The sequence below is a fragment of the Paraburkholderia sp. genome, assembly GCF_026225065.1.
In the GTDB taxonomy this organism is placed as follows: Bacteria; Pseudomonadota; Gammaproteobacteria; order Burkholderiales; family Burkholderiaceae; genus Paraburkholderia.
Window position 1 is genome coordinate 1 of record NZ_JAMFSB010000109.1, and the last position, 54423, is coordinate 54423.

The window sequence follows — 54423 nt, forward strand, 5'->3', positions numbered from 1 at the left end:
CCCGCATGCACAAATGGCGGCAGGCTTCCTTGTCGTGAACGAAGTGCCCGCGGGCACCAAAGCTGACATCCAGGGTCTCGCGGCCAACGACACGACGTTGTACGTGTCGAACACCACGCAAAACCGGGTCGAAGTCTACGATGCCGAATCGATGCAACGCAAAGCGGAGTGGACCGTGCATGAGCCGGGGCACATCGCGCTGGCCGCTGACGGCACGTTGTGGGTGATAAGCGGCGCGCTCACCGACGCTACGCCCCACGTGGCGCACTACTCGGCGAGCGGCCAGCTTCTCGCCGACACGCTGCCGCTGCCGGCCGATTCGGTGCCGGTCGACGTCGCGCTCGATGCGCACGGGCGCGTGCTCGTCGCCGACAACGGTCCGCGTCAGCAGGTGCTGTTCTTCAGCAAGGAAGGTGGGCGCTACGTGGCGTCGGGCACGCTCGGCGAACGCGGCGGCATCTTCGCGGGTGTGGCAGGGCAGCCCGGGCCACAGCGCTTCAACGGACTGACCGGCGTCGGTGTCGATGCGAGTGGCAACGTTTATGTCTCGACCAACGGCATGGGACCGCATTTCGCGCCGCTCGGCGCGGGCCTCGGCGCCACGCTCGAAAGTTACGCCCCCGATGGCAAGCAACTTTGGCAGGTGCAAGGGCTGCTATTCGTCGATGGCGCGTGGATGGACCCGGCGCGCCCGGACAGCGTCTACACCGGCAACAAGCGCTTTCAACTCGACCTGTCGAAGCCCGCGGGACAGGACTGGAAATACGTAGGTTTCCTGTCGAACCGCTTCAAATATCCCGACGATCCGGTCTTTCACACCGACATGTGGCCGGGTTTGCCGATCGCCCGGCAACTGAAGGGGCATACGTTTCTCTATCTGACCGACATGTATGCGGACCATCTGAAGATCTATCGCTTCGATGCTGCGCATGACGGCGAGACGGCGATCCCTTCGGGCCTCATTGCGGGCCGCGACCGGGGCGTTGCGGGCGTGCCGAACGCGCCGCCCGGCGGCGAGTGGATGTGGCGCGACGTGAAGGGCGACGGCAAATTCACCAGTGACGAGTTCACGCCGAATACGAGCGGCACGCGGCTCGCCGGCGGCTGGGGCTGGTGGGTCGACAGCAACGGCGACATCTGGCGCACGAGCGTAGTCAAGGGCATCGACCGGCTGCATTTCGGCGGCCTCGATGCAAAGGGCAATCCGGTCTACTCCTATTCGGATATGACCACCTATCCGGTACCGCAGCCGTTCACCGAGCTGCGCCGGGCGGTTTACGTGCCGCAGACCGACTCGCTCTATGTGACCGGCTATACGGCCGACATGCCCGTCGATCGGTCCTTCTGGAAAGAGGTGGGGCGCGTGCTGGTGCGCTACGACAACTGGTCGAGCGGCAAGCCAGTCCTGCGTTACTCGATCACGCTGCCATGGGAAACGCACGCCAAGCCGGTCGTAACAATCATCGGCCTCACGGTGGAAGGGCAATACGTTTTCGCGGTCGAGCCAGTAGGTGCCGTGCACGTGTTCGACAAGGACAGCGGCAAGGAAGTCGGCGTGATCCGGCCGGGGCCTGAGGTCGGCAAGGCGTCGGGCTGGGTCGACGTGCCGAACGGCGTGACGGCCTATCGACGCAGCAACGGCGAATACCTCGTGTTCGTGGAAGAGGACGCGCGCGGCAAAGTGATGATGTACCGCTGGAAGCCGTCTTGATGTCGGATTGATTTATTTTCCGACGCCGCACATTTCGACGCATGACATGCATCGTGCGGCGAATTATTTTTCTGTCGATTTATAGAGAACAGCATGCGTTTTTTACGTGCTTTACTCGAAGCAGACTTCATGGGCTTGCATCGCGCGGCTTTTCTATGGCGCGTGCATCGCGGTGCACGCTGCATCGCTGAATCAAAAGGCATCCGATGGACAAAGGCATTCTCAAGAACGTAGGCATCAATTTTTTCGGACTGGTGCTGCCGACCTTCGTTTCGCTCGTGACAGTGCCGTCATATATCCGGCTGCTGGGCGTCGAGCGTTATGGCGTGATTGCGCTCGTGTGGACCTTGATCGGCTATTTCTCGATTCTCGATCTCGGCATGAGCATGGCGGCGCAAAACCATATCTCGAAGGCGCTCGCTTCGAAAGACTCGGACGAGTGCGCGCGCGTGTTCTGGAGTGCGACCTGGCTCAATCTGGTGACGGGCATTATCGGCGGCCTGATTATTTATTTCGGCGCATTTCTTTACACCGCCTATTTCAGCAAAGTGTCACCGGCATTGCAGCACGAGGTCTACATGGCGCTGCCGTGGCTCGCGATTGCGATTCCGATTGCTAACGTCTCGTGGGTGTTTGGCGGCGCCATCAACGGCGCCGAACGCTTTGGTGTCTACAACACCAACCAGACGCTCGGCACCTTCGCGTTTCAGCTTCTGCCTTTAGGGGTGGCGTGGTGGATGGGCCCGAGCCTGCAGAACGTACTGGCTGCCGCGGTGGTGGCGCGCCTCTTCGCTGCGCTGCTGCTCGGACGCTCTGCACTGAAGGTGCTCAATCTGCGGCGCATCCTGCCGCCACAACTCGGCGTGGCCAAGGGGCTGTTCAACTTCGGCGGCTGGATGCTGATTACGAGCGTCGCCTTTATGGTGGCCGATTCGCTCGACAAGGTTTTTCTCGGCACCAGTCTCGGCGCTCGCTTCGTGACGTTCTACACGGTGCCGCAGAACCTGGTGACGCGCCTGAATATCGTGCCCACCGCTTTGGGGCGCACGTTGTTTCCGCGTCTGTCTGCGGTCGCCCGCGATCACGCGGACCTGATCGTGCAGCAGTCGCTCGAGTTTCTCAATGGCGCCTTTACGCCGATTGCGCTGGGCGCGATGTTCGTGCTCGGACCGTTCCTGCATATCTGGGTCGGCAATGAGATCGCCACGATCGCCGCCCCTGTGGGCCGCATCCTGATTGTCACGGTGTGGCTGATCGGGCAGGCCAATGTGAGCCGCATCATGATCCAGTCGCAGGTTAATCCGTCGGTGGCGGCGCGCGTCGGCCTGCTCGAATTGCCGGTCTATGCCGCCGGCCTGTGGTTCGGCATCAAGTACTTCGGCCTGACCGGAGCGGCGGTGGCCGTCGGTGGCCGTGCGCTGTTCGACTACGGCGTGCTGCTGTGGCTGTCGGCGGTTCGTGCGCGGCCGATCGTGCTCGACATGCTCCCCCATCTCGCGTTTTTGCTGGCAAGCCTGTGGCTTGCGGGTGCCGTGCCTAGTCTTTCGCTGGCGATCGTTGCCGGCACCGTAGTGGCGGCCGTCAATGTGGCGTGGTCCATCACCTCGACGCCTGCCTTGCGCGATCTTGCGCGTTCGCTGCTGTTGCGACTGAATCCGAGGAAAAGCGCATGAACCAGGATGTCCTTGAGGAAGCCGTATTACGGCCCACCCAGCGCAGCGCGCTGGCCGAACTCGCGACGCCGCCCGCAGTGCATGCGCCACCACGGCGCGTGCCGCGCGCGGACAGCCACGTCCGGGTGGCGATCGTGCACGACTGGCTCGTCACCTACGCGGGTGCCGAGCGCGTGCTCGAACAGATCGTGGCGTGCTTCCCGGACGCCGATCTGTTCAGCGTGGTCGACTTTCTCGAAGACCGCAGTTTCCTGCGCGGCAAGCAGGTGACGACCTCGTTCATCCAGAAGTTGCCGAAGGCGCGCACCAAGTACCGTGCGTATTTACCGTTGATGCCGATCGCGATCGAGCAGCTTGATGTGTCGGCTTATGACGTGGTGATCTCCAGCAGCCACGCGGTCGCCAAGGGCGTGCTGACTGGCCCGGACCAGGTGCACATCAGCTATGTGCATTCGCCGATCCGCTATGCGTGGGATCTGCAGCATCAGTATCTGGAGCAATCGAAGCTGACCAATGGGCCCAAATCCGCGCTGGCTCGGCTGATTCTTCACTACATCCGCAACTGGGATATCCGCACGTCGAATTCGGTGGACACCTTCGTCGCCAACTCGCAATTCATCGCGCGGCGCATCAAGAAGGTTTATCAGCGTGACGCGGCTGTGATCTTCCCGCCGGTGGACGTCGAGGCTTTCGTACTGCACGAGCAGAAGGAAGATTTCTATCTGACCGCATCGCGGATGGTGCCGTACAAGAAGATCGATCTGATCGTCGAAGCGTTTGCGCGGATGCCGGAACGGCGTCTCGTCGTGATCGGCGACGGGCCCGACATGCAGAAGGTTCGCGCGAAGGCGGGGCCTAATGTCGAGATCATGGGCTACCAGCCGTTCAAGGTGCTGCAGGAAAAGATGCAGCGGGCCAAGGCGTTCGTGTTCGCCGCTGAGGAAGACTTCGGCATTTCGGTGGTCGAAGCGCAGGCCTGCGGCACGCCGGTGATCGCGTACGGCAAGGGCGGGGCGCTTGAGACGGTGCGCGATCTGTCGAACACGCGACCCACCGGCATGTTCTTCGAAGATCAGCGCGCCGAATCGATCATCGCGGCGGTCGAGGATTTTGACGCGCACGCAAGCCGCTTTTCCGCTATCGATTGCCGCGCCAATGCGGAGCGTTTCTCAGCCGCGCATTTCCGCGAGCGCTTCTTCGCGCATGTGCGGGCTGCTGTCCCGGCCCTGCACGGTGCGACGATGCCGGTGTATGAGCCGTATGTTGCGCCACCCACTGCTGAAATCGCTGCAGGGAATACGCCACGGATACTGGCGATCGATCAGAGCGGCGTGCTCGGAGGTGCAGAGTTGTCGCTGCTCGAGATCGTCAAGGCACTGCGCTCACGTATCGAAGTCGTACTGTTTGACGATGGTCCGTTTCGCACGGCGCTCGATACGGCCGGCGTGAATGTGCGGGTGCTGAATTCCGGTGCATTACGCGAGGTGCGCAAGCAGGGCAGCACGCCGCCGCTCGGACGCGCGATCAAAGGCGTGGCTGGGCTGGTGAAGGCTACTGTTGCCCGCGCGCGGCATGCCGATGTGATCTATGCGAACACGCAGCGCGCCATGGTGATCGGCGCGCTCGCGGGGCGGCTCGCGCGTCGCCCGGTGGTGTGGCATCTGCGCGATATCGTGAGTCCTGAGCATTTCGGCGGCAAGCAGCTGCGCATCATCAAGTGGTGCGCGAAGCTGGGTCTGGCGCACGTGATCGCTAATTCGGCGGCGTCCGCGCGTGCGTTTGCCGAGTTGACCCGCTTCGATGAAAAGCGCATCGACGTGGTCTTCAACGGCATTTCAGCGGTGCCGTTCGACGCGCTGCGCGGCGTGCCGGTTGCGGCGCTGCGGACCCGTCTGAAGTTGCCGCAGGACGCTTTCCTCGTTGGCTCGTTCAGTCGGCTTGCACGCTGGAAAGGCCAGCATGTGCTGCTCGAAGCGATGGTCCTCAATCCGCATATGCATGCGGTACTGGTAGGAGCGCCGCTGTTTGGCGAAGACGCTTATGAGGCGGAGTTGCGTGCATTCGTCGCAGAGCATGGACTGGGCGCGCGAGTGCACTTTCTGGGCTTTCAGCACGATATCGCTGCCTGCATGTGTGCGGTCGATGCCATCGCGCATACGTCGATCACGCCGGAGCCGTTCGGCCGCGTGATCGTGGAAGGGATGCTGGCACAGCGTCCCGTTGTGGCGGCACGGGCCGGCGGCGTGCTGGAAATCGTCGAGGATGGCGTGAATGGTGTGCTGTGCACGCCCGGCGATGCCAACGCGCTAGCCGATGTGCTTGCCGAGTTGCGGAGCAATAACGGTCTGCGCGAACGGCTCGTCACGAATGGCTACCAGACGGCGTTGGGGCGATTCGGTACCAAAGCCTATGTGAATGGCGTCGAACGGATTCTGAAGGACGTGGCAGGGGGCAAGAAGGGAAGTTGAGCCTGAGAGGGAGCCTACGACCTTGCGAAGATCGACGAAGCAGAAGGGCCGCAGTGACAACGCTGCGGCCCTTTTGTATTCGCCCTCTGTTTTGTCGTGCCCGTTCTATCGCGCGGCTACGGCGGGCAAGGTCAGCGGGCAGCTTGCGGCGCGTTACTCACGCCGCTGCCGCCGCCGCTCCTTTCACGCCGCCCGCACAGCCACATCGCCCCTGTTCTTCGGTTTGAGGCTCGCGGACCACTTCATCGCAGGCAGCTCGACCAGACGATAGAACACGTAGGCAACCGGCACGGCCACCAGCATGAAGCCGAACGACGGCCAGATCGACAGCTGCAGCGCCGAGCGATAAAGCAGCGACGACAGCAGCACGAAAATCGGCAAATGGATCAGGTAGAGCGAGAAACTGAAGTCGCCGAATCTCGACAGCACGCGCGCAGTGGGCGTATCCACTGCGCGTTGCCGATCCAGCGCCTTGTACAGGTAGAAAGCGAAACCGAGCGCCCAGAACTGGAACGCACCGTACTGGCCAAAGTGGAACGCGACGCAGCCAAGCACCACGAACCCCGTCGCGACGGCGTAGAGCCAGTTCGAGACAGGCCGCTTGTCGAGCGACACGGCGGCACCTGTCTGGGCCCGCGCGTCGGCAATCCAGGCGCCGAGTGTCCATGAGAACCAGTACGACGTGAAGAACTGGAGGTCGTGCCGCTCGAGCACCAGTGCCGACACGATATTGACCAGTGCGACCAGCGCCAGCACCGGCGTCATGCCGATCCGGCGCCGCAGCGCGAACAGCAGCGGATAGATGACGTAGAACTGCACCTCGAGCGAGAGTGTCCAGAGCGCGCCGTTCGAACCATACGTCTTGCCCGCTACGCCTTGCAGCGAAAACAGGTTGACCAGAAACGCCTGCAAGCCGATCTCGCGCAACTTGTGGTTGACGGGCGGCAACTGGAAGCTGAACCAGTCAAGCGCGAACGTCAGCAGCAACGCAGCCAGCAGCACCGGGTAGATCCGCGCAAAGCGGCGCGCCCAGAAATTGACCGTGTCGAGCCGGTAGACCGGGTTTTGCGCGAGCCGCAACGCGCCGCCGCGATGAATGCAATATCCGCTGATGACGAAGAAAATCGGCACGCCTGCCGAGCCCCAGGCGATTGGAAAGGTCAGATACGCGGCGATGGAACTGAAACCCAGCGCATGGCCGACAGTCCGGTGAAAGCTTTCCATGCCGACCCAGGCCACCTGGCGGCAATGAAAATAGGCGACCAGCAACGCGGCAAAGCCGCGCATGGCATCGATGACGTGTTCCTTGCCGGCACTGTCCACGCGTGCGTCGCGCAGCGGGCGAGCCGGGATGGACGCGGAAGCGGGGAGGGAAGCCTGCAGGGATGCACCACTGGCATCGAAGGCTGAATCGCTCATGCGCGGTCCTTTATCAGGCGAGAGAAGAGGCTAAACCGGCTAAACCGACCAACGGCTCATACGAACGAGAACCGTGCGCGAATCGGCCGCCCAATAGGACGCCCTATGCGCACCAGCCGCCGCATGCACATCCTAGAACACCGTCGGGGTAAAAAAATGAATAAAAAATGGCATATCTGGTGATGGAAGAATTAAATGTGTTTCGATTTGTAATTCGCGTGCAAATCAGCGGTTGACAGAATTATTTGCCGATTTTGTCGTGATAGTTTGGTGCTCTGATTCATCTGACCAGAGGTGGAGTCATGAACCTGCATCTGCTCGCCGGCATTGCCGTGCTTTTGATCCTTGTCGCCGCTTCGGCATACCGTGAGGCGCTGCGCAATGAACCGATCGGCCGCTTCCGGATGAAACCCGGCAATTTGCCGCCGATGGACGAAAACGAGGAAGGCGCCGCCTGACGCTTGGGCCGGGGCAGTCACCGGCCCGTAAAAATTACGGCACTCGGTCTGTTTCGGCGTAATTGTTTCCTGCATTGACGTGCAAAGTTAATCACTCAGCGCGATAAAAGCTTATAGATTATTTTTTCACACTATTTACTTTAATTTCGACGAAACGTGAATTAGATTTTAACAACACTTTCGATCAGTTCTATTCGGCGCCCATCCGGCGAACCGCACACTTTCATCAACCTATGTGGGAATGCATACCATGCTGAAAGTTACCAAAGCCGTGTTTCCCGTGGCAGGTCTCGGGACACGGTTCCTGCCGGCCACCAAGGCAAGCCCCAAGGAGATGCTGCCCATCGTCGACAAGCCACTGATCCAATATGCAGTGGAAGAGGCGATAGCGGCCGGCATCACAGAGATGATCTTCGTAACGGGCCGCAGCAAGCGCGCCATTGAAGACCATTTCGACAAGTCGTACGAGATCGAGGCAGAGCTCGAAGCGCGCGGCAAGGACCAACTGCTGGAACTGGTGCGCGGCATCAAGCCGGCTAATGTCGATTGCTTCTATGTGCGCCAGGCTACGGCCCTCGGCCTCGGCCACGCCGTGCTGTGCGCGGAGAAACTGGTGGGCGACAGCCCGTTCGCGGTGATTCTCGCCGACGACCTGCTGCACAGCACGCAACCAGTGATGAAGCAGCTCGTCGACGTGTTCAACCACTATCACAGCTCAGTGATCGGCGTGGAAACCATCGCGCGCGAGGACAGCCGCTCGTATGGCGTGGTTGACGGCCGTGAGTGGGAAGAGGACGTGATCAAGTTGTCCGGCATTGTCGAAAAGCCGGCACCGGACAAGGCACCGTCGAATCTTGGCGTGGTGGGCCGCTATGTGCTGATGCCGACCATCTTCAAGCATATCCGCGCGCTCAAGCCGGGTGCCGGTGGCGAGTTGCAGTTGACCGACGCGGTGCAGTCTCTGCTCACGGAAGAGCAGGTGCTGGCGTACCGTTACTTCGGCACGCGTTTCGATTGCGGCAGCAAGCTCGGTTACCTGAAGGCGACGGTCGAGTTCGCGTTGCGCCATCCGGAAGTGCGCGCCGAGTTCGAAGAGTATCTGCAGGCTTATTTGCCGCTCCACCTCACAGCTGCGGCGGCCTGAAAGCAGCGTCGAGGAGCGGGCGCGCGACGTCGTCGGTGGGCTCGCCGAAATCCTGGCAGAACTGATCGACGCTGAATACCTGCACACCAATGAAAAACGGGCGCCACACAATGCGTGGCGCCCGTTTGTTTTCGTCAGCGTCCGGCTATAAACCTGCCGACGCCGATTCTCAGACCTTCTTCACCTCAAGCCGGAACTTGTGCAGCAACGGTTCCGTGTAGCCGCTCGGTTGTTCGAGTCCTTCAAACACGAGCGCCTGAGCTGCCTTGAAGGCGATCGTGTCGAAGCTGGGCGCCATCGGCTTGTAGTGCGGGTCCCCGGCGTTCTGTTCGTCGACTACCTTGGCCATGCGCTTGAACGTCTCTTCAACGAGCTCACGCGTCACTACGCCGTGGTATAGCCAGTTCGCAATGTGCTGACTGGAAATGCGCAGCGTTGCGCGGTCTTCCATCAAGCCGACGTTGTGGATGTCCGGCACCTTCGAGCAACCGACGCCCTGATCGACCCAGCGCACGACATAGCCGAGAATGCCTTGCGCGTTGTTCTCGACTTCCTGGCGGATCTCGTCGGCGTTCCACTTCGCGGCTTCGACCACCGGAATCGTCAGCAGGCCATCCAGCAGCTCGCTACGCACGCTCGCCACATCGATCTTCTCCAGCTCCTTTTGCACGGCCTGCACGTCCACCTGGTGATAGTGCAGCGCGTGCAGCGTGGCTGCGGTCGGCGAGGGCACCCATGCGGTATTCGCGCCGGCCTTCGGATGCGCGATCTTCTGCTCGAGCATCGCATGCATCAGATCCGGCATCGCCCACATGCCCTTGCCGATCTGCGCGCGGCCACGCAGGCCCGCGGCGAGACCTTCCAGCACATTGCTGCGCTCGTATGCCGTGATCCACGCGGTCGACTTCATGTCGCCCTTGCGCAGCATCGGGCCAGCTTGCATGGCGGTATGCATCTCGTCGCCGGTACGGTCGAGAAAGCCGGTGTTAATGAACGCAACGCGCGCCGACGCTTCGGCGATACACGCGGCGAGGTTCACGCTGGTGCGGCGTTCCTCGTCCATGATGCCCATCTTGATCGTGTTGCGCTCGAGACCGAGCAGATCTTCGACGCGCGCAAACAGTTCGCTTGCAAACGCGACTTCGGCCGGGCCGTGCATCTTCGGCTTGACGATATAGACCGAGCCGGTGCGCGAATTCAGGGTGTGCTTGCGATCGTGCACCGCGCACAGGGTGGTGATCACCGCATCGAGGATGCCTTCCGGGATCTCGTGGCCATCTTTTGTCAGCACGGCCGGGTTGGTCATCAAATGACCGACGTTGCGGATGAACAGCAGCGAGCGGCCATGCAGCACGACCGGCGCCGTGCCATTTGCGGCGGTGTAGACGCGATCGGCGTTCAGACGGCGCGTGAACGTCTTGCCGTTCTTCGTGACCTCTTCGGTCAGATCGCCGGTCATCAGGCCGAGCCAGTTGCGGTAGAGCAGGACCTTGTCGTCTGCATCGACGGCGGCGACCGAGTCTTCGCAGTCGATGATCGTGCTCACCGCCGCTTCCATCAGCACGTCCTTGACGTGGGCCGAGTCGGTCTTGCCGATCGAATCCTCGGCGTCGATCTGGATTTCGAAGTGCAGGCCGTTGTGCTTGAGCAGCACGGCCGAGGGCGCGGCTTCTTCGCCTTGATAGCCGATGAATTGCGCGGGCGTCTTCAGTGCCGTGGCGCCGTTCTTCAGTGCCACGACGAGTTGGCCGTTTTCGATGCTATAGCGGGTGGCGTCCGCATGCGAGCCGTGGGCGAGCGGCGCGGCTTCGTCGAGGAAGGCACGGGCACGGGCGATCACGCGCGCACCGCGCACCGGGTTGAAAGCCTTCTGTTTTTCGGCGCCGCCGGTTTCGGGAATCGCGTCGGTGCCGTACAGCGCGTCGTACAGGCTGCCCCAGCGCGCATTGGCGGCGTTCAGCGCGTAACGCTGGTTCGACAGTGGCACGACGAGCTGCGGGCCGGCCTGCTCGGCGATTTCGGTGTCCACGTGGTCGGTCGTGGCCTTGACGCGGGCAGGTACCGGCACGAGATAGCCGATGCTTTCGAGGAAACTGCGGTAAGCGGGCAGGTCGCGCACCGGGCCCGGATGGGCGCGATGCCATTGATCGAGTTCGGTTTGCAGGCGGTCGCGCTCGGCCAGCAGGGCGCGGTTTTTCGGCGCGAGGTCGTGCACCAGCGCGTCGAATCCTGCCCAGAAGGCGGCGCTGTCGACGCCGGTGCCCGGCAAGGCCTCCTGTTCGATAAACTGGTCGAGATTCGCGGCTACCTGCAGTCCGCTTCGCTTGGTCATGTCAGTCATGGACTGCTCCATCTGATTGGGCTGGGCCGGTGTGGGGTCACCGGCCTGATGGTTCGTTTGCTTGCGCAGTGGCTTCCGTGAGTGCCTTCCGTAGTTGGCTTCACGGTTGGTTTTATCACTGCGCTTTGGTCGGTCGTTTTGCTCGGGCTATAGGTCGGTTCAACCCGTCGGTTCAACCCTTGAGTGCGGCCGCGCCCGCCTTGGCCACTTGCGCGTCCTGGTCCGCCTTGACGCCGGACACACCCACCGTACCGATCACCTGGCCGTCGACGATCACCGGCACGCCGCCTTCGAGCGAGCCCGAGAGCGGCGCGCTCAGAAACGCAGTGCGGCCGCCGTTGATCATGTCTTCGTACACCTTCGATTCGCGCCGGCCAAGCGCCGCAGTGCGGGCCTTTTCAACGGCGATATAGGCGCCGACCGGGGCACAGCCGTCGAGGCGCAGCAGGCCAAGCAGATGGCCGCCGTCGTCGGCGACCGCAATCGTCACGGCCCACTGGTTCTTCTCGGCCTCGGCACGCGCGGCGGCGAGAATCTGCGTGATTTCGGCAACGCCCAACACATGTTTCGTCAGCATAATGAATTCCCTGTCTAGGTTATGGTAAGGGTTCTTCTACATCTATCTGTCTAGATCCTGCGGCACGCCCTCATGAGGCGTGCGGTTTGCGTATGGGGTGAGACGTGCGCGCCGCCGGTTGAGGCGTCGCGGCTACGCTGTGCTTCGGGATTTTACGTCCAAGCGCCTCGGGGCGTATTGGAACCCGGCGTCGGCACATCAAGCGCGCAGGCACACGTGCTGCAAGAGGTTCGTAACGTTGCGTAACCGGGGGCGGGGGATGGCAAGTATCCAGACAGCGCGCCCGCCATATTTTTATGTCAAGCTTTCACGGTCGAATACGATTGAAAGGCTCTCATCATGTCCCGTCCATCCCGCGTATCCCCTGCGGCGAGCACCGCGCTACCGTCGGTCCGTTCGACCTATAGCCTGACGCTGCGGGTGCTGCACTGGCTCACCGCGTTGTGCATGTTCGTCGTGATTCCGCTCGCCTGGTACATGACCAACCTCGATCGCCACGACCCCATGCGGGGCAACTGGGTCAACCTGCACAAATCGATCGGCCTCACCGTCCTGCTGCTGACGCTGATCCGCCTGGTCACGCGCCTGTCGGGCAACGCGCCGCCCTTGCCGGCGTCGATCCCAGCGTTCGAGCAAACCCTCGCGCATATCGGTCACGGCTTGCTGTACGTGATCCTCTTTGCAATGCCGATTAGCGGATACATCAATTCCTATGGCGGCGGCCATCCGGTCAACTGGTTCTGGCTGTTCCAGGTGCCGGGCGTGGTGCCGCAGGACAAGGCGCTCGGCCATCTCGCCGGGCGCATTCATGCGCTGCTCGCGTGGGCTACGTATGCGCTGATTGCCGGGCACGTGCTGGCGGTGATCTACCATCAGTTGATCGAGCGCGTGGACATTCTCGGGCGGATGACGGGGCGCTCGGCCAGGCGCTGATTTATGGCCGGTTGGGCAGGCGTGCGCGGCGGCTATTACAATCGGCCTCTACACCGTCAAATAACGCGCCCCCATCATGCCAGCCGTCAGCGGTCTTTACGTCTATCCGATCAAGTCGTGCGCCGGTATTGCGCTAAACGAGGCCCGACTGTTGCCCTCGGGGCTTGAATACGATCGCAACTGGCTGGTGTCGTCCCCGGGCGGGCAGATGCTGACGCAGCGCAGCCATGGGCGTCTTGCTCTGATTCAGGTGGCATTGGGCGAGAGTGAACTGATCGTCTCGGCGCCGGGCATGCCCGAGCTGCGCACGCCGCTCGCGGTTGAGGCGCTCGAACAGCCTGAACGGTTCGATGTCACGGTCTGGAGAGACACCATGCCGGCCTTCGACACCGGCCGGCAAACGGCGGCCTGGTTCAGCGCGTTTCTCAACGAGCCTGTGCGGCTCGCGCGCTTCGATCCGGCGGTGCAACGTGTGGTGGACCCGGACTGGACGGGAGATATGCACGCCATTACGCAATTTGCCGACGGCTTTCCCTTGCTGATCATCGGGGAGGGGTCGCTGGCCGATCTGAACCGGCGTCTCGCCGGCAAAGGCGCGCCGCCGATCCCCATGGACCGCTTCAGGCCGAATCTGGTGTTCAAGGGCCTCGATGCCTATGAAGAAGACTTCGTGGACAACCTGACGATCTGGACGAGCGAGGAAACCGTGCAGGTCCACCTCGTCAAGCCCTGCGCGCGCTGCCCGATGCCCACGATCGATCAGGCGAACGGGGTACCCGATCCGCTCTGGCCGAACGAGCCGCTCGACACGATGAGCAGTTACCGCGCCAATGCGCGGCTCGATGGCGCGCTGACGTTCGGCCAGAATGGGATCGTTTCGGCGGGCTATGGTGCGGTGCTGGCGCTCGGACAGCAGATCGACGCCGAGCTGGCCTTCGACGATTAGGTCGCTGGCATTCGACGATTGGGCCGCCGCCGCGACCGTCTCCGGCGATCCGTCGAAATTCATCAATACGGGGTGTGTTTTCTGAGGAAAGTGCGGCAGTTGTGGCGCTCTGAAGGAGCGTTTCGCGGGATTTTTCCCGATGAACCTTAGGAATCCTGCGGTATTCAACCGAGTCGCAACAGCAAGCCAAAAATCTCGAGGGTAATGGCAAGCGCCACGATGGTGACAGGCAATGTCAGAACGATGACCCAGATCATCCGCGACGATCCCGGGGCGCGCCCGGATGGTTTGACCGTGTTCGCTGCTTCGCTTTCGCGTTCAGTCATGACTGGGCGTCCGTTGGTTGATGGGGTTGGCTCAATTATGCATCGCATCCAGGATCGCCGCTGTTTGATTGCAAACGATGCGAGCTTAAGTTCCCTTTAAGATGGAACGCATAGAGTGATGTTGTATGCAGCGTCGCACGAACAAATCGTTTCATGCACCGCGCAGTCTCCGAGAGTCACGTCCAGTTGCCCCTGGGTCTTTGTAGGGGGTGACCTTTGCAGGCCCGGTGTGTCACCGGGCCTTTCTTTTTTTGGCTAGCCTGTCCGATGCGGCTGACGCCTCGGCAAGCAACTGGTCCCAATCGTCAGGCGGTTGACCCTTATCCAACATTTTCCCGAATACCTTGTGGGCGTCGGTTCCCGAACTGTAGGCACGCTTGGTGGCATCATCATTTACCCAGCCAAAGATGATGATTTTCGAAGCCTTGTGGTAACGAAAGAATAGACGGTACTGCTGGAAAAACTTCGCACGAAACCAGTGTTTGCGCTCACCACCTAAAGTGTCGCCCTGTCTGTATTCGGCCTTTTCCGGATCTTGCGGGATTTCCTCCCACGCCAGCTTCGCGATTGCCGCGAGCCGCTTCGTGGCGTTCTTCTTTTTGTAGTCGTTCGGAAGCTTCTGCCGAAGCGACTCAACATCTTCAATGAGCGATTCGAACTGACCCAGAAAACAAGGGTGGGCGAAAATGGTCCACCCGTTTATCTCCAAATGTTGAATTGCTTCGGCCTTCTTTGCTTCCTCGGTCATTCGTCATCCGGAGAAAGTGCAGCATCGAGATCGATCTGAACGTCTTCGGTCAGTGCCTGCACGCGTTGCACGAAAGCGGGCGAAAATGAGCGAAGTTTCTCCGGACGGTTTTGGATATCGCGAGCAAGAAAGACCAGGAACGGGCCGAAAGCCGGATCTTCTTCGGCGGTAGCCGTAGCGCGGAACATGACGACCTCACCGTTCGACGTGACCCCGTAATGAATCTTGTCCCGCTTGCCAAGTTTAAGAGCACGCCGGACAGTTTCCGGGACTGTCGTCTGGTAGCGGTCTGTTAACGACGACTCGGCTTCCACGACGAAATCTGCTTCAGAGAGATAGGAAAAAGACATCTCGGACTCCATTCTGTAGACTACAACACGCATAGTAATGCAATTGCATTGTCAGGTCAATGCAATTGCATTACCGCGTCGTGAGCATCGAACGGGGGAGATGCTCACGACGTGCGAATGGCGACCACCCAAGGCCCCCGCCCGCGCGAATCAGGATCAGTGACTGATCGTCTCCAGCGACAGCCCGCGCGTCGACGGCCCGAGCAGGATCATGACAATGCCGACCAGCATCGAAACGCCGATGAAAGCCGCCACGCCCGCGACGCCATACCCGTGCAACAGAATGCCGATCGCGAGTCCCGCGAAGGCCGCGGAGATCCGGCTCCACGAATAGACAAAGCCGATTGCCCGGGCCCGGATCCGCGTGGGGAAAAGTTCGGCCTGGTAGCCGTGATACGCGTAGGACATGATGTTCGCCGCGAGCGTGAACAGCACGCCCAGAACGATCAGCAGCCATGGTTCGGAGACTTGGGAAAACACGGCGATCACCACCGCCATCGTAATCAGGCCGCCGCAAATCTGCGTCTTGCGCTCGAACTTGTCGGCAAACCACACGCCCAGCAGCGGCCCGAATGGGTTGGCAATGGCGATCACGAACGCATAGCCGAGGCTCGCAGTCACATGAATGCCACGATGGATCAGGAGCGTTGGCACCCAGGCGGCGAAGCCGTAGAAACCGATCACCTGGGCCATGTTGAAGATCGACAGAAGCAGGGTACGCCGACGGTATTGCGGCCCGAAAATCTCCTTGTATGAACCCGCACCGGCGTGCTCGGGCGCCACCAACTGCGGCGGCGGCAAGACCACACCTTTCTCGGCGGCGACGCGCCGTTCGATATCCGCGACAATACGCTCGGCTTCCTCGATGCGACCATGACGCGCGAGCCAGCGCGGGCTTTCGGGAATCTTGCGGCGCAGGATCCAGACGATCACTGCCCCGACCGAGCCGATCAGGATCACCACGCGCCAGTACTCGAGGCCGAGCGGCTGGGTGCCCTTGAGCGCGTAGGCGAGAAAGGCGACCACCGGCACGACCGCGAACGTGATGAACTGGTTGACCGCATACGCCCGGCCGCGCTCGCCACCGGGGATCAGTTCGGAGATGTAGGTGTCGATGGTGACCAGTTCGACGCCGATACCGATACCGGAAATCAGGCGCCAGATATCGAGCGCGAAGCCGGACGTCTGGAAAGCCATGATCACCGTGCAGACCATGTACCAGATCAGCGACCAGGTGAACACGACGCGCCGTCCGAAGCGGTCCGCCACGAAGCCGAACGCCACGGTGCCGATCCACAATCCCGCGAAGGTGGCAAACACAAAAGTGCCGAACCCGGCCACCGCGAGCGGCTGCAGTGCCGCGAAAAAGCCCAGCGATTCAGGTTTGAACAGTCCCGACTCGACCATCCCGGGCGCCACATAACCGGTGAAGAACAGGTCGTAGAACTCGAATACGCCGCCGAGCGAGATCAGGATCACCATGGTCCAGACGGTACGCGAAGGAGGTAACCGGTCAAACCGGGCAGCGATTTCCGCTGCCTTCTGTGTGGACATGAACGCCTCTTGTTTTAAAGATTTTGTAAGGTTGACGGCCGAGCGTGTGATGGGCTCGCGGCAATGTCGCACGGCGCGGCGCGCTGGCGCAATGCGTGTGAATACGGAGCGGTAGCGGGCGGGTGACTTCGCAAATCGGGACTCTTGAATGAAACGATAATGACTCGGTAAATATTGAGATTGAGTCTTAGTTGACCCTTTTATGGTCTCTATAATCGTCCAATATTGATGCATTCACGCGTCAACACAGTATTGGATCCCAATGACCGAACAGCCCCCTCATGACCCACTGATCGCCACGTCAGACGTCGGCGAGGAAGAGAAAGCCCAGCTTCAGTGCTATCGCAGCGGCGCCGCCGCGCGTCTCGCACGAATGCCCGTCACAACGTTGCGGATCTGGGAGCGGCGCTACGGCGTGGTCGCGCCGCCCAAAAGCGCCTCAGGACAACGCCTCTACTCGTCGCAGGATGTGCAGCGGTTGATCCTGCTGAAGAAACTGGTGGAACGCGGTCACGCGATTGGCTCGATTGCACGGCTTGAACTCGATCAACTGGACCGCCTTGCGTTGACGTATGCGGAGGCGGCGTTCCCGCCTGGTCCGTTGGATGATGCCGCGGAGTCGACGCTCACGATCGTCGGCACCTCGCTCGCACGCCGTTTGCGCAGCGATCTACCGGAATTGCGCTCCGCCAGCCAGCCACGCCTCACCGTGTTCGACGACATCAAGGACGCTCAGGCGCATCCGCTGAAAACAGACGCCCTGGTGATTCATGTCGCGTCGCTGCACGACGAGCTCGTGCAAGCCGTGCTTGGGCTCGGCGAGACGTGTCATGCGAAGGTGCTCGCTGTCGTCTACGCGTTCGGTACCGAGCACAGCGTGAATACGCTGCGCTATGCGGGCGTGCGGGTCTATCGCGAACCGCTGGAGAAGCTGCAGGCACGGCAGATTCTGCGCGACCTGTCACCGCAGACGCAGCCACGCGATGCTGTCGAAGCCTACGCACGTACGCCGCGCCGCTACTCCGACGACGCACTCGTGTCGATTGCCAGGCGCTTGACCACCATCGCGTGCGAGTGCCCACGCCATCTTGCCGGTCTGATCCAGCAGTTGTCGTCGTTCGAGCAATATAGCGACGATTGCATGTCGCGCACGCCGGCGGATGCAGCGCTGCATCGCTATCTGGGCGAGGTGGCGAATCGCGCCCGGGCGATGTTCGAGCTGGCGCTAGAGCGGGTGGCGCGGGAGGAGCGGTGGGCGCCGGATGAGGGTGGTTGAGCGAAGAATGCAGCGTATATTCGGCGCCGATTCCATTTCGAATACCATTCACTTCGGATAGCTGACAATCCGCTAGCCGATTCGCGATCCGGTCCGCATCGTCCGATGCGACCGGCTCCAGCCAATCCCTCACCCGCTTTAGAGGCACCATCATCCGAGCGCGCGTATGATCGATACCGACCGTACCCAACATCCCAGTCATCGTTTGCGGAGGAACCTATCGTATGAGCGCGCCTGAAGAAGTCATATTCCTGCTCGACGTCGACAACACCTTATTGAACAACGATCAGGTCGTGGCGGATTTACGCGAGCACCTGACCGAACAGTTCGGCACCACGGCCAGCGACCGCTACTGGGAAATCTTCGAAACCTTGCGCAGCGAGCTGGGCTACGCCGATTACCTCGGGGCTTTGCAACGCTACCGGCTAGAGCGTCAATGCGACACGCAACTGATGTTGATGTCGTCGTTCCTGATCGACTATCCGTTCGCCACCCGCCTGTTTCCGGACGCGCTCGCGGCGATCGCGCAGATGCGCAAGGTCGGGCCGACCGTGATCCTGTCTGACGGCGACGTCGTGTTCCAGCCCCGTAAGATCAAGCAGTCGGGGCTATGGGACGCCGTGGAGGGGCGCGTGTTGATCTACATCCACAAGGAACGGATGCTCGATGAAGTCGTTCAACGGTATCCGGCGAAGCGCTACGTGATGGTCGACGACAAGCTGCGCATCCTCGCCGCCATGAAGCAGATCTGGAAAGAACGGCTGACGACAGTCTTTCCCCGCCAAGGGCACTACGCGCTCGATCCCGCCAATATTGCCGCTTATCCCCCGGCTGACGTAACCGTCGAGCACGTCGGAGAACTGGCTACGATGGATCTGAGTGTGCTTTGAGAGCCGGTTGCCATGGCGATGCGCCCGCACCGTCACTACTCTGTCATCTAGCTGGCATAACGACCGCGCACTATAGGGGAGAAGGGTGGCCATCCGTTGGCCGTCCGTGGGTAGACCATCCGTGGGCTGCGTAATCCACTCGCCACCCACGACAACCATGCACGAGGCGGCGAACCTTAACACGCTGCCCCTGTCAGATTTGGAGACTGAATGAAGGCGGGCTGCCGTCGTACCTACGGAGGCAGCAACTGCGGGACCCTAACCACGGAGTGACCCGATGGCCGAGATCGATACAATTTCCCCCCCGACTTCCCCGGTGCTGGACGACGAGACGTTGCGCAAGATGGACCGCTACTGGCGTGCCTGCAACTACCTCGCAGCGGGGATGATCTATCTGCGCGCCAATCCGCTGCTGCGCGAACCGCTCAAAGCCGAACACATCAAACGCCGCTTGCTGGGCCACTGGGGTTCCGATCCCGGGCAGAGCTTCCTGCTTGTGCATCTGAACCGCCTGATCAAGAAACTCGACCTCGACGTCATCTATATCGCCGGCCCTGGGCATGGCGCGCCGGCTACATTGGCGAGCAGCTATCTCGAGGGGCACTACTCGGAAATCTATCCCGACCGCAGTGAAGACGAAGCCGGCATGCAGCGCTTTTTTAGGCAGTTTTCGTTCCCCGGCGGGATCGGTTCGCATTGCACGCCGGAGACGCCCGGCTCGATTCACGAGGGCGGCGAGCTCGGCTACAGCCTCTCGCATGGTTATGGCGCGGCCTTCGACAACCCCGATCTGATTGTCGCCGTGATGGTGGGTGACGGCGAGGCGGAAACCGGACCGCTCGCCACCTCCTGGCATTCGAACAAATTCCTCAATCCGATCCGCGACGGCGCGGTGTTGCCGGTCTTGCATCTGAACGGCTACAAGATCGCCAATCCGACGATCCTTGCCCGCATTCCGCATGAAGAACTGGAAGCATTGCTGACGGGCTACGGGCACAAGCCGTATTTCGTCGAAGGCGACGAACCGGAGGCGATGCATCAGAAGATGGCGGCCACGCTCGAGCATTGCATCGGCGAAATCCGTGCGATCCAGCAGCAGGCGCGCTCGAGCGGCCGTGCCGAGCGGCCGCGCTGGCCGATGATCGTGTTGCGTTCGCCCAAGGGCTGGACCGGCCCGAAGGAAGTGGACGGGCATAAGGTCGAAGGTTCGTGGCGCGCGCACCAGGTGCCGATTCTCGATCCGGCGACCAACGACTCGAGTCTCAAACTGGTCGAGAGCTGGATGAAACGCTACCGTCCGGAAGAACTGTTCGACGAAAAGGGCAAGCTGGTCGCCGAGCTGCGCGACATGGCGCCGACCGGCACGCGCCGCATCAGCGCCAATCCGCATGCCAACGGCGGGCTGCTGTGCAAGGCGCTCGATATGCCGGAATTTCGCGAGTATGGCGTCGAGGTCAAGACACCCGGCGCGGAGTATGTGCCGCCCACCGAGGTGCTCGGCAAGTTTCTCGGCCAGGTCATGCGCCGCAATATGAGCGACTTCCGCGTCTTCGGCCCTGACGAGACTGCCAGCAACCGGCTCACCGCGATCTACGAGGTGTCGGAGAAAACCTGGCTTGCCAAAACCGAGCCCAGCGATGCAGATGGCGGCGAGCTCTCGGTGGATGGTCGCGTCATGGAAATGCTCAGCGAACACACGCTCGAGGGCTGGTTCGAAGGTTACGTGCTGACCGGGCGGCATGGTCTTTTCGCCACCTACGAAGCGTTCGTGCACGTGATCGATTCGATGTTCAACCAGCACGCCAAGTGGCTCGAAAAATCGAAGCTCGAGTTGAGATGGCGGCAGCCGGTGCCGTCCATCAACCTGCTGATCACGTCGCTGGTCTGGCGCCAGGATCACAACGGTTTTACGCATCAGGACCCCGGTTTTCTCGACGTGGTCACCAACAAGAGCCCGAATGTGGTGCGCATCTATATGCCGCCCGATGCCAACTGTTTGCTGAGCGTGGCCGACCATTGTCTGCGCTCGCGCGATTACGTCAACGTGATCGTCGCCGACAAGCAGCCGCACCTGCAGTACCTCAGCATGGACGATGCCGTCACGCACTGTACAAAGGGCATCGGCATCTGGGGTTGGGCCTCTACCGATCACGGCGCCGAGCCAGATGTGGTGATGGCCTGCGCAGGCGACATCCCGACCATGGAATCGCTCGCGGCCGTCGAGATTCTGAAGGAGAAGTTTCCCACGCTGAAGATCCGCTTCCTCAACGTGGTCGATCTGTTCAGGCTGATGCCCGACACCGAGCATCCGCATGGTTTGTCGGACCGCGACTTCGATTCGCTTTTCACGGTCAACAAGCCGGTGATCTTCAACTTCCATTCCTATTCGTCGCTGATCCACAAGCTCACGTACCGCCGCACCAATCACGAGAACCTGCATGTCCACGGCTATCACGAGAAAGGCAACATCAATACGCCGCTGGAACTCGCGATCATCAACCAGGTGGACCGCTTCTCGCTCGCGATCGACGTGATCGATCGTGTTCCGGGGCTGCGCGGTGTCGGCGATCATGTGAAAGAATGGCTGCGCGGTCAGATCATCGAGCATGTCGCGTATGCGCATGCCGAGGGTATCGACAGCGAGGAGATCCGCAACTGGACATGGAAGGGCTAAGCGATGCCGGACACAGCGAAAAGCGAACCGACGATCCTGGTTCTGAATAGCGGCTCGTCGTCGCTCAAGTTTGGCCTGTTCAAGGCAGCGCACGCTGCCGGTGCTTCGCAGGCCGATCAGGATGACGAAACGTTATTGCTGGAGGGCAGCGCTGAAGGAATCGGCCGCCCGGACGGCAGTCTGAAGATAAAGACAGCCGACGGCACCGTGCTGTTGCAAAAAGACCAGGTGCTTGAGTCGCAGACCGACGCCCTGCAGAGTCTCGCCAGCGTGCTGGCAGACCATGGACACACCCGGCCGGTGGCGGTCGGGCATCGCGTGGTGCATGGCGGCCCGCATCTGCGCGAGCATCAGCTTCTTACACCTGAAGTCAGGCAGCGCTTGCAGGAGGCGGTGCATTTCGCACCGCTGCATATCCCGCCCGCGCTTGCCTTGATCGACCAGGCGCAGAAGATATTCGGCGACGCGGCGCATTACGCCTGTTTCGATACCGCGTTCCATCGCACCATGCCGCGCGCGGCTACGCAGCTTGCATTGCCGCGCCGCTATGCGCAGGCGGGCGTGATTCACTACGGCTTTCACGGTTTGTCGTACGAATCGCTGGTGCGGCGTCTGGGTGCCGATCTGCCTTCGCGGGCGGTGTTTGCGCACCTGGGGAACGGTTCGAGCGTGTGCGCGTTGCGGGATGGGCGCTCCGTCGACACCTCGATGGGCATGACGCCAACCGGCGGCATGCCGATGGGCACGCGCAGCGGCGATCTTGACCCCGGAGTGCTGCTGTACCTGATGCGCACCGAGCACCTCGACGCAGACAAGCTCGAAACGCTGCTGACACGCCAGAGCGGCCTCGCCGGTTTTACCGACGGCGAGGGCGACATGCAGGCGTTGGAGAAGCGCAGTGCGGCGGGCGATGAGGACGCGGAGCTGGCAGTCGAGGTCTTCGCGACGGCGGTGCGCAAATATGTCGGCGCCTACGCGGCCCTGCTGGGTGGGATCGATCTGCTGGTGTTTGCGGGCGGGATTGGCGAGCACAGTGCGGAGGTGCGGCGCCGTGTCTGTACCGGGTTGGAATTTCTCGGGTTGAAGGCCGACGATCCGGCAGGGAAAGTGCGCGTCCTGCACACCGAGGAGGAACGGCAGATTGCCCGCCATTGCCGGACGTTGATGCAGCAGGAGAAGCGTTAGCCTGCCGGGCGGCGACCGCCGCTCTTATTGCTCTTGCCGCTTTTCGCTCCCTTGGACCCGTTGTCAGCGGTCTTGCCAGCGCTCTTCACCGTGGTCTGGTCGGACACCCCTGTCACGCCGAACAGGCGGGTCACATCCTCCAGAGCGGCTGAACGCTGTTCATCCCGGTCAAGCTGACCCAGCAGCGTTACGTGCCCGTGTTCGATTTTTACTTTGAGCACGTCCTTCGGCACCCACACGTCCCACGCCAGGCGCCTGAGCACTTCCACGGCAAGCTGGTCATCGTGCTGTATCTCCGAGTCCACTCCGCGAATCTCGATGGCGACGACCACCGCCTTGACACCCTCGACCCGCAATGCAGCGCTTTCGGCCGCGCGCTTTTGCGCGGCATGTTCGACGTAGCCCAGCAGGGTTACGATGCCTGCGTCCACCGCGACGGCAGCCCGCCCCGCGGGCACATTCGCCGCGTTTAGCTCGAGCAGCACGGCGCGCTGCAACGCGTCGTCGTTCGAAAGGGCACGTTTCATGGGACCTTGATCTCCTTGTCCGGCGTTGTCCTGCGTCGTGCGAAAGCACGACAGCTGTGCCTGTTTTCTCATTATGCGTTGTTCCCGCGAGCGGCGTCTTGCTCGTAGCCGCTGCCTGCGGCACAGCGCTTGCTCGAATACAGCAAGCGCTGCGGCTCCCGAATGGCCGCGCCGACAAATCGACGCGGCCAGGGAGGCCCTCATGTTAGATACCCGTATGCGTGCCGCGGATCACGAGGCGAAGCGGCGCGCCCAAAGCGCCCTGTACGACGAAGATCTCGTCGCCGCGAATCGTCAGGACTCTGTAAAAAATGCCGGCGTCGCGCTAGAAGATTTCCTGACCCGTGCACGCTTCGACCCAGCGGATCCTGCCGCACTAGGTGTCGTCCTGACGCAAATGATCGCGGGCGGTCATGACCGTTTGCCGTTGCCGGGCGGCGGCCACACGCTGGCTCGCTGGCGTGCGCTGGCGGCAGTCGCGGCGCGCGATCTCGGTCTCGTCAAACTATTCGAAGGCCATACCGATGCGCTCGCGATCCTCGCCGAACTAGAGGGGCCGGCCGTGCCCCCCGGAAGCAGTTGGGGCGTATGGGCAGCCGAAGCTCCTGACGCGCGCTTAACCGCTACGTCGCTCGCGAACGGCGAGCTGCAACTCGATGGCGTCAAGGCATGGTGCTCAGGCGCCCGTGTGCTCAGCCACGCATTGGTGACCGCATGGCTCGGCGACCAGCCGGTGCTGGCTGCCGTCGCGCTGACTCAACCATCTGTCTCGATCTCCTCAGACCACTGGCAAGCCGTCGGCATGCGCGCGACCGAAAGCGGCGATGTCCGCTTCGAGGGAACCCGCGCGATCCAGATCGGCGCGCCGCGCGACTACGTCAGCCGTGCCGGTTTCTGGCAAGGCGGCGGGGGTATTGCGGCGTGTTGGTACGGTGCCGCGGCAGGCATTGCTCACATGATGGCCGACGCCGTCGCGGCTCGCCCTGACGCCCATCGCCTCGCGCACATGGGAGCGGTGGAGGTCGCGCTGGCCGGTGCTGCGGCGGTGTTACGCGCCACCGCTGCGCAGATCGACGCTCACCCGCGTGCCGACGTCCAGATTGCGGCGTTACGCGCACGACTGATTGTCGAGGCGGCGGCTACCACCGTCATGAGCCATGCGGGCCGTGCGCTCGGCGCGGCCCCGCTGTGCCGCAACGAGCGCTTTGCCCGGGCCATGGCCGATCTGCCGGTTTTCCTCAGACAGAGCCACGCTGAGCGCGATCTGGCCGCGCTCGGCGAACGCGTGCTGTCGGAGCGTGCCGGCGGCGATGGCAATGGCGATTACCGCGGCGACGGCAGCGCTTGGTCGCTCTAGGCAGCTCTCGCGAGTCGCTCCCATACGTGGCGGGACAAGATTGAAGATTGATACAGGGGCTGGCGCAATGTGCCAGGTCGTGAGCTCTAAAACAAGGTGTCCGAAATGATTTCATCCGGTTGCTACTTCGACGCACTCTATGAGGCCTGCGACGACCCATGGGGGTTTCGCAACCGCTGGTATGAGCGTCGCAAGCGTCTGCTGACGATGGCGCTACTGCCGCGCGAACGCTATCGGCGCGCCTTCGAACCGGGGTGCGCCAACGGCGAGCTCTCGGCGCAGCTCGCTGCCCGTTGCGATAGCCTGCTCGCGACCGATCTCAACGAAACCGCCGTGCGCCTCGCAAGCGAGCGCGTCGCGGCGCTACCGCATGTACGCGTCGAGCGCGGCAGCGTTCCCGACGACTGGCCGGCTGGCAGATTCGATTTGATCGTCATCAGCGAACTCGCCTATTACCTGAGCTCGCCGGAACTGGAGCGGCTAGCCGAATGCATCAAGGCGACGCTCACGCCTGACGGCACCTTGCTGGCTTGCCATTGGCGCCGTCCCTTCGACGCGGCGCCGCAGTCGGCGGCAGCCGTGCATGCGTTGCTCGATACGCGCTGCGGACTCACACGGCTCGCGCGTCACGACGACCCGGACATGCTGCTCGACGTGTGGTCGCATGACCCGCGCTCGGTGGCTGAACAGGAGGGACTGGCATGATCGGCATCGTGATTCCCGCCCATAACGAGGAGGCGTGGCTCGCGCGCTGCCTCGCTTCAATTCTGGAAGCGGCGCGCGATCCCGCACTCGATGGCGAAGCTGTGCGAACGATCGTGGTGCTCGACGATTGCACCGACCGTTCCGCCGAGATCGCCACCTGTTGTGGCGTCGAGACGCTCGCGTTGCAGGCGCGCAATGTCGGCATCGCGCGAGGCGCCGGTGCGCAGCGCCTGCTCGCGGCGGGCGCGCGCTGGCTCGCGTTCACCGATGCCGACAGCCGCGTTGCGCCCAATTGGCTGGCGGCGCAGTTGTCGCTCGGCGCAGACGCCGTGTGCGGTTCGATCTGCGTCGACGACTGGGCAGCGCATCCACAGCAGGTGCGCGACTATTTCCGTCAGACCTACGTCGACGCGGACGGCCATCGTCATGTGCACGGCGCCAACCTTGGCGTATCCGCGCGGGCCTATCGCCGGGCAGGCGGCTTCGCGCCGCTTGCCTGCAGCGAAGATGTGGCGCTGGTGGAGCAGTTGCAGGCGAGCGGCGCATGCATCGCGTGGAGCGCCGCGCCGCGGGTCGTTACGAGTGCGCGGCGCGCAAGCCGGGCGCGCGGCGGTTTTGGCGATACGCTGTCCGCATGGGGCGTCAAGCTGGCCCAGCCGTTGGATGACTACGCGGATTGTCCGACTGCCACATCGAAGTCCTTGCCGCCAACGCTGCGAATGGAGCCGTGCGAACTGGAAGAGGTTATCGAAATTCGCGATCCGTTCGACGACCCATACCTCAAGACCGCGCCTTCGTAAGTTGCGCCGGCGTGTCGGGTGCGCCCATGCGGTTGGCCGCGTCGAGCGGCGTCACGCCCGACGCGTCGCGCGCCTGCGGATTAGCGCCGTGGGCAATCAGCAGATCGACGATCTCGGTGCGGTTGAACATCGCCGCAATCATCAACGCTGTGCGGCCGTCCGGCGACGCGCCCTCGACATCCGCGCCACCCGCGAGCAGCGCCTCGACAACTTCCTTGAAGCCCTTGAACGTCGCGCCGGCAATCGGGCTCTGGCCGTTGTCGTTGCGCAGATCGGGATCCGCGCCGTGTTCGATCAGGGCGCGCACCGCTTCGGCGTGACCGTGATAGCTCGCCAGCATCAGCAGACTGTCGCCTTTCTCGTTGCGCAGATTGGGCGGCACGCCTTTGCCGATTACCGCCGCGAGCGTCGCGGCTTCGCCACGCCGTGCCGCGTCGAAGACTTCGCGTGCGACGTCGAGCAGGTCTGGATCGATGCTGCTATTCGCAGCAGTTGGTGAGGGCTTGTGTTCGTCGTTCAAGGTGGACTCCGTGCAATGAGGTCGCATCGAGCGCGGGCGATGCATGATTCGCATCGCCGCCTGCGCTCAAGGGTTCGGCTGCGGCTCGCGGCGTCCTTCGTTCGGTTGCGCGCGGCCCTGCTGTTGTTGCTGCGGCTGACCTTGCGGACGCGCCGGCATCTGAGCCGGCGGCCTGCCGCCGTACTGCTGCTGTGGTTGTCCCTGCGGCTGCTGCGGGGCGCCATGCGGTATCGGTCCCGCATTCGGACGATACACCGGTTGACCTTGCCCCTGCATCGGCGGCGGGTACGGATGGCCGCCGTTCGGGTAAGGCTGGCCAGGGTGCGGCGGCGGCTGATAGGGGCGTCCCGGATAGCCGCCGGGCGGCCCGCCATGACGCCAGCGATCGCGATCGCCATACCACGGACGGCCGGCATAGTAGCGGCCCCAGTAATCGTCGATCGAAAACACCACGAGAGGCAGACCGATCACCGCGCCATAGCTCTGCAGCGGGACCTGATTACCTTCGTACGCATACGTGAGGGAGTTGCCGTCGACCCAGCCGCGCAGATCGTCGAGCGCTACATCGCACCATTCGTAATCGCTGACGCAGTCGAATACCTCGACCGGCTGATTGGGTCCAAGGCCGGTCACCACCGGATAATCGTCGCCGGGTCCAGCCATCAGGTTGATGGGTTGATTCGTGACCGCATCCACCTGGGAAAAGGCGACGCAAGGAAAGGCGAGTACTGCGGCAAACGCCGCGCGGGTTGCCAGCTTGAGCGTGGCAGTGGGCCGAATGAGCATGAGAAACGCGCCTGAGGTCGCTGTAGTTGGTAGGTGACCAGCGTAGCAGATGGGCGACGCCTACGCTGTAAGCGCGTGGGCCGCTGCGGCACGAATTTGTGTGAATTTGAAACCGGGCGTAACGGCTATGGGCATCGGCCTGAAGCGGCCGCGCGCCATGCTTTGAAGTTGCACCGACCGCATCGCCAGTGAGGCCGCAACGAGGCTCGCGCCGAGGCGGCGCTACAGGCGTTCGCTTTGCGGATTGATAAGACCACGCGTATACGCTACCGTCGCGCTACCGTACCGCGCAGGCACGCCGCTTGCTGGCGCTTAGGCAGTCGCCTGAGCAGCCGCCCAGGCAACGCATGCCGTTGCGCGGGCGAACCCGCTGCATTTGCGGCAGCTGACGCCGGTGGTTCGGTGGCTGCAGCCGTGCGGCACTTTCCGCTTTCGATCCTGGAGAAAAACACATGCATATCGTGACGAACGTGGGGCCGCTCGCGGCACTGATTGCGGGCATTCTGATTCTCGTGGTGCCGCGCCTGCTCAATTACATCGTGGCGCTGTATCTGATCATCATTGGGCTGCTCGGCCTGTTCGGCGACCACATTCGCTGATCCACACGGCTGCTGGGCGCTTGTCGGCGTCCAGTTCGTCACCGCGCGCCGCGCTTCAGCGGCCGGCACCCGATACCGCGCGGCCGACGTTCGCCGTGGCGAGCGGCGCTTCGTCGAGACGGCGAAATATCAGGGCCGACACCAGCGTAATCACACCCATGCAGACGAAGCTCAGGCGAAAGCCCATCGCCGCCGAGCCGAGCTGTGCCGCGAACAGCCTCACCAGGCCACCGCCGATCGATACGCCAAGCCCCATCGCCAGCATCTGCACCATCGAAAACAGGCTGTTGCCGCTGCCCGCATCCTCGTGCGAAAGGCCCTTCAAGGTCACGCTGTTCATCGCCGCGAACTGCATGGAGTTGCCCGCGCCGAACACGGCGAGCACGATAATTTCGATAAACAGCGGCGTGCCGCGCGAGATCAGTGCGAAGGCCACGATTGCCGCACCGACGATCACCGTGTTGACCAGTAGAAATATGTCATAGCCGTAACGTCGGATAAGCGGCGCGATCCAGCGTTTGGCGACGGTACCGGCGAGCGCGGCCGGTAACATCATCAAGCCCGAATGGAGCGGCGTATAGCCGAGCTGCAGCTGCATCAGGAGCGGCAGCAGGAACGGCACGGCACTCGAGCCGACGCGGCACACCAGATTGCCGATCAGGCCCACGCTAAAGTTAGGTTCGCTAAACAGTTTGAGCTTGAAGAGCGGATTGGCGCGGCGCTTCGCGTAGGGCACATAGGCAAGGGCGGAGACGAGACCCAGCACGAACAGGCCCACGGCCCACGCAGCGCGATGGGTTTGCACCGGCGTTTCCACCGCAAGCGAGAACGCGATCATGCACAGCGAGAGCAGGGCGCAGCCCGCCAGATCGAAAGGCGGCGCGGCCGAGGTCGTGCTGCGCGGCAGATAGCGGTGCACGGCAAAGAGCCCGATGGCGCCAATCGGCACGTTGATCAGGAAGATCCAGTGCCACGAAATAGCCTGCACGAACCAGCCGCCCAGCGTCGGTCCGACAATCGGGCCGACCTGTCCCGCTACGGAAATAAACGCCAGCGCCGACACGTACTGCTCGCCGGACACACTGCGTAGCACGGCGAGCCGCCCGATCGGCAACAGCATCGAACCGCCGACGCCTTGCAGCACCCGCGCAATCACCAGTTGTCCGAGTGTGTGTGCGCTCGAACAGCACAGCGAGCCGAGCACGAAGATCAGGATGGCCGCGAAGTAGACCCGGCGCGTGCCGTAGCGGTCGGCGAGCCAGCCGGAGGCGGGCGTGAGCATCGCCATGGTGAGCGTGTAGGCGACGATCACCGGCTGCATCGCCAGCGGTTTTTCATTCAGGCTGTGCGCGATGGACGGCAAGGCCGTGTTGACGATCGTCGTATCGAGCGACTGCATGAAGAAGCCGGCAGCGACGATCCATAGCAGCGCAGTCTGGGTTGAATCCTTACTCATTTGAACTTCTCGGGGATGCTGGGGCGCCTCGCGCGCCTTGCACCGCAACATGGCGGTGGGAGTCAATGGATGACGCAAGCATTAAGCGATTGGTGGGGATATCGACATGATATTGACATATACGTCAATCGGGAACCCCACTAGGGGCATTGACTGTTATCGGCATTGCCGATAACAATGACGCATGCTCAATCCCATCTGGCTCAAGACTTTCGCCGCCGTTGCCGCGTGTCACAGCTTCACGGAGGCGGGGCGGCAACTCGGCCTCACGCAGTCGAGCGTGAGCGAGCACATCCGGCGGCTCGAACAGGAGATCGGCCGGCGTGTGTTCGTGCGCGACACCCACTCGCTCGCCATGACGCCCGATGGCGAGGCGATGCTTGCGCACGCCAGCGTGATCCTGCAGGCGCTGACGCGCGCCGAATCGCAGTTTCGCGCGCCGCGCCTGAAGGGCCGGGTGCGCCTCGGTTCTTCCGATGACGTGGCGCTCGGCCCACTCCCCACTGTGCTGGCGGCGTTTCGCAATGCCCATCCCGACGTGGAGCTGGAAATCACCATCGGCATGACCGGCAAGCTTTATGAGTTGCTGGACGCGGGTTCGATCGATCTGCTGGTCGGCAAGCGGCGTCTCGGCGACCGGCGCGGCGTGCCGCTGTTCACCGGTCGGCTCGAGTGGCTTGCGCGGACTGGCACGCTGGTGGACATGACGCAGCCGCTGCCGCTGATCCTCGTAGCGGAGCCGAGCGTCACTCGTGCCGTGGTGCTGGATGCGCTCGCCGAAGCAGGTTTCAGCTGGCAGGTGGTATGCACGAGCAGCAGCCACGCGGGATGCATTGCCGCGGCGCGCGGCGGCCTGGGCATTACCGTGCGGCCACAATATCTGACGGCACGCGGGCTCGCGTCGCCGGTCAACAATGCGAGCCTGCCGGTCTTGCCCGATGTGGAGTTCATTGCGCTTGCCGCCAGACGGCTCAGCCGCCCGGCGGGCACGCTGCTGCAGTTGCTGCATGACAGCGATCTGCGCGGATCGTGGATTGGCGAGTAGCATATTGGCATCTAGCTCGCCTGACTTTAAGCCTTCAGCCAAAACGGACCTTCATGATGTCGACCGCTTCTCCACTCGGACTCAACCGGTTTCCCCGTTTCACCTTGCTCGAAGGACCCACCCCCATCCAGCCTCTCGCGCGCCTGAACAAACAGCTTGGCGGTGTCGAAGTATTCGTCAAGCGCGACGATCTGAACTGGCTTGGCGGTGGCGGCAATAAATTGCGCAAGCTCGAATTCCTGGTTGGCGAAGCCGTCGCGCAGGGCGCCGATACGATCATCACGGTCGGCGCGCGCCAGTCGAACCATGCGCGGCTCACCGCGGCAGCCGCGGCGCGTGCCGGTCTGCAGTGCGAACTGGTTCTGACACGACTGGTGCCGCGGTTTGACGACGACTACCTCGAGAACGGCAATATCGTGCTGAACAGCCTGTTCGGCGCTCATGTGCACGACTTGCCGGGCGACGCGAATGCGCTGGCGTTTGCGGAAGAGCGCGCGGCAGCTTTACGCGCCGAAGGTCGCAAGGTGTATGTCTGTCCGCTGGGTGGATCGAGCCCGGCCGGTTGCCTCGGCTATGCGGATTGCGCGGCGGAAATCGTTGCGCAGTCTGAAACATTGGGGGTGCCGTTCGATTACATCCTTGGACCGAATGGCAGCGGTGGCATGCACGCGGGTCTCGTGGCAGGGATGATTGCGCTTGGCCGCACAACGCCTTCAATCATCGGATATGGCGTGTATGGTCCAGCCGAAGCCGCGCACGCCGCGACCCTCGACAAGGCTAATCAGACGATCCGGCTGATCGATCCAGTGCTCAACGTACCCAGTGAAGCGGTGGTTGTCAACGGCAGCCAGCTTGGCGACGGCTACGGTATTCCCACTGAAGCTATGCTCCGCGCGGTGCGACTGCTGGCCTCAACCGAAGGACTCCTGCTCGATCCGGTGTACAGCGGCAAGGCCTTTGCCGGTCTGTTGCATGGCATTGAGACCGGCGCGTATCGCGCCGGACAGCGCTTGCTGTTTGTGATGACCGGCGGTTTGCCGGGACTGTACGCATACCGTAGCGCGCTAGCCGGTTAGCCGGCGCCTGGCGTGGGAGTGCCCGCCAGCGCGTTGCAAGCGCGACAGGTTTGCTTGTCAGCGCCGTCGATGCCGCTAGTGCTTCTGATTCTGAGGCGTCTGATCGCGCTTGTCCTTATGCTGTACTTCCTTGGGCTCAATGCGGGTCTTGCCGCCCGTCGACGGCGCGTCGCTTGCCGGGAAAGTATCTTCGACGGCCTGGTCGATCTGCGATTCGCCCTTATCGGCATGCGGATGCTTCTCGGTGTGCTGCTTCGACATGGTGTGCTCCTTGACTTGAGTGATCCGAATCTGGCGATACGGCTCAAGGTCAAGCAGCAAGCCGCATGCCCCCCGCTTCCGCGAGAATCCAGTCCCGGAACAACTCCATGGCCGGCGCCATGTGTCGCGATTTCAGCCGGGTCAGCCAGTAACTGCCGGTGCTCACTTCAGTGTCGAACGGGCGCATCAGCAGCCCGTTTTGCAGTTCGCGCCCGAACATGCACGGCGGCGCGAGCGCTACGCCCGCGGCTTGCATGGCCGCTTCCACCATCAACCGCGACGAGTCGAACACCGGACCGTTGATCGTCCACGGCTCGAGTCCGGCAGCGTCGAGCCATAGGCTCCATTCGTCGGCGCGATATGACCGCAACAGCGTTTCTTTGACTAGGTCGCCTGGCGTGGCGAGCCGTCTGGCAATCTCAGACGCACACAGCACGCTCAGCGGCGCGTCGAGCAGCAATTCGTTGTGGGTGCCAGGCCAGATCCCCTCGCCGAAGCGAATCGCGAAGTCGAGTCCCTCCGCCGCGAGATCGACAAGATTGTTGTGGGTCAGCAGACGCAACTCGACAAACGGATGCGCGTCACGGAACGATTTGAGCCGCGGCATCAGCCAGCCGACCGCAAACGTGCCGACGACACCCACCGTCAGCACCTCATGAAAATGCCCACCCTCGAACTGCTTAAGCACGCTTTCGATGCGTCCGAAGGCGTCGCTCAGCACCGGCAGCAGCGCGCGGCCTTCGTCGGTGATGCCGAGTCCGCGCGGCAATCGCTTGAAGAGGGTCGTTCCGAGCCGCTCTTCGAGCATGCGGACCTGCTGGCTGACGGCGGCCTGGGTGACGTTCAGTTCGAGCGCTGCGCGCGTGAAACTCAGATGGCGTGCCGACGATTCGAACGCGCGCAGTGCATTAAGTGGGAGATGAGGACGCATAGGATCCAGACAAAAGATTTTCTTTACCCTGAGCCAAATTATCCTCGTTTGTCAGACGCTCGCAAAGGGAAGATAGTCGCGCTCTGCCGGAGACGCTTGCACCCTCTATCCGCGAGCCACGAAGTCACGATGAGATGAAATGACCCTGATGACCTGCTTCGAACATCGCCGTTCATTGTTGCGGCTTGCCGCGACGCTGCCATTCGCGCTGGCCCTGGGTGCCCGGGCCGCGCAACCGCCGAAGGCGGACTCCCCTGAAGCGCAGCTTGCCACGCTCGAACAATCGTCCGGCGGCCGCCTCGGTGTGTTTGCACTGAATACTGCCGATGGCAAGCAGATCGGTTACCGTGTCGATGAGCGCTTCCCGTTTTGCAGTACATTCAAGGTGATCCTGATCGGCGCGATTCTCGCGCGCAGCACGCAGGTGAGCGGGCTTTTACAGCAGCGCATTCAATACTCGCAAAGCGATGTGGTGCATTACTCAGCGGTGACGGCACAGCACGTCGGCGATGGCATGACGGTGGGCGAACTATGCGTGGCAGCCATTCAGCACAGCGATAACACGGCCGCCAATCTGCTGATCAAACTGCTCGGTGGACCGCAGGCCGTCACCGCGTATGCTCGGTTGACGGGCAATCCGGTGTTCCGGCTGGACCGGATGGAAACTTCGTTGAACGATGCGGTTCCCGGCGATCCGCGCGATACGGCGACGCCCGCCGCGATGGCGCGCAGCCTGCAAACGTTGACGCTCGGGGAGGCGCTCCCGGTGCAGCAACGCACGCAGTTGCTCGACTGGCTGCGCGGCAACCAGATGGGCTCGAAGCGGATCGGCGCGGCGCTTCCCGCGGGCTGGAGCATGGGTGACAAGACCGGCACCGGCGATTACGGCACTGCCAACGATCTCGCGCTGATCTGGCCGCCGTCGCGCCCGCCAATCCTCCTCGCCATCTATCAAACGCAACGCGAGCAGGATGCGAAGGCTCGCGACGACGTGATCGCGGCGGCTGCGCGCATTGTTGTAGGCGCGATGGGGTAAATCCACTGCGCGCACACGCAAGCCGGCGTGGTGCGGTTAGACAGGCGCGGGTGCCGTGTCAAACCACATCACGCAGGTTCGACCTCAACCGCAACCGACTTGCGCAACCGCACCGGAATCGACTTCGCTGCTGGCACGAGGCTCGATTTCGCGTGGTGGTAAAGCGGGATCAGCGGATTGCATTCCGGGTAGTAGCCCATCATGCAGCCCTGCGGGATGTCGAACGCATGCACACGCATGCCGTCGAGCTCACGCGTCACGCCATCGTGCGACACGGTGGAAATACACACCGCATCGCCTTCTTCAAAGCCGAGCCGCGTCAGGTCGTCACGATGCATCAGCAGCACCTCGCGCGTGCCGGTCACGCCGCGAAAGCGGTCGTCCAGACCGTACACCGTGGTGTTGAACTGGCTGTCGCCGCGGGTCGTCATCAGACGCAACACATCCGGACCGGTGGACGGCATATCCGCGTCCTCGTCGAGCGTCTCCGGCACGATGAAATTCGCCTTGCCGTTGGGCGTTTTCCACTTCCGCTCGCAAGCGGGAATGGGCCGGTGAAAACCGCCAGGCTGCCAGAAGCGCTCGTTGAAATCGCGGAACTGATCGGGATAGGTCTGCTCGATTGCGTCGCGAATCTTCGCGTAGTCGTCCACCCACGCGTCCCAGTCCACCCGCGGATTGCGCGGCAGGAGCGCGTTGGCCAGGCCCGCGACGATGGCCGGCTCCGAGAGCAGCATCTCGCTTGCAGGCTCCATATAACCGTGCGAACCGTGAACGCAGGCCGTGCTGTCCTCGACGCTAACCGCCTGGTCGCCACTCGCCTGGCGGTCGATCTCGATGCGCCCAAGGCACGGCAGCAGGTACGCCACCTCGCCGTGAATCAGATGGCTGCGGTTGAGCTTGGTCGCAATCTGCACGGTGAGCCGTACCTTGCGCCACGCCGGGTCCATCACATGATGATCGGGGGTCGCCACCTGGAAGTTGCCGCCGAGTCCGATGAACCCCTTTACCTTGCCATCGAGCACGCCCTGACACGCTTCGACGGTACTCATGCCTTTATCGCGCGGCGGCTCGAAGCCGTACAGTTCCGCGAGCTTGTCGAGCGGGGCGAGTTCCGGCTTCTCGGTGATGCCCACGGTGCGCTGCCCCTGGACGTTCGAATGGCCGCGAATCGGACAGATACCTGCCCCGGGCCGCCCGATATTGCCGCGTAACAGCAGCAGATTGGTGAGCATCTGTACGTTATGCACGCCGCTGCGGTGCTGGGTAATCCCCATGCCATACAGCACGATCACCGCTTTGGCGCGGGCGTATTCGCGGGCGGCTGCTTCGAGCGTGGCGCGGCTCAGATGCGCGTGACCTTCGATCTCTTCCCAGCTCGTCGCACGCATGGCCGCGGCAAATTCGTCAAAGCCATGCGTGTGCTCCGCGATAAAGGCTGCGTCGAGCACGCGCGGGGCGCCGCTCTGCTGCGCTTCGTCATCCCATTCGATCAACAGTTTGCACAACCCCGCCACCGCCGCGGCGTCGCCGCCCACTTTGACCTGGTGATACTGAGTGCTGATTTGTGTCGCGCCGGGTGTCAGCATCTCGAGCGGTGACTGCGGATTGGCGAATTCGACGAGGCCGCGCTCCCTGATCGGATTGAACGTGATGATTTCCACGCCGCGTTTGCGCGCATCCTGCAACTGGTGCAGCATGCGTGGCGCGTTGGTGCCGGTGTTGTGGCCGAAGAAAAACAGACAGTCGGCTTTCTCGAAGTCGGCGAGCGTGACCGTGCCAACAGGCGCGCCAATCGCCGGCACGAGACCCACGGAGGTGCTCTCGTGACACATGTTTGAACTGTCCGGCAGATTATTGCTGCCATACATGCGCGTGAGAAGTTGATACATGTACGAGGTTTCGAGCGAAGCGCGACCGGACGCGTAGAACACCACCTCCTTGGGATCCATCGCACGAAGCTCGCTGGCGATGTCGGCAAACACGTGCTCCCATGTTGTCGGCACGTAGCGGTCGCTAGCTGGGTCCCAGCGCATCGGCGCGCCGAGGCGTCCTTGCGATTCCAGTTCAAACCCGGACCACGATTCCAGCTCGCTCAGCGTATGCGTCTCGAAGAACTGCGCGTCGACACGTTTGTTGGTGATCTCCCAGGCCGTGGCCTTTGCGCCGTTCTCGCAGAACTCGAACAGGTGCGGGTCGGCGGGCTTCGCCCATGAACAGCTCACGCAGGCAAAGCCGTCCGGTTTGTTCTGATGCATCAGGACCTGCGTGCCGTGCAGCGCAACGTGCTCCTGGACGAGGATCGAGGTCACCGCCTTCACCGAGCCCCAGCCGCCTGCGGGGCGCGAGTATTCCTTGATCGGGGTATCTGTGCTCATGGTGGCTCCTGCGCATTGGATTGGATGTAAACATCGGCACAAGAATGCCCGCAAGAAGTGGGCCGCCGCTGTCTATCGCGCCCGGGGACAATCGCGTTGCATGTGTATCGAGCATGACCCACGTCCATCAGTCGTCGATCGACCACTCAGCAGGTTGAACGCTCATGCTTGCCATGTGTGCCATTGCCCGTTCGACCGTGTCACTGCGTTCGGGGGCGTGCCAATGCACCTGGAAGCGCTCCTCGAGGACACCGTTCGCCGGATCCATCCGCAAACCGCGCGACGCCACCCGGCAATGCAGGCGTTCGAGTTCATCGAGCCATCGTGTCCGTTCGCCGGACGCAGGGTCGTAGCGGATGGTGAGCGAAGCGCGCAGATTGCGCGGCAGCCGGTGTTCGATTTTGGCGAGCATGCTTAGCACAAACATCCCCAGCACGATCCCGATCACGGCGAGTGCAATCTGTCCGCCGCCGGCGCACAGCCCAACCACCGTAACGAACCACAGCGTCGCCGCAGTCGTCAGGCCGGTGACCAGACCGTCCTTGCGCAGGATCGCGCCCGCGCCGATAAAACCGACGCCCGAGAGGATACCGAGCGGCAGACGCATGAGGTCGAGCACCGCAAACGACCCCTCGGGCTTGCCCGCCTGCGAGAGCAGCACGTTCATTTGCAGCATCGCGAGGCAAGCGGCGAGACATACGAGCATGGTGGTACGCAGGCCTGCCGCTTTGCCCGATTCGCCGCGATTCAGGCCGAGCAGGGCGCCGGCCAGCAGCGCCACCGCGAGGCGGATGGCGACGTCCTGCCACGCAGGGATGAACGGCATTGGCGTCATGAAGAGGGTTTCCGCTAAACGAAAATCTGGGCGAAGGCGTAACCCTGCAGATGCAATGCGTATGCCACGTCGTAGCTAAAACGGACTGCCGCGTTCTTTCGGCATGCTCGGGAACAACCGTTGCTCGTTGCTCGCTAAACGCTCCCACGTTCGAAGCTGATCGCCGAGCGCAAAGGGGAGCGGCGAAGAAAGCCTCTATACAGGGAAGTATGCAGAATGGCGCGACACAAAGCCGACGTAGCCGATGATGAGTTTGAAATCTTCGCGAGTTACCACAGCACGGGAGACGGCCGATATATCGGTGGCCTAAAGGTTATCCGCAAGGCCGACCGAAGGATCCTGTTTCCGTTCGAAGGCGCACCGCAGATCGGACCCTACGAGAGCGCGGATGAAGCACGCCACGCCGCGATCGAGTACGGCCGCTCGATTGTTGCGGCCGACCGGGCCGCGCCGGAGCCTTGATGGGCGTGCCAAAGAAACGTTTGATCCACCGCGGTTGCGCGCCTTCAAAATACGCGCGTTCGAAACACACTCAAGGCATCCCGCCCAGTGACGGAGAAATCGTGCTGCCGCGATTCGCTTCGTCGGGGTGCTCATCGGGCACGGTCGGTCGCACGGAAACGGGTGCATGACGCTTGTAGCAAGCGTCTATCGAGCCGTCGATGAGACATTGCTGGAACGCATCGGCAGCGCTCTTGCTGGCGAACGAATACAGCGTGCGTTCGACCTGCAGTTCCGTGTCAGATACGCGGATCGTCGTGATGGGGGAGTCGGCCATGACGTTCTCCTTTTTACAAAGTCGATGATGAATTTGCTGCAACCCCCGTGCCCGGTGTGCCGGTTTCGAGCGCGATCAAGCGGTCCGGATGTTGCTGTAATGCTTATGTCGTCATCTACAGGAGGTTGTGATGCAACACGATTCGAAGCCCCAAAATGCAGGGCCGCGCGATGAGGACGAGTCGCAACGCGATACACGCACAGCGGCACAAAAGGAAGAGGCGGAGCGTACTGATCCGCGACGCACGAGCCAACGCCCGAAGCAGACCGCCGAGGTGCCGCTCGGCACGGGTGAGCATGCCGAGCCGCCGGGAGGCGGTGGCCGCGAGGCGCAACGCGTGTCGCCTGACAAGCAGCGCGGCCATTGATTCACAGCGGACTCACATCACGGCGAGCGGGCCCCCGCAAGGGGGCTCACAGCCAGGTTGCTAAAAGCAGCGCTCACAGCACTACTTGCACTCCAAGCTCCACCACACTTTCCCCATCTAGTCCGTAGTATTCGGCGCTCGAGGCCGAATGAAACGACATTGCTGCAAATAGCGATTTGCGCCAGTCCCGCATGGCATCGCCGGGATGTCCCTTGACGACTTCTTCGCGCGGCAGAAAGAACGTGGTGTGCCTGGGCTCATAGCGCCAGTCGCCGAGCCGCCCATTGAGCGAGGCGAGCAGCGTGGGCAGATTGGGCCGCTCGACAAAGCCATGCCGAGCCACGACCTCGTAGCAGCCGTGGCCGAGGTCGCGCGTCTCGATACGGGTCTTTTCATCGACCCGGGGAGCAGACTCCGAGAGGTTGGTGAAGAAGATCGAGGTCCGATGCAGCACGCGGTTATGGCGCACATTGCTGCGCAGCGCGGCCGGTGTCATGCCACGCAGATTGCCCGGATAGACCGCAGTCCCCGCCACGCGCGCGGGCGGTTCCGCATCGCCCAGCGTTTCCGCCAGAAAGGCCTCTAGCGTCGCCGTCTTCGCGGCGCGCTGCGCCTCTGCCTCACGGCCGCGCTGCCAGGTGGTCATCAGCACGAACATCACTGCGCCGATCGTGACGGGAAACCAGCCGCCTTGCGGAATCTTGGGCACGTTGGCCGCCACCAGCAGGCCGTCTACCACTAGCAGCGGCACGCTGACGGCCGCCATCGCAAGACGCGGCCAATGCCAGACATGCCGCGTCAGACTGATCATCTGGATCGTGGTGGTCAGCATCGTCAGACCGACAGCAATGCCATAGGCGGAGGTGAGCTTCGCGGACGAGCGAAACGCCAGCACCAGAAACATCACCGCCGCAAACAGGATCAGGTTGACCGCCGGCACATACACCTGGCCGCGCTGCTCACGCGAGGTTTCCACCACCCGCATGCGCGGCAGGAAACCGAGTTCGATCGCCTGGCTCGTCATGGAGAAAGCACCGGAGATCACCGCCTGAGACGCGATCACGGTGGCAAGCAGCACAATCACGATAGTGGGGATCAGTGCCCAGCCTGGCGCCATCGAGAAAAACGGCTGGTCCTTGGGGCCGGCCTCGTAAAGCAGCGTGGCGCCCTGACCGAAATAGCCAAGGATGATCGAAGGGAACACCACGATCAGCCACGCCACGCGAATCGGCCGGCGTCCGAAATGGCCGATATCGGCGTACAACGCCTCCGCGCCGGTCAGCGCGAGAATCACTGCGCCAAGGATCACGAAGGCAATCGTCGGGCGCTCCTGCACGAGGTGTAACGCCCACCAGGGCGACAGCGCACTCAGCACCTGCGGATGCTGAGCGATCCGGTAGATGCCGAGTCCGGCGAGCCAGAGGAACCACAGCGTCATGACCGGTCCGAACCACCGTCCGACCGTCGACGTGCCGCGCTTCTGGAACAGGAAGAGCGCAATCAGGATTGCGACGGCGCCGGGCACGACCAGTGGGGCAAACGCGTGATCGATCTGCGGCAGCCCTTCGGCCGCGGACAGCACAGAGACGGCGGGGGTGATCATCGAATCGCCGTAGAACATGGCTGCACCGAACAAGCCGACCAGCAGGAGGATACGACGCGCCGGGTTGCCGTCCCTGTCGCAGCCTGCGCGCACCAGCGCCGTGAGCGCCACGATACCGCCTTCGCCCTGGTTGTCTGCACGCATCACATAGCAGACGTATTTCAGCAGCACGACGATCACGACGGCCCAGACGATGGTCGACAGGACACCCATGACGATCAGTTGCGTGCTGGCCCCGGCGTCGAGCACTCCCTGGCGGAATGCATAGATGGGGCTGGTGCCGATGTCGCCGAACACCACGCCGAGCGAGCCCAGTATGAGGCTCGAGGTGCCGGGGCGAGGGCGGGGTTGGTCTGTGCTGCGTCCAGCAGCAGCGTCGCGGGCCATCGGGCGAGACTCGGTGGAAGAAGTTGACATGGCGCGGCTTGCAAATCTCCTGTGCGCACGGTGGTTACCGGCATCAATGGAATGCGGTAGCAAGACGTGTTCCCCCGGCGCGACGAACCTGCCCTGACGGGTCGACGCGGTGGCGCCGAGGCAAGCTCATGGCGGATCTGGCGAGCGAGGGGGGCGTACCGTGGCCCATGAGCAGGCGCGTTTTGTGCGGCACAACGAGGGTTGCTGGACACATCCTGGAGTCGACCATGTATAACGATGCCGAATACGCGCGGGACATCGCAAACGAACAGTACGAGGTTTTCAAACTGGATCCTCGCGACTGGGTGCCGAACAATTCCAGGCTGCCGGTCGTGATCTACCGGCGCGCCTTACGCGCCGACAGCGGTGACCTTGCATCCGCCTTCGAAATTCTCTTCGAGCGTAACGACTGGCCGCCGCAGTGGCGCGACGGTATCTTCGACTATCACCATTTCCACGCTACCGCCCACGAAGTGCTGGGCATCGCCTCGGGGTCAGCCGAGGTGATCGTGGGCGGCCCTGGCGGGCGCGTCGTGAAAGTCGCTGCTGGCGACGCCATGCTGCTACCGGCGGGCACCGGCCATTGCCTGCAGGCCTTCTCGGGCCGTTTTCAGGTGGTGGGCGGCTATCCCGCTGGCCAGCACTGGGATATCCGCCGTGAGGCACTGACGCCCGCCGAGCGCGCAACCATGGACGCACTGCCGTTCCCGCCACGCGACCCGCTCGACGGCACCCACGGCCCGGTGGTCGAGCACTGGCTGCATGCGGCTTGAACTGACAGCTGTCGCAAGCTTTGAAAGCTGCGTTGCGGCGACAGGCAGGGCGTTGCGACGATTGTTGCGGGCCCGGCGCCTAGTCGTTGCACGCCATACAGTTGGCTATTACCGCATATCGGCGCATGATCGGACGGTCGGCCGCCACTGGGCCGTTTAAGATGGGCTGTCCCTCATGCAGGGCGCCCGTAGCCGGCCGCCCCATGCCGGTCGCTCCGGGCAAGCCTGGCTGTCGGCCCGTTTCCGCAGGAATGTTCAATTGCAGCGCGTCACTTCGACGTCGCCCTTCGTAGAACAGGAGCTTCCCATGCAAAACAATCCCTCCCTCGATAAGCTGTGTATCGACACAATCCGTACGCTATCGATGGACGCCGTGCAAAAGGCGAATTCCGGCCACCCCGGCACGCCAATGGCGCTGGCCCCGGTGGCTTATCACCTGTGGCAGAACCATCTGCGCTATGACCCCGACGAGCCGCTGTGGCCCAATCGCGACCGCTTCGTGCTGTCGGTGGGGCACGCGTCGATGCTGCTGTATTCGCTGCTGCATCTGACGGGGGTGAAGGCCGTCGACGATGACGGCAAGCCGACCGGCAGACCCGCTGTGTCGCTCGACGACATCAAGCAGTTTCGCCAGCTCAACAGCAATACACCGGGGCACCCCGAATACCGCATGACGACCGGCGTCGAAACGACCACCGGGCCGCTCGGCCAAGGTCTCGGCAACAGCGTCGGCATGGCGATGGCGGCGCGTTTCTACGAGACCCGCTTTAACCAGTCCGATGCGCCGCTGTTCGATTACCGCGTCTACGCGCTGTGCGGCGACGGCGACATGATGGAAGGCATCTCGCACGAAGCGGCTTCGCTCGCGGGCCATCTGCAGTTGTCGAACCTGACATGGATCTACGACAGCAACCGCGTGACGATCGAAGGACACACGGATCTTGCCTATAGCGACGACGTGGAAGCGCGTTTTCACGGCTACCACTGGCATACGGTTCACGTCACCGACGCGAACGACGCCGCCGCGCTCGAAGCCGCCTTCAACGAGGCGAAAAGCGTCACCGACAAGCCGACGCTGATCGTGGTGAACAGCATCATCGGCTGGGGCGCGCCGAAAAAGCAGGACACGTCGGCCGCACACGGCGAGCCGCTCGGCGACGAAGAAGTCGCCGCCGCCAAGCGCTTTTACGGCTGGCCCGAAGACAAGAAGTTCTATGTGCCGGATGGCGTGATGGCGCGCTTTGCCGAAGGCATCGGTGCACGCGGCAAGGCGGCGCGCACTGATTGGCTCGCGAAGCTGGATACGTATGGCAAAAAGTATCCCGATCTCGCGCGGGAGTTCGCTCAGATCGAAGCGCACGAACTGCCGGATGGCTGGGACGCCGACATCCCCACTTTCGAGCCGGACGCCAAGGGCATCGCAACGCGCGAGTCCTCCGGCAAGGTCCTCAACGCGATTGCCGCACGCCTGCCGTGGCTCATTGGCGGCGCGGCCGATCTTTCGCCGTCCACCAAGACCAATCTGAAGTTCGAAGGGGCGGGCAGCTTCGAGCACGATAGCTACGGCGGCCGCAATCTGCACTTCGGGATTCGCGAGCATGCCATGGGGGCCGCGGTGAATGGCCTCGTGCTATCGAACCTGCGTGCTTACGGCTCGACGTTCCTGATTTTCAGCGACTACATGAAGCCGCCGATCCGGCTGTCGTCCATCATGGAAGTGCCGGCCATCTATGTGTTCACGCATGATTCGATCGGTGTCGGCGAAGATGGTCCGACCCACCAGCCGATCGAACAGCTGGCATCGCTGCGCGGCGTGCCGGGTCTGACGGTGTTTCGGCCTGCGGACGCCAATGAGGTGGCCGAGACGTGGCGCATTGCATTGTCGAGGCCGCGCCATCCGTCGTGCATCGTGCTGACCCGTCAGCCGCTGCCGACGTTCGACCGCACGAAATACGGTTCGGCCGAAGGGGTGCGCAAGGGCGGCTACGTGCTGGCCGATGCCGCCGACGGCAAGAAGCCGCAAGTGCTGCTGCTCGCAACCGGCAGCGAAGTGTCGATCTGCGTGGACGTGTACGAGAAGCTGAAGAGCGAGGGCATTGCAGCGCGCGTGGTGTCGATGCCGGCATGGGATATTTTCGAGTCTCAGGACGACGCTTATAAAGACTCCGTGCTTCCGCCTGACGTGGACGCGCGCGTTTGCGTCGAACAGGCTGCCGAACTCGGCTGGGACCGCTATGTGGGTCGACTCGGCGCGAAGGTTGTCATGCATACGTTCGGTGCGTCCGCGCCGTTGAGCGAACTGAAGAAAAAGTTCGGTTTCACACCGGAGCATGTCTACGACGCGGCGAAACAGCAGATTGCGCGGGTGCAGAAGAAGTAGATACGCCGGGTTATAACGACAAAGTACGGCGAAGACATTCAGGCGGCCCGCTTATGGGCCGCCTGAAAAAGTTGCCGTTAGTTGGCCCAGCAACGCTCACCATAAGGGCCGGGATGGGTGCCGGGAGGGCAGATCAACCCCGTTCTCGCGCTTTCGACGCATCCAGCGAGCGAGATCAGCGCAACGCCACATAACACCAGCAATAGGGTTCTCGGGTTCTTTTTCATTTCTTTCTTCGAAAAATTGAGGCAGCCCACGATGCCTGGGATAACCAGGTATTGAGCCACTTCGTCAAGTTAGGGCTAGCCGCCATTCGCGGTCAGTGCCGCGGCTTTCAGTTCCGCACTTGCCTGATCGAGCAGCCGTCTCGCGTTCTCGGCATGACCGTTCAGGTTATAGCCGTGCGCGTTCTGCGCAGACAGAATCGACTGGTTCGCCTGACCAATAAAGTACTGGGCTCGTGCAATATCAGGATGCACTCCAGGCGCGACGTTTTGCTCTGGCGGAGGCATTTGTGCCATGGCAGTCGTGCTGAAGCATGAGCAGGACATTGCCGTAAATATTATGGATAACGAAGCACTTACGATTGAAGAATTTACTTTATATGTTTTCATCTTTCTACTTCCTTTCACTAAACATGCTACGTGTTGGCGGATAGCGTGCTATATCCGCAAACGCATCTCCTGATGCGATGTTTTGTGGGCACGCTTCGACATAAACGGTTCAAGCCGGCGATCCCGTCGCTGAAATTTGTAACAACTGTTTCGGCGTCGGTTTGCACGGAGTCCGGACCGATGTGTCGGGATCGGCATGGCTTGGGTTCCGTCACGAATGTCCACACCCATAACACCTCGCGTACCGGTTTATTCCCGGTGAATCGCACCGATGTGCATCGGCGGTGGAGAGTGCTATTGGTCCGACGGAATAAGGATGATTGGGCAAGCGTTTCGAGGTACGTCACTCGATCCGCTGCCTTGTAGTAGAGATGTGTGCTACAGCGAGGGAGCTTTCTTTACCGATGCGGTCTAATTCGCCGGAATCGTCACAACCGGTGCCTTGGTGCTGGTGTCGGCCTCGGCGAGTGCCATCAGGTTCTGCACCACCGTGAAGGCGTATTTCGAGTCGAAATCGTTGCGCTCGACCCAATACGCCGAGGCGCCGTAGTTGACCACCACGTAGGCCTCCGCAGGCGGCTTCTCGCCCGAATGCACGATGATGGTCGGCCGCGTTTCGCCGCCGATCAGGCCCACGGTCGGCTTGGTCGCGCCGCTGCTGATCTGCTCGAGGGGTACCTGTACCTGCGCGCCGAGATCGGTCAGGATGCCGAGCACCGAGCGGGTCACCATGGGAATCCGGTCCCCTCGCTCAGAGGACGGTCCATAGACGATCTGATAGGTACGCGTATTCGGCGCGAGATTGAGCAACCGGCGCACGCGCGCGAGGTCAGCGACGATTTGTGGCGACACGCCGCTGGTCGCCGCGCCCATCGCCAGATATACGCTGCCCTTACCATTTTCCTGGCGCGATTCCACGTTGAGCTCGCCGGCCATCTGCAGGCGTCTGAGCGCCTGCAGCAGCTCGAAGAAGCCAGGGGCGCCCGCGGCACTGTCGCCGCCGAGCGCGCTGCCGTTCTGCAGTCCGCCAATCGATTGCGCGGTGATGCGCAAGAGCAGATCGATCGGGATGCCGCCTTCGGCAAGCGGCAATACCAGTTCAGGCGCAAGCGGCCGGATGTAGGCCGAGGCGAACGCTTCGCCGGTGGTTGGCGAGAAGGTGAAGGTGGGGTGGTTCGAGTAAGAGACGCTGCCGGTGGCGAGCGCATAGTTCGGCTCGCTACCCGAGCCGACGTTGCCGGTCGCGCCGATGGTGGAGTCGAACTGGTAAGCCGCAATGATCGAGCTGACCGTCAGGAACGCGGGGGCGTCGCCGTAGCGCAGCCCGACGACTGCGGCGAGGATCTCGCGTTTCTTCGCATCGCCGAGCGCTCTCGCGTAATCGACCTGATCGGCTCGCAATCGGGTAGGGCCTACATGGACGCATGCAGTGGTGAGGCAGGCTGTGCAGAGAACCGCGAGAACCGAAGCTTTTGTCATCATGGAGCGCGAGGGCGGTGCGGGCCGCGTGGGAAATTGGCATCGCAGGCGCTGTAGCAGAGCGTATGCCTGATCGGGGGTTTTTAGCGCAAGCGTCCGTGGTGTGGGGATCCGGCAGTGCTGACAAGTAGCTTGCACCGCTGCGCGCAGCGTAGATTCCACAGATGAATGCAATATTTGCAGCGTGCGAAGTTCAAGGGAGGTGAAACGGGCAACCAGCGATTCCTTTAGACTGGGATAAGGGAAGGCCCAATGGTTCGTCAACCTCTCATTGCTTCTGAATCGACTCGATGCCCGCAACCTCCGCAGAGGATCTGATCGTTGCCCGCCCGCATGGCCTCTATTGTCCGCCCGGCGACTTCTACATCGATCCCTGGCAGCCGGTCGACCGTGCGGTCATCACCCACGCGCACTCCGATCACGCTCGCTGGGGTCACACACACTATCTGGCCGCGCAGCCAGGCGCGGGCGTTCTGCTCTCACGGCTGCCCGGTATCGATCTTCAAACCGCCACATATGGCGAGCGTCTTGACATCAACGGCGTAACGGTCTCGCTGCATCCTGCGGGCCATGTACTCGGTTCGGCGCAGATACGAGTCGAACATCGCGGCCGCGTGTGGGTCGCCTCCGGCGACTACAAACTCGATTCCGATCCGACCTGCGCTCCGTTCGAGCCGGTACGCTGCGACACCTTCATCACCGAGTCGACGTTCGGACTCCCAATCTATCGTTGGGAACCGCCGCGAACCGTATTCGAGAGCATCGACTCGTGGTGGCGGCATAACGCTTCCGAAGGGCGCGCGTCGGTGTTGTTCTGCTATTCGTTCGGCAAGGCGCAGCATCTACTCGCGGGTGTCGACGCGGGCATTGGTCCGATTTTCTGTCACGGTGCACTCGAACCGATCAATAGCGCGTACCGTGCCGAAGGCGTCGCGTTGCCGCCGGTGCGACTGGCCAGCGAGATTTCCGCCAAGGACAAAACAGTCTTCAAACAGGCGCTTATCGTCGCACCACCCTCGGCACAAGGCAGCGCGTGGTTGAAACGCTTCGGCGACTATAGCGATGCATTTGCGTCGGGCTGGATGCGTTTGCGCGGCGCCCGGCGCAGACGCGGCGTCGACCGCGGCTTCGTGCTGTCCGATCATGCGGATTGGCCGAGCCTGCACACTGCGATTCGCGAGACGGGAGCCGAGCGCGTGATCGTCACGCATGGCCAGGTGGAACCGATGGTGCGCTGGCTGCGCGAACAGGGCCTCGAAGCAGGCGCCTTCGCAACGCAATACGGCGACGAAGCGCTTGAAGATGCTGCAAACGCGGCTGAAGCCGCCACCCCAGTCGCATCCGATTCATCGTGAGCCGTGCGCCATGAAACGATTTGCCGCGCTCTACACCGCGCTTGATGCCACCACCTCGACGCACGACAAGCTCGAAGCGCTGACCACCTATTTCAGCGCGGCGGCGCCAGAGGACGCTGCGTGGGCCTCGTACTTTCTGGCGGGCGGCAAGCCGCGGCAGTCGGTCCCCACGCGCCTCCTGCGCGAAATCGCCTGCGAGCGCGCTGCCTTACCGGCATGGCTCTTCGAGGAGTCGTACCAGGCGGTCGGCGATCTGGCCGAGACCATCGCGCATATTCTGCCGCCGGCGCAACGCATCTCGGAGCTGGGGCTCACGCAGTGGATCGAGCAACGCGTGCTGACCTTGCGCGGCATCGCGCCGGAAGAACTGCGCACGCGGCTCCTCGCTTACTGGGACGAACTCGACTGGGGCGGGCGGTTTCTGTTGACCAAGCTGATCGGCGGTGGCTTTCGGGTTGGCGTGGCACGGCAACTGGTGGTGCGTGCGCTCGCCGAAGTGGCAGGCGTCGACCATAAACGCATCGCACAGCGCATGGTGGGCTGGACCGATTCGCAACAAAAGCCCGATGCCGCACGCTATCTTCGCCTGATTGCGCCGGAGCCCACCCATGCGGCAAATGGCGAGGCGACGAACGAAGCGGAGCAGGGCGCGCTCCTCAATGCAGCGAACGATAGCGATCTCGGCCTACCGTATCCATTCTTTCTCGCGCATCCACTACAGGCCGAACCGCAGACGCTGGGCGACCCGCAGCACTGGCAGATCGAATGGAAGTGGGACGGCATTCGTGCGCAGCTGGTCAAACGTGCCGGTCAGGTATGGCTCTGGTCGCGCGGCGAAGATCTGATCACCGCGCGCTTTCCCGAAGTGACGTCGCTGGGTGAGGCACTGCCGGATGGCTTCGTGCTCGACGGTGAAATTCTGGCGTGGGAACCCGATGCATTGGCGCCGTTGCCTTTTGCCCGGCTGCAACCACGCATCGCCCGTAAGACACTTACGAAAAAAATCCTCGCCGATTCGCCCGCCACGTTCCTCGCCTACGATCTGCTCGAAGCGCACGGCAACGATTTGCGCATGACGCCGCTCGCGCAGCGCCGCGCACAACTCGAAGCGCTTGCGGTTTCGCTTGACGGTGCGCAGATCCGCGATCTGCTGCGAGTCTCGCCGTTGGTAGCGGCGCGAGACTGGACCACGCTCGCGCAATTGCGCGATGAAAGCCGGGCCCGCGGCGTAGAAGGCTTGATGCTGAAGGAGCGTCAGTCGATGTACGGCGTGGGGCGCACCAAGGCGTCGGGCACGTGGTGGAAATGGAAGATCGATCCCTACGCGGTCGATGCCGTGCTGGTCTATGCACAACGCGGACACGGTCGGCGCGCGAGTCTCTACACCGATTTCACCTTTGCCGTGTGGGACGAAGCCGATGGCGTGCGCACACTGGTGCCGTTTGCCAAGGCATATTCCGGTCTCACCGACGAAGAGATGCGTCAGGTCGACGCGATCGTACGCAAGACGACGATCGAGAAGTTCGGCCCCGTGCGCAGCGTGACGCCTACGCTCGTGTTTGAAATCGGCTTCGAAGGTATTCAGGCGAGTCCACGACACAAGTCGGGCGTGGCGGTGCGCTTTCCGCGCATGCTGCGCTGGCGCACCGACAAGTCGATCGAAGATGCCGATTCGCTGGCAATGTTAAAAGGCTTTATCGACGATCGCTCCGCCTGACGCGAACCGACTCGGGATTTTCCCTGAGCGCCATGCCGGATGCGTCGCGTGGTGGCCTTGGTTGCGCGCACAAGGGGTTTCCCAGGGTGGTCAGCTCCGGTGCATTTTGGTACTTGTGCACCTTTGGACCGGTTGCTTCGCCTGTGCGCGGCACTATCAGGATCGAATCTTGCAAACGGGATCCAATGTGCCCGCTCGTGGCACAGGGGAGAACGCAGTGAATGCAGACGACGAAATCAACGATAACGATGACGTGGTGGTGTGGCGGCCGATCGGCGCAGCGATGGCATCGCATCGCCGCGTGCTGGTGGTCGACGACTATCGCGAGGCGGCCGACGCGTTGCAATTGCTGCTCAATGCGGACGGTTTCGAATGCCGTGCACTCGAAGATCCTTTGACGGTCTGCGATGTGGCGGGTGAATGGCAACCGTTTGCGGTGGTGCTCGACATCAAGATGCCGGGTCTCGACGGCTTCGAACTCGCACGACGGTTGCGGGCTCATCCGGCTACAGCACATATGCTGCTGGTGGCTTGCACGGCTTTCTCGTCGGCCAACGACCGGGCTAACGCGAAGGCAGTGGGCTTCGATGCGCATTGCGCGAAGCCGCTCACGCCGCAGCGCCTGCTGCGGGTGCTGGAAGCGGCGACGACGAGCCGGGCACACGGGCCGTTGTGATTTTCCGCTGACGATTCAACACGTCTGCGAAACCTCGCCTCCAAATCCTCCTCAATCAGGCGCGTACTTAAACTCCGGCAGCGCCTCCAGCGACTTCTTCGTCGCATCGGGCAGGATCACCTGGCGGTTCTCGATCTGCAGATCGGCGAACGGCACTGCGACCAGATGCTTGTCCATTCCCAAAAACCCACCAACCGACAGGACGGCGTACGTGCTGTGGTCCCCCGGCGCGACGATCAGATCGTCGAGCGTGCCGATGTCATCCTTGTTGCGGTTGTAGACCGACGCGCCGTGCAGCTTCGAAGCGCGATAGCCGCTGCCGAGTTGCACGACGTCGGTTCGCTTCTCGGTGACCGCTTGCGGCGCTCCCTGCGCGAAAGCTCCGCAGGAGAGCAGGGCGGCGAGTACACCTGCCGCAAATTGCATCTTTGTTGTTCGTGTCATGGTGTTCACCCTCCGGGCGCCTCAGAGGCGCGTTTGGTTTAATCATGCAAAGAGACAGTACGGTCATGCCGAAGCCGCCGTGCTGATTCACGCGTATCGGGATAGAGGCAAAACGCATGCCTTCCCACCTGGCCCCAAGCAAACCGCGCATGATTAACAACGCATAGAGAACGCACAGAGGGCGCCTCAGAAAACCAGGACCATAACTTGCTTAAGTTAGCCTTTCGCACAGGCTCCCGTGCAAACACTCCCATCGTCCAAGGAAAAAACATGTCACGCGAGGCCTCCAAAACGTCTCACGCTCGCTTCGCTTCACGCATCGCCGAAGGCGTTCCTTTCCCACTGGGCGCGACCTGGAATGGCGTCGGCGTCAATTTCGCACTGTTTTCCGCGCACGCGACGAAGGTCGAACTATGTCTGTTCGACTCAACGGGCAAGGAGGAAATTGAGCGCATCGAACTTCCCGAATATACCGATGAGGTCTGGCATGTCTTCGTGCCCGACCTGAAGCCTGGTGCGATCTACGGCTACCGCGTTCATGGCCCGTACGCACCCGAGGAAGGCCATCGCTTCAATCCGAACAAATTGCTGCTCGACCCCTACGCCAAGGCGCATATCGGCGATCTGAAGTGGGGACCGGAAATCTTCGGCTACACGCTCGATCACGAGGACGGCGACCTGTCCTTCGACGAGCGCGATAGCGCGCCCTTCGTACCGAAGTGCAAGGTGGTCGACGCCAATTTCTCGTGGAGCCACCCCGAGCGCAACGCGCAGCCCTGGGAGCGCGTGATTGTCTACGAGACGCATGTACGCGGGTTCACGCAACGCCACCCCGCCGTGCCGGAAAATCTGCGCGGCACCTTCGCCGGCCTCGGTCAGCAACCGGTGATCGACTACATCAAGGGACTGGGTGTCACCACCGTCGAACTGCTGCCTATCCACATGTACGTTAACGACAGTTACCTGCTCGAAAAAGGTCTGACGAACTACTGGGGCTACAACACAATCGGTTTCTTCGCGGCTGACCCGCGTTTTTTCGCGGGTACCAATGCGTCGGTGGAAGAATTCAAGGCGATGGTCGACCGCTTCCACAACGCCAATCTCGAAGTGATTCTCGACGTCGTGTACAACCACACCGCCGAAGGCAACGAACGCGGCCCCACGATCTCGTTCAAGGGCATCGACAACGCTTCGTACTACCGTCTGATGCCGGATGAACCACGCTATTACATCAACGACACGGGTACTGGCAACACGCTGAATCTGTCGCATCCGCGCGTGCTGCAGATGGTGACCGACAGCCTGCGCTACTGGGTCAGCGAAATGAAAGTGGACGGCTTCCGCTTCGATCTCGCCACGATTCTGGGCCGCGAGCTGCATGGTTTCGATGAAGGCGGCGGCTTTCTCGATAGTTGCCGGCAGGATCCGGTGCTCTCGAGCGTTCGTCTGATCGCCGAGCCATGGGATTGCGGTCCGGGCGGCTATCAGGTGGGTGGTTTTCCGCCGGGTTGGGCGGAGTGGAACGACCGCTTCCGCGACACGACCCGCTCGTTCTGGAAAGGCGATGAGGGCATCGTGCCCGATCTTGCAAAACGCCTCACCGGCTCCGGCGACAAGTTCGACCGGCGCGGCCGGCGCCCGTGGGCGAGTGTGAATTTCATCGCGGCACACGACGGCTTCACTACGAACGACCTGGTCTCGTACAACGACAAGCACAACGAGGCCAACGGCGAGGACAACAACGACGGTCACTCCGATAACAAGTCGTGGAATTTCGGCGTGGAAGGGCCCACCGACGATCCGGATATCCGTCAACAGCGCGAACGTCAAAAGCGCAATCTGCTGGCCACCTTGCTGCTTTCGCAAGGCACGCCGATGATCCTCGCCGGCGACGAATTCGGCCGCACCCAGAAGGGCAACAATAACGCCTATTGTCAGGACAATGAGATTAGCTGGCTCGACTGGGAAGCAATCGACGACGACGGGCGAGCGTTGACGGAGTTCGTCAAAAACCTCACCACGTTGCGGCATCGCTTGCCGGTGCTGCGGCGTGGGCGCTTTCTGACCGGCGAGTACAACGCCGCGCTGGAGGTGACCGATACCCGCTGGCTGTCGCCGACTGGCGAGGATCTCTCGCAGGAACAGTGGGACGACGCGGCGATGCGCTGCTTTGGCCTCGTGATCGATGGACGCGCCCAGGCGAGCGGCATTCGCCGCCCGGCCTCCGATGCGACGCTGCTGCTGGTCCTCAACGCGCATCACGACGTGGTGAACTTCACGTTGCCGGATGTCCCCGAGGGTGATCAGTGGACCTGCCTGCTCGACACGAACATGCCGGTACGCGACGAACTGCCAGCATTTTCTGCCGGGGCGTCCTACCAGGTCACCGGCCGCTCGCTGCTGTTGTTCGCGCTCGATGCTTCGAGTCGCGCAACCCAGCGGGTGCTGGACGGGCTCGAGCAGCAGTTGACCACCGATGACCCCGGCAAAACCAGCTGAGCGCGGTGCGTAACGCCAGGTATAGGGCTTGCTGAAGATCTGAATGCAGGCACCGCCGGTGCCTTTGCATTGACCTGATTTGGCGGTGTGAGCTAGCAGAGTCGAGGCGGTGACAAAGGCAGCGGCGGTTGTTCCGATCAAGGCAACATCCTGGCAAACCCAGGCAAAGCCCAGGAGGGCAAGATGGCACAGGACCACGAACTCGAAACGAGCAGCACCGAAGCAAAGATTCGCACTCGCGCGTACTACTTGTGGGAACACGCAACCGACCCCAAGGGTACCCCGGACGAATACTGGGAGCAGGCTCGCGCTGAAGTCGAGAAGGAAGAGTCGGGCGCGGAGGGCGACTCGCATGCGGGTGTGACGGTAACGCCGACACACAAGGAATAGATGCGAGACTTCGACGATCCACGCCTGACGCGGCCGGCGACGCGTATTGCTCCGAGCGCTGCGCTGGGCATCGAGGGGCTGATCACGATGGCGGTCGGCGTGCTGGCCGTCGCCGCGCTTTACTTTGCGCGCGACGTGCTGATCCCCATCACGCTCGCGATCCTACTCAGTTTCCTCGTCGCGCCATTGGCGAATGCGCTGCTGCGTATTCGCCTGGGACACGTCGCCTCGGTGTTTGCCGCGGTGCTGCTGTCCGTCTCGGTGATCGTGCTGCTCGCCAGCGTGATCGGGACGCAACTCACCGAACTCGTCGCTAATGGACCGCATTACGAAGCCACCATCGAGCGCAAGCTCGACACCGCGCACAACCTGACCATCGGCAAGCTCGACCGGCTGATGGGCACGGCCGGTCAGGCGCTGCAGCGTGTCACCATGGAGCCGCCGCAGCAGCAGCAGCCGTCCTCGGCGCCGCCGCCGGCCTCGCGCAGTGCCGTCGCACCCTCATCCGATGCACAGGCGCCCGCGGCGATGCCGGTTGTCGTGCGGGAGCCGGTGCCCACGCCGTTCGAACTCGCGCGCCGTTTTTTGACTCCGGCCATCAGCCCGCTGGAAACCGCATTTATCGTTTTCGTCGTGACGATCGTGATTCTGCTGCAGCGCGACGATCTGCGTGACCGTGCGATTCGTCTGTTCGGCTCGCGCGATCTGCATCGCACGACGACTGTGATGGACGAGGCCGCGCGTCGTCTGAGCCGCTATTTCGTTTCGCAGCTCGGCGTGAACGCCGGGGTCGGCGTGGTGATCGGCATCGGTCTTTCTCTGATCGGCGTGCCGAGCCCGATCCTGTGGGGCATCATGGCTGCGTTATTGCGGCTCGTGCCTTATGTGGGCATCTGGATTTCGGCGGTGCTTGCCACCGCGCTGGCTGCGGCGGTGAGCCCCGGCTGGTCGATGGCGATCTGGTCGCTGGCGCTCTTTGTGAGCGTTGAGGTGCTGGTAGGGCAAGTAGTCGAGCCTTTGCTGTACGGACACAGCACAGGTCTTTCGCCGTTCTCCGTGGTAGTCGCCGCGATTTTCTGGAGCTGGATCTGGGGGCCTATCGGGCTGATCCTCTCGACGCCCTTGACCTTATGTCTGCTGGTGCTGGGCCGTCATGTGCGACGGCTCGAGTTTCTCGATGTGCTGCTGGGCGATCAGCCCGCGCTCACGCCAGTCGAAAACTTCTATCAGCGAGCGCTGGCCGGCGATCCGGATGAAGCCCTCGCGCAGGCCGAAAGTCTGCTGCGAGAGCGTTCACTGTGCGCGTATTACGACGAGGTTGCCCTCAAGGGCTTGCAACTGGCGGCCAACGATGTGCAGCGCGGCAGCGTTACCGCCGCGCAACTCGCACGGATCGAAGCCACGACTAACGATTTGGCCGAAGGGCTCGACAGTTTCGCGGATCGCGACCCCAGGCTCGATCAGCCGGACGACAACTGGGCCGCGGTAGGACCGTCGGATGAGCGATCGCGGCTCCCTGCGAACGAAGAAAGCGCCAGGCGCGAGAGCGGGTCTGGAGCAGACGCAAACCAAGGGGAGAGGGTGGCTGGCCCGGACACAAGCATGGCCGGCTTCCCCAGCGGCGAAGGCGACGAGACTCGTGTCCAGCGTGAGCGCGCCGCACACAACCGGGCCGGCCATCAGGTGCTATGCATCGCGGGGCGCGGTCCGCTCGATCAACTGGCGACCAGCCTGCTGCTGCAACTGCTCGGCAAGCACGATCTCCATTGCCGGTCGCTGCCGCACGAGGCCGCGTCGCGCACCGCCATCGACACCCTCGATCCGCTCGGGACTAATGAGTGGTTGGACGCGCTATGTCCTGTTCAGGCGCATAGCTGTATTCAGCGTCCGCCCACTTCGTCAACCATGCAGTGGACCAGGCGCAGCACGAGAGTGCGTACGCGCCA

The 54423-nt window shown here is 62.5% G+C and carries 47 protein-coding genes and 1 pseudogene; 28 read left to right on the top strand and 20 right to left on the bottom strand.

Features of this window, described 5'->3' with window-relative positions; genetic code table 11:
- The 3 genes from M0954_RS08500 to M0954_RS08510 all read left to right on the top strand — a co-directional run.
- Positions 1-1711 (top strand): hypothetical protein (locus M0954_RS08500; RefSeq protein WP_297352650.1); only part of this gene is annotated, 1711 nt, incomplete at its 5' end.
- A gap of 206 nt (positions 1712-1917) precedes the next feature.
- The gene (locus tag M0954_RS08505; protein WP_122154730.1) at positions 1918-3384 is read left to right on the top strand and encodes a flippase; all 1467 of its coding nucleotides are present in this window, start codon (positions 1918-1920) and stop codon (positions 3382-3384) included.
- A complete protein-coding gene (locus M0954_RS08510) occupies positions 3381-5852 on the top strand; it encodes a glycosyltransferase family 4 protein (RefSeq protein ID WP_297352652.1) in 2472 nt (823 codons plus the stop codon). The genes M0954_RS08505 and M0954_RS08510 overlap by 4 nt, the downstream gene beginning before the upstream one ends.
- 183 nt (positions 5853-6035) lie before the next feature.
- Here the strand turns inward: M0954_RS08510 and M0954_RS08515 are convergent, their stop codons facing one another.
- Complete coding sequence (locus M0954_RS08515; protein WP_297352654.1) at positions 6036-7271, bottom strand: acyltransferase; 1236 nt, start codon at positions 7269-7271, stop codon at positions 6036-6038.
- A 302-nt stretch (positions 7272-7573) separates the two neighbouring features.
- Between M0954_RS08515 and M0954_RS08520 the strand changes: the two genes are divergently transcribed.
- Both M0954_RS08520 and galU read left to right on the top strand, forming a co-directional pair.
- Entirely contained in the window at positions 7574-7729 is a 156-nt protein-coding gene (locus M0954_RS08520) for a hypothetical protein (RefSeq protein ID WP_167379387.1), read from the top strand.
- Between the two features lie 250 nt (positions 7730-7979).
- The gene (galU, locus tag M0954_RS08525) at positions 7980-8873 is read left to right on the top strand and encodes a UTP--glucose-1-phosphate uridylyltransferase GalU (protein WP_122155683.1); all 894 of its coding nucleotides are present in this window, start codon (positions 7980-7982) and stop codon (positions 8871-8873) included.
- A 169-nt stretch (positions 8874-9042) separates the two neighbouring features.
- Here galU and M0954_RS08530 read toward each other — a convergent pair whose 3' ends face one another.
- Complete coding sequence (locus M0954_RS08530) at positions 9043-11214, bottom strand: malate synthase G (RefSeq protein ID WP_297352656.1); 2172 nt, start codon at positions 11212-11214, stop codon at positions 9043-9045.
- A gap of 172 nt (positions 11215-11386) precedes the next feature.
- Entirely contained in the window at positions 11387-11791 is a 405-nt protein-coding gene (locus M0954_RS08535) for a heme-binding protein (RefSeq protein WP_122154734.1), read from the bottom strand.
- A gap of 339 nt (positions 11792-12130) precedes the next feature.
- On the opposite strand from M0954_RS08535, the gene M0954_RS08540 reads away from it, so the two are divergent.
- Positions 12131-12724, top strand: coding sequence for a cytochrome b (locus M0954_RS08540; protein ID WP_123384070.1), 594 nt, complete (start codon positions 12131-12133; stop codon positions 12722-12724).
- 76 nt (positions 12725-12800) lie between these two features.
- Positions 12801-13670, top strand: coding sequence for an MOSC N-terminal beta barrel domain-containing protein (locus tag M0954_RS08545; protein WP_297352658.1), 870 nt, complete (start codon positions 12801-12803; stop codon positions 13668-13670).
- A gap of 164 nt (positions 13671-13834) precedes the next feature.
- Here M0954_RS08545 and M0954_RS08550 read toward each other — a convergent pair whose 3' ends face one another.
- From M0954_RS08550 to M0954_RS08565, 4 genes are all read right to left on the bottom strand, one after another.
- Positions 13835-13996, bottom strand: a complete 162-nt coding sequence (locus tag M0954_RS08550) for a hypothetical protein (protein WP_166660710.1) — start codon at positions 13994-13996, stop codon at positions 13835-13837.
- A 232-nt stretch (positions 13997-14228) separates the two neighbouring features.
- Entirely contained in the window at positions 14229-14744 is a 516-nt protein-coding gene (locus M0954_RS08555; RefSeq protein WP_123384068.1) for a type II toxin-antitoxin system YhaV family toxin, read from the bottom strand.
- Positions 14741-15094 (bottom strand): type II toxin-antitoxin system PrlF family antitoxin, encoded by a 354-nt coding sequence (locus M0954_RS08560; RefSeq protein WP_123384067.1) that lies wholly within the window; start codon positions 15092-15094, stop codon positions 14741-14743. Before M0954_RS08560 ends, M0954_RS08555 begins: the two co-directional genes overlap by 4 nt.
- 156 nt (positions 15095-15250) lie before the next feature.
- On the bottom strand, positions 15251-16648 hold the full coding sequence (locus M0954_RS08565; protein WP_122154739.1) for an MFS transporter: 1398 nt from the start codon (positions 16646-16648) through the stop codon (positions 15251-15253).
- Between the two features lie 262 nt (positions 16649-16910).
- Between M0954_RS08565 and M0954_RS08570 the strand changes: the two genes are divergently transcribed.
- The 4 genes from M0954_RS08570 (at position 16911) to M0954_RS08585 (ending at position 22673) form a co-directional block, all read left to right on the top strand.
- Positions 16911-17924, top strand: coding sequence for a MerR family transcriptional regulator (locus tag M0954_RS08570; protein WP_297352660.1), 1014 nt, complete (start codon positions 16911-16913; stop codon positions 17922-17924).
- 224 nt (positions 17925-18148) lie between these two features.
- Positions 18149-18814, top strand: coding sequence for an HAD family hydrolase (locus M0954_RS08575; protein WP_122154741.1), 666 nt, complete (start codon positions 18149-18151; stop codon positions 18812-18814).
- A 277-nt stretch (positions 18815-19091) separates the two neighbouring features.
- Entirely contained in the window at positions 19092-21488 is a 2397-nt protein-coding gene (locus tag M0954_RS08580; RefSeq protein WP_297352662.1) for a phosphoketolase, read from the top strand.
- 3 nt (positions 21489-21491) lie between these two features.
- Entirely contained in the window at positions 21492-22673 is a 1182-nt protein-coding gene (locus tag M0954_RS08585; protein WP_297352664.1) for an acetate/propionate family kinase, read from the top strand.
- On the opposite strand, the gene M0954_RS08590 is transcribed toward M0954_RS08585, so the two are convergent.
- Positions 22670-23200, bottom strand: coding sequence for a BON domain-containing protein (locus tag M0954_RS08590; RefSeq protein ID WP_297352666.1), 531 nt, complete (start codon positions 23198-23200; stop codon positions 22670-22672). The two genes, M0954_RS08585 and M0954_RS08590, sit on opposite strands and share 4 nt — an antisense overlap.
- 202 nt (positions 23201-23402) lie before the next feature.
- Here M0954_RS08590 and M0954_RS08595 point away from each other — a divergent pair, with 202 nt between their 5' ends.
- The 3 genes and pseudogenes from M0954_RS08595 to M0954_RS08605 all read left to right on the top strand — a co-directional run.
- A complete protein-coding gene (locus M0954_RS08595) occupies positions 23403-24557 on the top strand; it encodes an acyl-CoA dehydrogenase (protein WP_297352668.1) in 1155 nt (384 codons plus the stop codon).
- A gap of 105 nt (positions 24558-24662) precedes the next feature.
- A complete protein-coding gene (locus tag M0954_RS08600; RefSeq protein ID WP_122154746.1) occupies positions 24663-25262 on the top strand; it encodes a bifunctional 2-polyprenyl-6-hydroxyphenol methylase/3-demethylubiquinol 3-O-methyltransferase UbiG in 600 nt (199 codons plus the stop codon).
- Positions 25259-25900, top strand: a pseudogene (locus M0954_RS08605) (glycosyltransferase family 2 protein); the annotation flags it as partial. The gene M0954_RS08600 and the pseudogene M0954_RS08605, both read left to right, overlap by 4 nt.
- 142 nt (positions 25901-26042) lie before the next feature.
- Here M0954_RS08605 and M0954_RS08610 read toward each other — a convergent pair.
- Together M0954_RS08610 and M0954_RS08615 are read right to left on the bottom strand one after the other, a co-directional pair.
- Positions 26043-26582: an ankyrin repeat domain-containing protein gene (locus tag M0954_RS08610; RefSeq protein WP_297352671.1), complete on the bottom strand. Its 540-nt coding sequence runs from the start codon at positions 26580-26582 to the stop codon at positions 26043-26045.
- Positions 26583-26648: 66 nt separating this feature from the next.
- Complete coding sequence (locus M0954_RS08615) at positions 26649-27368, bottom strand: SH3 domain-containing protein (RefSeq protein ID WP_133891616.1); 720 nt, start codon at positions 27366-27368, stop codon at positions 26649-26651.
- A 452-nt stretch (positions 27369-27820) separates the two neighbouring features.
- Here M0954_RS08615 and M0954_RS08620 point away from each other — a divergent pair, with 452 nt between their 5' ends.
- Positions 27821-27967 carry a DUF3096 domain-containing protein gene (locus tag M0954_RS08620; RefSeq protein ID WP_074264617.1) on the top strand — a complete coding sequence of 49 codons (147 nt, stop codon included), beginning with the start codon at positions 27821-27823 and terminating at the stop codon, positions 27965-27967.
- A 55-nt stretch (positions 27968-28022) separates the two neighbouring features.
- On the opposite strand, the gene mdtD is transcribed toward M0954_RS08620, so the two are convergent.
- A complete protein-coding gene (mdtD, locus tag M0954_RS08625) occupies positions 28023-29474 on the bottom strand; it encodes a multidrug transporter subunit MdtD (RefSeq protein WP_297352673.1) in 1452 nt (483 codons plus the stop codon).
- A gap of 133 nt (positions 29475-29607) precedes the next feature.
- Between mdtD and M0954_RS08630 the strand changes: the two genes are divergently transcribed.
- Positions 29608-30468 carry a LysR substrate-binding domain-containing protein gene (locus M0954_RS08630; RefSeq protein ID WP_123384060.1) on the top strand — a complete coding sequence of 287 codons (861 nt, stop codon included), beginning with the start codon at positions 29608-29610 and terminating at the stop codon, positions 30466-30468.
- Positions 30469-30524: 56 nt separating this feature from the next.
- Entirely contained in the window at positions 30525-31544 is a 1020-nt protein-coding gene (locus tag M0954_RS08635) for a D-cysteine desulfhydrase family protein (protein WP_122154751.1), read from the top strand.
- Positions 31545-31619: 75 nt separating this feature from the next.
- On the opposite strand, the gene M0954_RS08640 is transcribed toward M0954_RS08635, so the two are convergent.
- On the bottom strand, positions 31620-31805 hold the full coding sequence (locus tag M0954_RS08640) for a hypothetical protein (RefSeq protein WP_122154752.1): 186 nt from the start codon (positions 31803-31805) through the stop codon (positions 31620-31622).
- A gap of 49 nt (positions 31806-31854) precedes the next feature.
- Complete coding sequence (locus tag M0954_RS08645; RefSeq protein WP_297352689.1) at positions 31855-32745, bottom strand: LysR family transcriptional regulator; 891 nt, start codon at positions 32743-32745, stop codon at positions 31855-31857.
- A gap of 139 nt (positions 32746-32884) precedes the next feature.
- Between M0954_RS08645 and bla the strand changes: the two genes are divergently transcribed.
- The gene (gene bla / locus M0954_RS08650; RefSeq protein WP_297352690.1) at positions 32885-33772 is read left to right on the top strand and encodes a class A beta-lactamase; all 888 of its coding nucleotides are present in this window, start codon (positions 32885-32887) and stop codon (positions 33770-33772) included.
- A 68-nt stretch (positions 33773-33840) separates the two neighbouring features.
- Here the strand turns inward: bla and M0954_RS08655 are convergent, their stop codons facing one another.
- Together M0954_RS08655 and M0954_RS08660 are read right to left on the bottom strand one after the other, a co-directional pair.
- Positions 33841-36150: an FdhF/YdeP family oxidoreductase gene (locus M0954_RS08655; protein WP_297352675.1), complete on the bottom strand. Its 2310-nt coding sequence runs from the start codon at positions 36148-36150 to the stop codon at positions 33841-33843.
- 127 nt (positions 36151-36277) lie between these two features.
- On the bottom strand, positions 36278-36985 hold the full coding sequence (locus M0954_RS08660; RefSeq protein WP_123384058.1) for an MgtC/SapB family protein: 708 nt from the start codon (positions 36983-36985) through the stop codon (positions 36278-36280).
- 216 nt (positions 36986-37201) lie between these two features.
- On the opposite strand from M0954_RS08660, the gene M0954_RS08665 reads away from it, so the two are divergent.
- Positions 37202-37447: a DUF6723 family protein gene (locus tag M0954_RS08665; RefSeq protein ID WP_074264609.1), complete on the top strand. Its 246-nt coding sequence runs from the start codon at positions 37202-37204 to the stop codon at positions 37445-37447.
- 70 nt (positions 37448-37517) lie between these two features.
- Here the strand turns inward: M0954_RS08665 and M0954_RS08670 are convergent, their stop codons facing one another.
- Positions 37518-37763 (bottom strand): hypothetical protein, encoded by a 246-nt coding sequence (locus M0954_RS08670; protein ID WP_122154756.1) that lies wholly within the window; start codon positions 37761-37763, stop codon positions 37518-37520.
- Between the two features lie 130 nt (positions 37764-37893).
- Here M0954_RS08670 and M0954_RS08675 point away from each other — a divergent pair, with 130 nt between their 5' ends.
- Complete coding sequence (locus tag M0954_RS08675; RefSeq protein ID WP_122154757.1) at positions 37894-38130, top strand: hypothetical protein; 237 nt, start codon at positions 37894-37896, stop codon at positions 38128-38130.
- 73 nt (positions 38131-38203) lie between these two features.
- Here M0954_RS08675 and M0954_RS08680 read toward each other — a convergent pair whose 3' ends face one another.
- Positions 38204-40150, bottom strand: a complete 1947-nt coding sequence (locus M0954_RS08680; protein ID WP_297352677.1) for a KUP/HAK/KT family potassium transporter — start codon at positions 40148-40150, stop codon at positions 38204-38206.
- A gap of 227 nt (positions 40151-40377) precedes the next feature.
- On the opposite strand from M0954_RS08680, the gene M0954_RS08685 reads away from it, so the two are divergent.
- Together M0954_RS08685 and tkt are read left to right on the top strand one after the other, a co-directional pair.
- Positions 40378-40923, top strand: coding sequence for a cupin domain-containing protein (locus tag M0954_RS08685; RefSeq protein ID WP_297352679.1), 546 nt, complete (start codon positions 40378-40380; stop codon positions 40921-40923).
- A gap of 307 nt (positions 40924-41230) precedes the next feature.
- The gene (gene tkt, locus M0954_RS08690; RefSeq protein ID WP_122154760.1) at positions 41231-43303 is read left to right on the top strand and encodes a transketolase; all 2073 of its coding nucleotides are present in this window, start codon (positions 41231-41233) and stop codon (positions 43301-43303) included.
- A gap of 302 nt (positions 43304-43605) precedes the next feature.
- Here the strand turns inward: tkt and M0954_RS08695 are convergent, their stop codons facing one another.
- Positions 43606-43824, bottom strand: coding sequence for a hypothetical protein (locus M0954_RS08695; RefSeq protein ID WP_297352681.1), 219 nt, complete (start codon positions 43822-43824; stop codon positions 43606-43608).
- Between the two features lie 504 nt (positions 43825-44328).
- The gene (locus M0954_RS08700) at positions 44329-45399 is read right to left on the bottom strand and encodes a hypothetical protein (protein WP_122154762.1); all 1071 of its coding nucleotides are present in this window, start codon (positions 45397-45399) and stop codon (positions 44329-44331) included.
- A 287-nt stretch (positions 45400-45686) separates the two neighbouring features.
- Here M0954_RS08700 and M0954_RS08705 point away from each other — a divergent pair, with 287 nt between their 5' ends.
- The 3 genes from M0954_RS08705 to M0954_RS08715 all read left to right on the top strand — a co-directional run bounded on the left by M0954_RS08705 (position 45687) and on the right by M0954_RS08715 (position 49144).
- On the top strand, positions 45687-46751 hold the full coding sequence (locus M0954_RS08705) for a ligase-associated DNA damage response exonuclease (RefSeq protein WP_297352683.1): 1065 nt from the start codon (positions 45687-45689) through the stop codon (positions 46749-46751).
- A 10-nt stretch (positions 46752-46761) separates the two neighbouring features.
- Entirely contained in the window at positions 46762-48468 is a 1707-nt protein-coding gene (locus M0954_RS08710; RefSeq protein ID WP_297352685.1) for an ATP-dependent DNA ligase, read from the top strand.
- A 217-nt stretch (positions 48469-48685) separates the two neighbouring features.
- Complete coding sequence (locus M0954_RS08715) at positions 48686-49144, top strand: response regulator (protein ID WP_133891625.1); 459 nt, start codon at positions 48686-48688, stop codon at positions 49142-49144.
- A 51-nt stretch (positions 49145-49195) separates the two neighbouring features.
- Here M0954_RS08715 and M0954_RS08720 read toward each other — a convergent pair whose 3' ends face one another.
- Positions 49196-49588 carry a PRC-barrel domain-containing protein gene (locus M0954_RS08720; RefSeq protein WP_122154765.1) on the bottom strand — a complete coding sequence of 131 codons (393 nt, stop codon included), beginning with the start codon at positions 49586-49588 and terminating at the stop codon, positions 49196-49198.
- Between the two features lie 270 nt (positions 49589-49858).
- Here M0954_RS08720 and glgX point away from each other — a divergent pair, with 270 nt between their 5' ends.
- From glgX to M0954_RS08735, 3 genes are all read left to right on the top strand, one after another.
- Complete coding sequence (gene glgX, locus M0954_RS08725) at positions 49859-52087, top strand: glycogen debranching protein GlgX (protein WP_297352687.1); 2229 nt, start codon at positions 49859-49861, stop codon at positions 52085-52087.
- A gap of 183 nt (positions 52088-52270) precedes the next feature.
- A complete protein-coding gene (locus M0954_RS08730) occupies positions 52271-52477 on the top strand; it encodes a DUF2934 domain-containing protein (protein ID WP_122154767.1) in 207 nt (68 codons plus the stop codon).
- Positions 52478-54423, top strand: a 1946-nt coding sequence (locus M0954_RS08735) for an AI-2E family transporter (protein WP_297352688.1), incomplete at its 3' end; no start/stop codon positions are given. It abuts the gene before it with no gap.

Bases quoted from the DNA above. Each gene is read 5' to 3' on its own strand.
- M0954_RS08505 (WP_122154730.1), top strand. From the start codon at position 1,918: ATGGACAAAGGCATTCTCAAGAACGTAGGCATCAATTTTTTCGGACTG.
- M0954_RS08510 (WP_297352652.1), top strand. From the start codon at position 3,381: ATGAACCAGGATGTCCTTGAGGAAGCCGTATTACGGCCCACCCAGCGC.
- M0954_RS08515 (WP_297352654.1), bottom strand. From the start codon at position 7,271: ATGAGCGATTCAGCCTTCGATGCCAGTGGTGCATCCCTGCAGGCTTCC.
- M0954_RS08520 (WP_167379387.1), top strand. From the start codon at position 7,574: ATGAACCTGCATCTGCTCGCCGGCATTGCCGTGCTTTTGATCCTTGTC.
- galU (WP_122155683.1), top strand. From the start codon at position 7,980: ATGCTGAAAGTTACCAAAGCCGTGTTTCCCGTGGCAGGTCTCGGGACA.
- M0954_RS08530 (WP_297352656.1), bottom strand. From the start codon at position 11,214: ATGACTGACATGACCAAGCGAAGCGGACTGCAGGTAGCCGCGAATCTC.
- M0954_RS08535 (WP_122154734.1), bottom strand. From the start codon at position 11,791: ATGCTGACGAAACATGTGTTGGGCGTTGCCGAAATCACGCAGATTCTC.
- M0954_RS08540 (WP_123384070.1), top strand. From the start codon at position 12,131: ATGTCCCGTCCATCCCGCGTATCCCCTGCGGCGAGCACCGCGCTACCG.
- M0954_RS08545 (WP_297352658.1), top strand. From the start codon at position 12,801: ATGCCAGCCGTCAGCGGTCTTTACGTCTATCCGATCAAGTCGTGCGCC.
- M0954_RS08550 (WP_166660710.1), bottom strand. From the start codon at position 13,996: ATGACTGAACGCGAAAGCGAAGCAGCGAACACGGTCAAACCATCCGGG.
- M0954_RS08555 (WP_123384068.1), bottom strand. From the start codon at position 14,744: ATGACCGAGGAAGCAAAGAAGGCCGAAGCAATTCAACATTTGGAGATA.
- M0954_RS08560 (WP_123384067.1), bottom strand. From the start codon at position 15,094: ATGTCTTTTTCCTATCTCTCTGAAGCAGATTTCGTCGTGGAAGCCGAG.
- M0954_RS08565 (WP_122154739.1), bottom strand. From the start codon at position 16,648: ATGTCCACACAGAAGGCAGCGGAAATCGCTGCCCGGTTTGACCGGTTA.
- M0954_RS08570 (WP_297352660.1), top strand. From the start codon at position 16,911: ATGACCGAACAGCCCCCTCATGACCCACTGATCGCCACGTCAGACGTC.
- M0954_RS08575 (WP_122154741.1), top strand. From the start codon at position 18,149: ATGAGCGCGCCTGAAGAAGTCATATTCCTGCTCGACGTCGACAACACC.
- M0954_RS08580 (WP_297352662.1), top strand. From the start codon at position 19,092: ATGGCCGAGATCGATACAATTTCCCCCCCGACTTCCCCGGTGCTGGAC.
- M0954_RS08585 (WP_297352664.1), top strand. From the start codon at position 21,492: ATGCCGGACACAGCGAAAAGCGAACCGACGATCCTGGTTCTGAATAGC.
- M0954_RS08590 (WP_297352666.1), bottom strand. From the start codon at position 23,200: ATGAAACGTGCCCTTTCGAACGACGACGCGTTGCAGCGCGCCGTGCTG.
- M0954_RS08595 (WP_297352668.1), top strand. From the start codon at position 23,403: ATGTTAGATACCCGTATGCGTGCCGCGGATCACGAGGCGAAGCGGCGC.
- M0954_RS08600 (WP_122154746.1), top strand. From the start codon at position 24,663: ATGATTTCATCCGGTTGCTACTTCGACGCACTCTATGAGGCCTGCGAC.
- M0954_RS08615 (WP_133891616.1), bottom strand. From the start codon at position 27,368: ATGCTCATTCGGCCCACTGCCACGCTCAAGCTGGCAACCCGCGCGGCG.
- M0954_RS08620 (WP_074264617.1), top strand. From the start codon at position 27,821: ATGCATATCGTGACGAACGTGGGGCCGCTCGCGGCACTGATTGCGGGC.
- mdtD (WP_297352673.1), bottom strand. From the start codon at position 29,474: ATGTTGCGGTGCAAGGCGCGCGAGGCGCCCCAGCATCCCCGAGAAGTT.
- M0954_RS08630 (WP_123384060.1), top strand. From the start codon at position 29,608: ATGCTCAATCCCATCTGGCTCAAGACTTTCGCCGCCGTTGCCGCGTGT.
- M0954_RS08635 (WP_122154751.1), top strand. From the start codon at position 30,525: ATGTCGACCGCTTCTCCACTCGGACTCAACCGGTTTCCCCGTTTCACC.
- M0954_RS08640 (WP_122154752.1), bottom strand. From the start codon at position 31,805: ATGTCGAAGCAGCACACCGAGAAGCATCCGCATGCCGATAAGGGCGAA.
- bla (WP_297352690.1), top strand. From the start codon at position 32,885: ATGACCTGCTTCGAACATCGCCGTTCATTGTTGCGGCTTGCCGCGACG.
- M0954_RS08655 (WP_297352675.1), bottom strand. From the start codon at position 36,150: ATGAGCACAGATACCCCGATCAAGGAATACTCGCGCCCCGCAGGCGGC.
- M0954_RS08660 (WP_123384058.1), bottom strand. From the start codon at position 36,985: ATGACGCCAATGCCGTTCATCCCTGCGTGGCAGGACGTCGCCATCCGC.
- M0954_RS08665 (WP_074264609.1), top strand. From the start codon at position 37,202: ATGGCGCGACACAAAGCCGACGTAGCCGATGATGAGTTTGAAATCTTC.
- M0954_RS08670 (WP_122154756.1), bottom strand. From the start codon at position 37,763: ATGGCCGACTCCCCCATCACGACGATCCGCGTATCTGACACGGAACTG.
- M0954_RS08675 (WP_122154757.1), top strand. From the start codon at position 37,894: ATGCAACACGATTCGAAGCCCCAAAATGCAGGGCCGCGCGATGAGGAC.
- M0954_RS08680 (WP_297352677.1), bottom strand. From the start codon at position 40,150: ATGTCAACTTCTTCCACCGAGTCTCGCCCGATGGCCCGCGACGCTGCT.
- M0954_RS08685 (WP_297352679.1), top strand. From the start codon at position 40,378: ATGTATAACGATGCCGAATACGCGCGGGACATCGCAAACGAACAGTAC.
- tkt (WP_122154760.1), top strand. From the start codon at position 41,231: ATGCAAAACAATCCCTCCCTCGATAAGCTGTGTATCGACACAATCCGT.
- M0954_RS08695 (WP_297352681.1), bottom strand. From the start codon at position 43,824: ATGGCACAAATGCCTCCGCCAGAGCAAAACGTCGCGCCTGGAGTGCAT.
- M0954_RS08700 (WP_122154762.1), bottom strand. From the start codon at position 45,399: ATGATGACAAAAGCTTCGGTTCTCGCGGTTCTCTGCACAGCCTGCCTC.
- M0954_RS08705 (WP_297352683.1), top strand. From the start codon at position 45,687: ATGCCCGCAACCTCCGCAGAGGATCTGATCGTTGCCCGCCCGCATGGC.
- M0954_RS08710 (WP_297352685.1), top strand. From the start codon at position 46,762: ATGAAACGATTTGCCGCGCTCTACACCGCGCTTGATGCCACCACCTCG.
- M0954_RS08720 (WP_122154765.1), bottom strand. From the start codon at position 49,588: ATGACACGAACAACAAAGATGCAATTTGCGGCAGGTGTACTCGCCGCC.
- glgX (WP_297352687.1), top strand. From the start codon at position 49,859: ATGTCACGCGAGGCCTCCAAAACGTCTCACGCTCGCTTCGCTTCACGC.
- M0954_RS08730 (WP_122154767.1), top strand. From the start codon at position 52,271: ATGGCACAGGACCACGAACTCGAAACGAGCAGCACCGAAGCAAAGATT.